The organism is Thermococcus paralvinellae, from assembly GCF_000517445.1.
Lineage (GTDB): Archaea > Methanobacteriota_B > Thermococci > Thermococcales > Thermococcaceae > Thermococcus_B > Thermococcus_B paralvinellae.
Window position 1 is genome coordinate 1,911,058 of record NZ_CP006965.1, and the last position, 46,685, is coordinate 1,957,742.

Here is a 46,685-nt window from a genome sequence, read left to right on the forward strand (position 1 = left end):
GTTTTTGCCCAAGCAGGGATAGCAACAGCTCCAGCGACCACTTCAACGGGTGTCAAAAATGTTATATTGATTATCGGTGATGGTATGGGGTTTGCTCATGTGCAGCTTACTAAACTAGTTTACGGACATCTTAACATGGAGGACTTTCCATATACTGGATTTGAGCTTACGTATTCTCTTAGTGGGGAGGTTACAGATTCCGCTGCAGCAGCTACAGCACTTGCTACGGGTATGAAGACATACAACGGTATGATTTCAACAGTAACTAATGGTGATAAAGTGTATAATTTAACAACACTCCTTGAGCTTGCTCAATTCTTGGGTAAGTCAACTGGACTTGTTACAACTACCAGAATCACCCATGCAACTCCTGCTGCCTTTGGAGCCCACGTTGAAGACAGAGACATGGAGGCGGAAATTGCAAAGCAGCTCATTGAGCACAAGATCAACGTTCTCTTCGGTGGTGGGAAGAAGAAGTTTGATGATGCAACCTTAGAACTGGCAAAGCAATACGGTTATGAAGTAATCTTCGACAAGGAAGGCCTAGAAAAGGCAAGCGGTGAATATGTGCTTGGATTGTTTGCATACAGCCACATTCCCTACGTACTCGACAGGAGCGAGAGCGACGTTGGTCTGCTTGACATGACGAAGAAGGCCATTGAGCTGTTGGAGAGAAATCCAAACGGATTCTTCTTAATGATTGAAGCTGGAAGAATTGATCACGCAAGCCATGGAAACGACATTGTGGCAACCCTTGCTGAAACTAAAGAGTTGGATGATGTTGTGGGATATGTTCTAGAGTATGCGAAGAAGAGAGGAGACACGTTAGTAGTAGTTACAGGTGACCATGAAACTGGAGGCCTTGCTGTTGGAATTAACTATGGAAGTGTAGTTGATGTCAACAAGATACTCAGCATCAAAAAGAGTACAAGCTTTATGGCAGCTGAAATAAAGAATGGAGGAGACATTAAAGAGGTTGTCAAGAAATATACAGGGATAGAATTGAGCGATGAGGAAGTTGAATACATTAAACAGATGGATCAGGAGAATCCAATATTTGGTTTGTCCAACGCTTTGGGAGAGATAATTTCAAAGAAAGTTGGAGTAACATTTGCTTCACACAAGCATACTGGAGAGCCAGTTCCTCTCTTAGCATATGGGCCTGGAGCAGATAACTTTGTAGGATTCCACCACCATATACAGACCAGCAAGCTTATTGCAAAGCTTATGATCTTTGGCGTACCAAGAGTCAATATTCTATTTGAGGGAACAAGCTCTGCAAAGGGAGACCTAAATGGCGATTACAGAGTTGACGAGAAAGATGCGTATATTGCCTTAATGGTGCTCTTAGGAGAAAAAGTTGACAGCGAGCTAGAGGAAAGGGCAGACTTGGATAACAACGGAATCATAGACCTCCATGATGTAATGTTAATTCTCCAGGAAGCATAATTTTCTTTTACTCCTTTTTTTCTTCTGTTTTTTGTCTATTTCACTGTTATCTTGTGAGTTATCTAAGAGCGAAAAATTTATAAATAGTCCAAAGGAACCTATAGGTGGAAACAACAAATTGTGACTAAAAGCTGTTATGGAATAATTTATAAAATTAAAGGAGGTGGGCGGAGATGGCCCAGCTCGCAGGACAACCAATCTTAATTCTTCCCGAAGGAACCCAGAGATACGTTGGTAGAGATGCCCAAAGGTTGAACATTCTTGCTGCAAGAATTGTTGCTGAGACTGTTAGAACAACCTTAGGACCAAAGGGTATGGATAAAATGCTTGTTGACAGCCTTGGTGACATCGTCATTACCAACGATGGTGCCACTATTCTCGATGAGATGGACATCCAGCACCCAGCTGCAAAGATGATGGTCGAGGTCGCAAAGACCCAGGACAAGGAGGCCGGTGACGGTACAACAACCGCTGTAGTTATCGCAGGTGAGCTCCTCAGGAAAGCTGAAGAGTTGCTCGACCAGAACATCCACCCAAGCATCATCGTCAAGGGTTACACAATGGCTGCCGAGAAGGCACAAGAGATCCTCGACAGCATTGCAAAGGACGTTGATGTTAGTGATGAGGAGACACTCTTGAAAGCTGCAATCACTTCAATCACCGGAAAGGCAGCTGAAGAGGAGAGGGAGTACCTAGCTAAGCTCGCAGTTGAGGCTGTTAAGCAGGTTGCAGAGAAGGTTGGCGACAAATATCACGTTGACATTGACAACATCAAGCTTGAGAAGAAGGAAGGTGGAAGTGTCAAAGACACCAGGCTCGTCAAGGGTGTTGTAATCGACAAGGAAAGAGTCCACCCAGGAATGCCAAAGAGAGTTGAGGGGGCTAAGATTGCACTCATCAACGACGCAATCGAGGTCAAGGAGACAGAGACAGATGCTGAGATCAGAATCACAAGCCCAGAGCAGCTCCAGGCATTCCTCGAGCAAGAGGAGAGAATGCTCAAGGAGATGGTTGACAAGATCGTTGCAACAGGAGCAAACGTTGTCTTCTGCCAGAAGGGAATTGACGACTTGGCACAGCACTACTTAGCCAAGGCTGGAATCTTGGCAGTCAGAAGAGTCAAGAAGAGCGACATGGAGAAGCTTGCAAAAGCAACAGGAGCTAAGATCGTCACAAACATCAGAGACCTCACACCAGATGACCTCGGTTACGCAGAGGTTGTTGAGGAGAGAAAGGTCGCTGGCGAGAACATGATCTTCGTTGAGGGCTGCAGGAATCCAAAGGCAGTAACAATCCTCATCAGAGGTGGAACAGAGCACGTCGTTGATGAAGTCGAGAGGGCAATGGAGGACGCTATAAAGGTCGTCAAGGACATCATTGAAGACGGCAAGATTGTTGCTGGTGGTGGAGCAAGCGAGATCGAGCTCAGCGTCAAGCTCGACGAGTACGCTAAGGAAGTCGGTGGAAAAGAGCAGCTCGCTATCGAGGCATTCGCTGAGGCACTCAAGGTCATTCCAAGAACATTAGCAGAGAACGCTGGACTTGACCCAATCGAGACACTCGTTAAGGTCATTGCAGCACACAAGGAGAAGGGACCAACAATTGGTGTTGATGTCTTCGCAGGAGAGCCAGCAGACATGATGGAGAGGGGTGTCATCGAGCCAGTGAGAGTCAAGAAGCAGGCAATCAAGAGCGCAAGCGAAGCAGCAATCATGATACTCAGAATCGACGACGTCATTGCAGCAAGCAAACTCGAAAAGGAGAAGGAAGGCAAGGGTGGAGAAACTGGAGGAGAAGACACTGAGTTCTGATCTCTCTAATTCTTTTTGAGTTTTTCAATTTCCTCTTCAAGCCTCTTCAGCTTCTCCTTGGCTCTTCTCAGCTGGGCATTTGCTAAGTTAACTATTTTTGCGATATATTCTTCACTCACCCACAGCTCCCCGTTCGCTCCCAGAGGAACGTCCATTCTTTCTGTCGAGCGTATTTCAACTACAAGCTTCTTATGGCTGATGCTCTTGATGTTTGAATGCTTGAAGCCGCAGTTTATTGCCAGATTTAAAAGCTCAACAGCATCTTTTAATGTTTTGGCAGAAACGTGAATTATTGGGCTGTGAAGCATGAACCAGAGCATTCCAGAATCGTGCTTTTTGACAGCAACTAAAACTTCTTCAAGAGAAACTCTCCTATGCCACTTACCAAGCCATTCAGCGTTAACCTTATCCCCAAACTCTGGCATCTGCATTACAGTTATCCTTCCAGAACATGAGGATGTTGTGAAATAATTTGGAAGGGAGTTTATTTTCTCTAAAAGAGATATTATATCCTCATCAACTAATGCTTTTTCTAAGGCCTCTTTCAGGCTTTCCATTGCTTTTCGCTTTTGGAGTTCGAAGTTCTTTTCATAGAGGAACATGGGAGTAAGTTTGTAGACATCTTTTTAAAAATTAATCTTTTAAAAGCATAAGTCTATTAAGAGGTTTGGGAAACGTATTGATTGAGCTGCACAAAGATGCCCTTCTCCTTAACAAACTCCACAAATCTCTTGTAAGTTGGATGTGCACTTAAAGTTTCGCTATCCCCAATGGCTATTAATTTGCGCTTTGCCCTTGTTAAGGAGACGTTTAGCCTTCTCAAATCAGTTAAAAATCCGAGCTCGCCTTTTTTATTAGAGCGAACAAACGAAAGAATGATAACTTCTTTTTCTCTTCCTTGATATCCATCAACAGTTTTTACTTCAATTTCATCGTTTTCTAGGAGCAAGCTTATCAAATCTCTCTGGTCATCATAAGGAGTTATAACTCCAATCGACTCTGGCTTAATGCCCATTCTTAACAATTTCTGTACGATCTCCTTAACGAGCTCTGCTTCCAACAGATTCTCCCTTGAAAGTGATCCTTTTCTTTGCCTTTCCCATTTTTCTGGATGTTTTGATGTATCAACAAAAACTAACGGCTCTTTTAGATTTAAGATAGAATCCCAGGGTTCTCCAAAAGAGAAAACTCTAACACCCAAATCGAGCAAAGTTATGTTTTTAACGCCATCGTAGGCCTTAATTTTTCCATTGTAGAACTCCTTGCTTGGGAACTCCATAAGCCTTTCATTCATTCTGTACTGGATTTCGAGCATCTTTGCTTTTGAGGGGTAAAGTTCAATTAGCTTTTCAAAGAGAGTCTCACTGAGTTCTTTTGCTTCCTCACTCAAAATTGTGGGGGGAAGTTGCTTATGGTCGCCGGCTAAGATGAATTTATTGGCTTTCGCTATAGGAATTAAAACACTTGGAATTGTTGCCTGTGAAGCCTCATCTATAACAGCAACATCAAATTTAATATCTTTTATAAATTCAAGAGCTGCTGAAGAGTTTGTGCTCAAAACAACGTCAGCTTGTCTTATTATCTCTTTTACTATTTCCTCCTCAATCTTTTTGGCTTCATTATACAACCTTTGAACTTTTTCATTGAATGTTATCCATTGGGCCATTGATTTTATGACTCTTGCTGGAATCCCTCTTGCTCCAATTCCTTTCTCTGCAAGCCTTAGGATTTGCCTATCCGTGAGACCTCTCCGCCATTGAGGCGTTGGTTTTGTATATTGATCTCTAAGCATTGCTAACCTTTCAGCCTTATTCCTGAACTCTCTCACTCTTTTATACTTTTCGTGGATTTCAACCTGATAAGCTAATGTTGACTCCTTTAGGTGCTTTGATACTCTAGAAGGATGTCCTAAGCGGACTAGCTTAACTTTCCCCCATAAGCGCTCGACTAGGTTATCAACAGCTACGTTGCTCTCTGCAGTCGCCAAAACCTTTTTTCCCCTCTTTACTTCTTGGAGAATAACTTCAGCAACTGTTCGGGTTTTTCCAGTGCCGAAGGGACCATGAATTAGGAAGAAATCCTCACTTCCTAAGGCCAAGCCTACAGCCTTCTTTTGGCTCTCATTTAACTGTTCATCAAATGGTTTAAATTCAATATCAATACTCTCTTTGGGCTTTTCTAATCCAAGGATAAACCTTAATGCTCTCTTTCCACTTTCGCTAAGCTTATCAAGGTTTTCTATCTGCCTCTTAAATGTTATATCGTTGGCATAAAGATCAATTCTAACGTTTCTTAAGGCCCAAGAAGGAACTGTTTCAAGAGCAACAACAAGAAAGCGCTTTCCCTTTTCAGTTACAGTTCCAATTAAATCACTCGCTAGGGGATTACCTTTGCTTATCACGACCAAATCCCCAACGCTGATTTCAGTCTTTATTTCCTGCTTTCTGCCGTATTTAACAAGTTTATATCCAAACTCTTCACCGATAATCTTTCCGTTTAAACCCAAAACAGCTCTTCCCACTTTTTCTCTCTCATAGCCAGTTAACTTTCTCATTTCTTCCCGCATAGCTTCTATCTCTGCCTCTCGCTCAAGCTCAACGAGCTCCTTGAGATGATTGATGTACCGAATTAAGTTCATTTTCCCCACCAATTTTTGAGGTGCTTCCCATATTAGTCTGAGATTATTTAAGGTTAAATAATTCAATGGTGCATAATTTTTAGGGGACTTTTTACCAAACATAAAAAACTGGAGTGAACTTAAAATTTCATACTCAAAAAAGATAAGTTAAACTAGCTTCTTAGAATAGTTTTCTGGTGGGCCCGCGGGGCTTCGAACCCCGGACCTCCCGCTTATCAGGCGGGCGCTCTGACCAGGCTGAGCCACGGGCCCTCTTCAACTGGTGCCCCGGCCGGGATTTGAACCCGGGTCGCGGGATCGAGAGTCCCGCATGATTGACCGGGCTACACCACCGGGGCGCCGATAATCCTAAGCTCTGCCAAATTTATAAATTTTTCGGTAATATCTTCCCATGCCCTCTCTATAAATGTCCTTACCATAAATTAAACTTCATAGTCTTATCTCGAGATTATTTAGTTTTTCATTTGCAGATTTTGTTATTACTGCTCTTGTTTCATTCCCGATTTTCTTAATCTTAATTATAGTACTTGCCAGCTCTTCAAGAAGAGGAAGTACTCCAAATTCAGTTGTATTTATGAGATCTATGTTTACAAAATAAAACGCTATTCTCTTTTTATTTCCTATCCACGATAAGAGATTGTTAATGTTTGTGATTATCTCCCTCTTGCTGTCAGCCAGCATGAATAGCTTCTCTATACCCAAAACAATGTTAATAATTGGTTTTTGAGAGCTTTCAAAGAGAGGTCTTGCTATTTGTTCATATTCTCTCCACTGTATAGCAGATTCTTTCATAGTTATATGTCCAACAATGTTTCCGACTTCTAGCCTGCCTCCTTCTTTTATAACCAACACATTATTAAGCAAGCTTGAATCAAGATCTGCTAGCTCTATGTTTACCTTATATATATACAGAGTACCTAAGATGTCATCAATGACAACTGGGTAGCCTCTACTTTTTGCCCATCTTATTAGACTATACAGCTCCCTATACGACATAGAGTCAGATAAATCTTCTATAATTACAGTTTCTCCAAGTTTTAGCAAGCCCCATAACTCATCTAAATTAAATTTACACATACCCTCACACCTCATATTCACTATAATGTTATTGTGTCATATTAATAGAAATACTTTCTATTTTTAATACTTTTTGGCATATGTTTAGTATATCGTAAAAAACTTACTATACATTCCGATTATTTTTTAATACATTTTAGTCGTTATAGTAAGGGTAAGAAAAAAACACGCTCTAGCAGGGGTGAAAGTGGATGCCATACGTTCCCAATGCTAAAATCATTATCCCTGAAAAGAAGCCTGAAAACTTGACCGAACTTTTGGAATTGCTATTTCCTAATCATCCTGAAAGACAGAGATTGGCCATATTTTTATTGGAGAGAATTCACAAGGAGGTAAAAAGGTATGGATTTCGGGCAGAAAATTGGTTAGAGCTAATCTTGGAATATCTTGGTAATGAAGAGTTAATTTACTATTATCGAATGCTTGTTGAGGAGAAAGTTTCAAGGACTGAAATACATAGACTGATTGAAAAGAAGGCAAAAGAGTTGGGAATACCCTTTGGGACTGCAAAAACTAACTACAATATCGTTGTAAAAACTCTCCAAAACGCTCGAATTATATATAGGACAAATAATTATTACAAAACCACAAAAGAATTCAGCAAACTGCTTTGTGAGATAGCTGAAGTTTGGAATAAATGGCTAGCTCGATGACTTTACTGCAATTTTTTAGTTAGCTTACTGTTTAGACAGTGCCAAAAGTTAGAACTTGATGTTTCCATAAAGTTAGGTTATTTTCAAAGTTGGAGGAAAATACAAAAGGGCATAATAAAAATGAGGGACACTCTATAGAAATTGACCTACAGCGGAGTTTCACCTTGAGGCAAAGCTTACATCTCTATCACAAACCCTTACAACTCTGGGTAAGTTGCAGGATTTGCTTAGATGCAAACTTTGGATCGAGATGAAGCTTTCGCTTGGTCTTTTCCTATACAGTGCCCCTCACTATATACCTCGTACTTAACATATATAAACTTTTCTACTTTTTAATTCTTGTTTTAATTAAAGTTTTAATCTGAAATAAATAAAATTTATTTTTGGAAAATAATAAACTTATATTTGACAAAGAGAAGAGTGTTAAGTGGGAGGAGGAATATTTATAAAACATTGAAGTACTTTCTAATAGTCACACCAGTATGAACGGTGATATTAATGCTGGATATGGTTCTTAATGGTATTGAACTTGTAACAATAATGGGTCTTTTTGTTATTTTAGTCTTGACAGTGAACTTTAGAGGACGATTTATCGAGAAGTATCCTCAATTGAAAAAGTTTTATGATATTATCTTAGCTAGTATAACCCTTGATTTTGTGTCGGAGTTCTTTTACCTCCCTGATTATGTTACTCTTCCTCTTAGTGAACAGCAACTTGAAGAAATCCGGCTAATTGGGGATTTAATTTATGCACTGTCTGTTTTACTGTTTATAATTGGATTTGGCTGTTTGTTTTCAACACTCTTGAAAAAATATGAGCTAATCCCCGTTGTTATGGAATTTAAGAATAAAAAGATAAAGAGCGAAGTGTTGAAGCAACTCTCTCCTGGAGTTTACATGTGCAACAATGAGGAAGAGTGTTACTCCCTGTTTCTAGAGCTTCTTAAAGAAAGGCCCGGATTAATAATTTCCAGAAAACCTGCCTATATTATTAAAAAGAAATTTAGATTAAAGGAAACTCCAATATTATGGCTTAGCAAAATTGAAGGTGACAATACTGTTTATCCCACTCGGTTAAATTATCTAATGCAAGTTCTGATCGATTTTATGAAAAAGGAAAATATTCCAAAGGCTATCCTGCTAGATGGAATAGAATATTTGGTTTTAGAGAATGGCTTTGATACAGTGTTCAAGTTTCTAACCAAGCTTAAAGATTATGCAATCATGAATAATGCAATAATTTTGGTTCCAATTGTCAGGGATGTATATGGTGAAAGAGAAGCTGTCTTACTCATGAGGGAGTTCTCAAACATTTGTGATATTGGTTGTTAACAACTAAAGCTGATTTCCGGCGAGTATAATGTATTGCTCATCGATTTGTTGTCAATTTATATGTTTCAGAATTCTCAATGTTTATAACCCATACATATTTATACTCCTTAAAACAAGTTATTCTTATAGCATGTAGTTATTGACTGTTTGGTTTAATAATGTGTGACTGATATAGTATAAAATCTACGATATGATACAATCGTTATTTTATTACCCATAATTACGCGTTGTAAATCTAAGTAAGTCACGTATGTATCAAGAGGTGAAAGCAATGCCATATATCCCACCAGCTAAAATCATTATCCCTGAAAAAAAGCCAAATGATTTGAAAGAACTCCTAAATTTATTGTTTCCTAATCATCTAGAAAGGCAGAAGCTGGCTCTACTCCTGCTACTACGTATCCATGGAGATGAGAAGAAAAATGGATTTCGAGCAGAAGAGTGGTTGGGATTTGTTTTAGAATATCTCGGCAATAAGGAACTTATCGCTTATTACATTATACTGGTGAGAAAGCGTTTGCCTAGGACAGAAATTCATAAGAGGGTTGAGAAGAAAGCGAAAGAATTGGGTGTTCATTTTGGGACTGCAAAGACCAACTATAATATTGTTATAAAAACACTCCAAAATGCCCGAATGATATACAAATCTAGGGGTTACTACAGAACCACCAGGAGATTCAGTGAGCTGTTGCGTGAAATTGCCGATGTTTGGGATGAGTGGAGGAGCAATTTTTAGCTTTACTATATTTTGATGTCTTCACTGTTACTTACTGAATGAGCAAAAAGTTTATATGCCCTCTACAGTGCTTAATTAAATGTAATTAAATATCATTAAAGCTGGAGGTGGTTTGAATGACAGAGGATGAAAGGAAATACACCACAGTTTCAATTCCAAAGCCACTATATGAGAAGATAAAGAAGAGAATTGAGGGAACAGGGTTTACATCAGTTTCTGACTATGTTACATATGTTTTAAGGGAAGTGTTGGCAAGCTTGGAGGAAGAAGAGAAGGAAGAGGTCTTCAGTGAAGAGGAAGAGGAAAAGGTTAAGGAGAGACTCAGGGCTCTTGGCTACCTCGACTGACTTCTGTTAATTTTTATTTAGGTGATTAGAATGGTTTCTAAGCCACATGGTGGAAAATTAGTTAGGAGAATAGCTGCTCCAAAGACGAGGGAGAGAATTCTAAGCGAGCAGAAAGAATATCCAAAGGCTGAAATTGATCATGGAAGGGCAATTGATCTTGAGAACATAGCCCACGGTGTTTACTCACCACTCAAGGGATTCTTAACAAGTGATGATTTTCAATCTGTTTTAGACCACATGAGACTTAGTGACGACACCCCATGGACAATTCCAATTGTTCTTGACGTGGAAAAGCCTGAATTTGAAGAGGGAGATGCGATTCTGCTTTACTATGATGATTTGCCTATAGCGAGGATGCATGTTGAGGAAATCTACACCTACGATAAGAAAGAATTCGCTCAGAAGATTTTCAAGACGACTGATCCTAATCATCCTGGTGTTGCTAAAGTCTATGCGATGAGTGAATATTTAGTCGGCGGTGAGATTGAGCTTTTGAACGAGTTACCTAATCCATTTGCTAAATACACACTGAGACCTGTTGAAACCAGGGTTTTGTTTAAGGAGAGAGGATGGAAGACAATAGTTGCATTTCAAACGAGAAATGTTCCTCATATGGGACACGAATACGTTCAAAAAGCTGCGTTGACTTTCGTTGATGGTCTCTTCATAAATCCCGTCTTAGGAAAGAAGAAGAGAGGGGACTACAAGGATGAGGTGATCATCAAGGCCTATGAGGTTCTATTCAAGCACTACTATCCAAAGGATGCTGCTACACTCGCAACTGTTAGATATGAAATGCGCTATGCTGGGCCGAGAGAGGCGATACACCATGCAATCATGAGGAAGAACTTTGGAGCAACCCACTTCATAGTTGGAAGAGACCATGCAGGTGTTGGTGACTACTACGGACCTTATGAGGCATGGGATCTGTTCGATGAGTTTCCGGATTTAGGCATAACTCCAATGTTCATCAGAGAAGCTTTTTACTGCAGAAAGTGCTGTGGAATGGTCAACGCTAAGATATGCCCCCACAGCGAAGAGTTCCACGTGAGGATAAGTGGAACAAAGCTTAGGAAGATGATAATGAGCGGTGAAAAGCCTCCTGAATATATGATGAGACCAGAAGTTTATGAAGTGATAAGGAGCTTTAAGAATCCATTCGTGGAGTGATCTAAATGTTAATAATCCACCACTGGGACACTGACGGCATAACATCAGCAGCTTTAGTTGCTAAAGCTCTTGGCTTAGAGGAATTTGAAAATTTAAGTCCTCCCATTGGGGAATTCAGATTTGATGAAAGGATTAGAAATGCAATTGAGAAAGCTGACAAGATTTACGTGCTCGACTTAAATCTGCCAAATGAAGTTGAAGGAATAAGCAAGGAGACAATCTTCATCGACCACCACATACAGCCCAAAATTAGAAATCCAAAAGTTAAGCAGATAAACCCAGCTTTGAATGTGGGATATGCTCCCTCAGCCTCTTTCGTTGTTTCCCAATATTTTGGCATTTGGAATGAATGGACTGCTTTGGGAGCTTTGGGCGACATAGGTAAGAAGGCACTTGAAATTCCCAAAGTTAGAGAGCTCTTAACGATAAACACGGAAGAGGCTCTTAGATTAGTTCAGCTCATTGATTCAAACTATGTGGTTATGGATAGGGAAGATGTGGAAAAAGCCGTGAAGGTTCTCCTAACACATAATCTAAGAGAGCTTTTGGAATATGAGCCTTGGGTTAAGAAAGCTGAGGCGATTGAAAAGACAATAAATGATGCAATTGGTAGTTTAGAGCTTAGAAATGGATTTGCCTTCATAACTTTTGAGAGTTCTTTTAATGTAATCTCCAAAGTCGCAAGGAAAGCGGTCTGGGAGCTTGGATACAACGGAGCGGTGGTTGTGAACAGAGACTTTCACGGAAAAGCTCAGATATACTTTAGAATTTCACCTGAACTCGCTGATAAAATAGACATGGGGAAAATAATTTCACTCCTCAAGGAAAAAGGCTTCAATGTTGGTGGAAAGAGGGAAGTTTTGGGATGCATATGTGAAAAATCTGGAGTTGATGAGGTTTTAGAGATAATTAACGCTCATCTGAGGTGATCAGAATGAATGAGGAAATTAGAGAACATTTAGAGAACATTAAGAAGGTTTTTGTGATTGGTCTTGATTCAGCTCCCCCTGAGCTTTTATTTGATAGGTTTTTGGATGATCTGCCTAACATAAAGTGGCTTGTAGAGAGGTCAATTTACGGCCCGATGCAGAGCACAATTCCGGCAATTACAATCCCGGCTTGGATGGTGATGGCAACTGGGAAAACTCCTGGCGAGCTCGGTTTGTATGGTTTTAGGCATAGGAAAAAGGGAACTTACAATGACATCTGGATTGCTCACAGCTTAATGGTGAAAGAAAAGGCGGTCTGGCATTACATAGCTGAAAAAGGTAAAAAATCGGTTTTGGTTGGGATTCCACCGAGCTATCCCCCAAAGCCAATAAACGGGTGGCTTATCTCATGCTTCATTACACCAGATGCTTCCGTTGATTATACGTATCCAAAAGAGCTTAAGGGAGAAATTGAGCGCTTAGTTGGGGAATATATCTTTGATGTTGTCTTTAGAAAAGAGAACAGGGATGAGGTTAAAGAGCAGCTCTGGGAGATGACCAAGAAGAGATTTGAAGTGATCAGATATCTCATTCAAGAGAAGGATTGGGACTACTTTGAGTTCGTTGAAATTGGCCTTGATAGAGTCCACCACGCATTCTGGAAGTACTTCGACGAGAACCATCACCTCTATCCGGGAGATGACAATCCCTACAAGAACGTCATTCTTGATTATTATAGGCTCCTTGACAAAGAAATTGGAAAAACATTGAAGCTTTTGGACTTGGATGAGACAGCTGTAATTATTGTTTCAGACCATGGAATAAAGGCAATGAAGGGAGCTTTTGCAATCAACCAGTGGCTCATTGAAGAGGGACTGCTGAAGATTAAGAATCCAGAGATTTTGAAGGAAGGAAGGCAGGTTAGATTTAACGAGCTCAAAGTAGATTGGAGCAAAACTATTGCATGGGCCTGGGGCGGCTATTACTCTAGAGTTTTCCTCAACGTGAAGGGAAGAGAACCAATGGGAATAATTGAGCCCGAAAAGTATCACCAAGTTAGAGATGAAGTTGCTGAGCTGATAAAGAGCATAAGAGGACCAAACGGAGAAATGTGGGACACAAAGGTGTTCTATCCTGAAGAAATTTATCCAGTTGCCAAAGGTGATAAGCCAGACATGATGGTTTACTTGGATGATTTGAACTGGAGAGCCGCTGGAACCCTTGGCTATGAGAGTCCCTATCTGCTGGAGAATGATTTAGGACCGGATGATGCAGTTCATGCCGAGTATGGAGTTTTCTCCCTCTATCTGCCCGGAATGGAGGAGCCAAAGAGAACACAGCTCACAATCTACGACTTTGCCCCAACTGTGCTCAAGCTCTTTGGAATGGAGAAACCGCTTAGAGGGAGGAGTGTGGTATGAACAAAAGAGATATAGTCTTTATTCCTCATGCACTAGAAAGAATGAAGGAGAGAGGTATCTCAGAAACCCTTGTAGTTGAAGCTTTAACTAACCCAGATGAAGCTATAGAAGGGTATTTTGGGAGAAAAGTCGCCCAGAAGGTTATAGATGGAAAATTGATCAGGGTTATTTATGAATTGTGATAACAGCCCATATAACTTCGAAAGTTGATAAATACCTGAGGTGATTTGCATGGAAATTTCATATGATCCAAAGTATGATGTTATGTACATCAAGTTTTCAGATGCAAAGATAGTGGATACCGTTGAAGTCGATGAGGGGATTATCATAGACTACGGTGAGCATGGGGAAATCGTAGGTATAGAGATAATCAACGCATCGGTGAGGATCAAGCCGAAACCCCTGAGCGAGATCACTATAAAAATAGAAGAACAAGCCGCTCCTTAGGTGAATGTTATGGAGGGCTTTACAATCTGGCTCACCGGTCCGAGCGGTGCTGGGAAGACAGTGCTGGCTCATACTTTAAAGAAGAAGCTAAAAGAGATGGGCTACAAAGTTGAAATTCTTGATGGAGATGTCATAAGGAAAACTCTCTACCCCGAGCTTGGCTTTTCCAAAGAAGCGAGGGAGATGCACAACAGAATAGTGATCTACATGGCAAAGCTTTTATCAAGGAATGGAGTCATAGCGATAGTTTCTCTAATTTCGCCGTATAAGGCTGTTAGAGAATATGCGAGAAAGGAAATTGGCCGCTTTATTGAGGTTTATGTGTATGCCCCCCTGGAGGTCAGGATTCAAAGGGATCCGAAGGGATTATATAAGAAAGCCATGCGCGGTGAAATAAAGGGATTGACAGGTTATGACGGGGTTTATGAAGAGCCGGAGAATCCAGAGGTTAAAGTGGACAGCTCAAAGATGACCCCAGAGGAAGAGGCTGAGGCTGTGCTGAGGAAGGCTAGGGAATTAGGCTATCTGCCTTAAGGTGAGTTTTATGCTCTCCTTTATTTTTCTCGGCTTTCTCGTTGGATTTTTAGTTGGGCTAACTGGTATTGGTGGAGGAGCTTTGATGACTCCATCATTGATATTCTTGGGTGTTGAGCCTTTGACAGCTGTTGGCACTGACCTTTTATATGCAACTGTCACGAGGATTTTTGGTGTTTTCTTCCATCATAAGAAGGGAAGCATTAGGTTCGATTTGGCTTTGAGGCTTTTTGCTGGAAGTTTACCCGCAATTTTACTCGGATCTGTTCTGCTTAGGGTTATTGATAAAAGCACGCTTAATAATTATCTCACCTTATTACTAGGTGCAATTCTTGTCCTTAGTTCCTTCCTCAGCTTAATTAAGGGAGAAATTCACGTTCCCATAAGACCCAAGAGAGAATATTTGTATGTTCTTGGTTTTATTGTCGGCTTAACTGTTCAGTTCACTTCAGTTGGTGCTGGAGTTATAGTGAGCTTTGCATTAATGAATTTAGCTAAGCTCAGCCCAAGAGAGGTTGTTGGTGTTACGATATTTTATGGTTTAGCTTTGTCATCTTTTAGTGCTTTGAACTATGCGTTTTTAGGGAGCATAGATTATCGTTTGGCTTTAGTTTTGATTGCTGGCACTTTACCGGGTGTGTATTTGGGGACTCATGTAAATACGAAAGCAGATAGGGACAAGTTGAAGAGAGTTATTAATGTGATAATTTTAGTTATTGGACTTTTGACACTCTTTCAGAGGGTGATTTGAGTTGTTCTCGATTATGAGTTAAGGGGCGAAGCCCCTTAGACCCCGTTTTATTTTTCTATCTCGGCGCTTACTCTTTCAAAACTTCCTCTAAACTCTCTATTGGGGAGTAGAAGCCACTTTTAATCATTGCTCTTAGAAGTTGGTTTGCCTCTTCCAATGTTAGAACGTCAGTTTTAACGCCTAACGCCAAAACACCAATTGTGCCTGAGACTTTAACACCTAGGAGGTATGCAGCTTTTCTGGCATCCAAATCATCGCTAAGGAATATTATTCTCCTATTTTTTGCCACTGCGATGCAGGAGGCCTCTCCTTTCCCCAAGCTTGTACAAAGTTTTCTGTACAGTTCAATTTCCTCGTTTTTGAGTTCTACAACTTTAAAGGGAAGTTTGACCTTTGGCAAAATACCTCTTTCAATTCCAAGGTTGAATTCTTCTAAGACTTGCTTTGTGATTATGGAGTCTCTCAAAATGTCTTTTAGTAATTCAAGCTTTCCGAATTTAGCAAAGTTCGATAGCACCGTATTGTCAATTACAAACAATTCAGTGCCTCCACCTCTGCTATAACGTCTTCCTTGCTCAATTTTCTAATGGGGATGCCTCTTTTATGAAACTCTTCGATTAGCTCCTCTCGGGTCATTCCTAAAAGTTCTGCTGCCTTACCCAAGCTGATTTTTCTGTCAAGGTAAGCACTAACCACAACTTCCCAAAATAGTTCTTTGTCTTTTTTTAAGAGCCTTATTACCTTATCCGGATTAAGTGCGGCGATCTTCTCGAACTCGCTTATCAGCCAGAGCTCTTCCATGATCTCACCATTTGGATTTTTTATGATGTAGTATATTAACTATTTGGTTTGAGCTTTCCCCGCCCTAAGGGACAAGCTTTCAAGTGGGGAAATCTGAATGAAAATATTATTAATCAAAGTTGCAGTAGTGGGTTGGAATAATATAAGGTGCTTCATCTCTTAGCCCTGCTTTATTCTTTTTATCTCAGCACTAACGCGCCACAACATATATTCCAAAAAATATAAAAAGTGTGAAAGTTTATATTATTGGGGATATAAAATGCTGGGGGATGAAGAGATATTGGAGGCATTAGTCCCTTATAATTTTTGGGGGAAACCTCAGAAAACTGGTATTGAAAGAGAAGAATATCTGGAAAAGATTGAAACTTTTTGTAGGGCTGGGAATTTTATAATAGCAATTATAGGTCCAAGGAGAGCTGGAAAGACATTTTTGGCGAGACAGTTTTTAAAAAGGAAAATATCACAAGGGTTGAATCCCCAACAAACCCTGTATGTGAACCTCGAAGATCCTAAGTTCCATGCATACCTCAGCTTGGAGCTCCTTGATGAAATTTATAGGGTGTATAAGATCCACATCAATGACGAAGATTTTTCCCTCATAGTTTTAGATGAGGTGCAAAACCTTCCAGACTGGGAACGATGGGTCAGGAGCATAGCTGAAAAGGAAAATGTCAAAGTAATTGTAACTGGCTCAACGTCTTCTTTGCTTAAAACTGAAGTTTCTGGAGTGTTGACAGGGAGGAGCTTAACTTTGGAAGTTTTCCCTTTAACCTTCAGGGAGTTTTTGAGTTTTAGGGGGTTAAATTTGAGAAGCTTTGCAGAAATCGTTGCAAATAAAATAAAAATTGAGCGTCTTTTGGCTGAATATATGGAATTTGGAGGTTTTCCACAAGTTGTGCTGGTCGAGGATGAGTATTTGAAAAGGGAAATTTTGAAAGAACTTTTTGAGGGAATAGTCATCAGGGATGTCGCTTTCCGTTATGGATTCAAAGAGTTAAATACTGTGAAGCTGATTGCAGAATTGGCAGTGAACAGGTTCGCTTCGCTTGTAAGTGGAAGTTCCCTTAGGAATGAAGTTGCGAGGATTGTAAAGAGAAAAGTTTCTCCAAATTTTGTGATAGACGTTTTAGATGCATTAGAGGAGAGCTATTTGATCTTTAGAATTCCACCGCTTTCATATAAGGTTAGTGATATCAAACGGCATCCGAGGAAACTCTATGTGGTTGATACCGGTATCATAAATGCTGTAACACTCAGGTTTTCTAAGAATATCGGACGGTTAGCTGAGAATATTGTGGCGCTGCATTTAATAAAAAGATTCGGAAAAGAGAATGTGTTTTATTATAAAGGGGATAGGGAAGTCGATTTTTTAATTAAAAAAGGCTTGGAGGTAACAAAAGCAATTCAAGTGAGCTGGGATTTAAGTGAGAGTAGGGATAGGGAAGTTAAGGGCTTGCTAGAGGCCATGGAAGAGTTTTCACTGGAGGAGGGGGTGATAATAACATCAGCCTATGAAGGATTAGAGGAAATTAAAGGAAAACGTATAAGATATATCCCATTGTGGAAGTTCTTGCTGTTGGAATAAAGGAGCTTCGTTTCTTGCTCTTGTTTATACTTTGGATTTTATACTCAACGGTATAATACCTACGAGAATTTCATGAAGGAAAAGACTCATTTGAAATGTGATGTTGTAGCTTTAGGAAAAGCACTTGGTTTTAGTGACAAAGTCAATTAAAGGAAAAGAAAAATTTAGACGCTTTAATTTATGATTTGGGAGATATTGAGGCTGGAGTTTTTGGATAAAATGAAGCAGAGATTTGTTTGATTATGTATCCTTGGTAATGGCATTACCAAGATATTTTTAAAGAGTTGGTAATGCAAATACTAACATAACTGGACAGTTATGGTAAAAGGAAAACCTCATCCTTCAGGTTTGGACTTCCTGCGTATAGCGATGAAAAGCATATGCTCATCTTTCCTTCTCCAGAAAATCATCCATAACGGCAAATTCCCAATTCTTGATTCCTTTATGATGTCTCCTCTGAGTTTGATGAGTTGTCTTATAAACCCATAAATCTTTGATGTTTTTCTACCCGAGGTCTGCATGCTCATAAAGGCCCTAATGCTTTTCCACCCTTCTCTGTAAAATATGAGCTGCACTGTGTCAGATTCTAAAAGTTGCTTCATGACCTTTTTCATTGGGGATTTAATTTTAAGATTAATCGGTTTCTTGAGCCCTGCTTTTTGGAAAGCCCCACAAAAAGGACAGGTGAATTCGTAGTAGCTTTCTCCGATCAGTAAATCTCTTCCAACTTTTAAATCCTCCTTGGCTAGCGGCATTCCGCAAGAGGCACACGTTAAATCAGATTCTCTGCTTTCGGGCTCTTCAAGAGATACTTTATATAGCCTGGAATCCTTTGACAGCAGGAACATTTCTCTCCCTATAGTATGAAGATCTGGGAAAAGATTTTTTAGAATGTTGTGTATCGCAATAGCTTCGTGGTTGTTTAAATTCAAGCTGATAACATTTTTCCAGCCACTTGATGTGCCTTCATAAAGCGTTAGGGTCACTCTCTTCCCAATTTTCTCCAGTGTCTCTACAATCCAGCTTCGTTTAACTGAAATAACGTCATATCTGTCGGTTATTTTACCATTTTCAACCTTTATTTCGATATCTATGAAGCTATGACAAAAGGGGCATGATGTATACGCGTGAATTCTATCAGCATTAACAGTATCGCCAATTCGATAGTGCTCCAGCATATTTTCTAGGGATTTTGTTTGGAAATTTTTCAGTTTGTGTCCGCATACGGGGCATTTAACGTGTATATGAACGTAGTCGAACATTCCCATCAAACAACACCCTTTAATTCTTTTAGCCGATGAAGTTAAAAATTTACTTTTTTCTTTTGAAAGCCTCGCTCTTTAGGGCGGGGATGCAGTAATTCTAAAGCAAGCTCTTGGGCAAGAAAGCAAAAAATATTTAAATCCCAAATGCATACCATACACTAGAGGGTTCGAAATGAAGAGTGGAACACCAAAGTTTAGTTCAACAAGACATGCAAAACACTTCATAGCCTACCATTTCGTGTGGATTCCAAAATACCGCAGGGATATTCTTGTTGGAAAAGTTGCTGAAAGGTTAAAAGAAATGCTCAAGGGGTACGCCAAAGAAATTGGCTGTGAGGTAATTTCTCTCGAGGTAACTCCCGACCACGTGCATGTTTTCCTCAGGGCGAAGCCCAATTTATCGCCAGCACAAATCGTAAACCACTTGAAGGGGAAGAGTGCGAGAAAACTTTTAATGGAATTTCCCGAATTGAGGGCGAAAACCACTCATGGTAGGCTTTGGTCTCGCTCCTATTTTGTAGCAACAGTTGGATGCATAACTGATGAGGTTGTCAAACATTATATTGAAACCCAATGGGAGCGTGAGTTAAAACGAAAAGGACTGTAACAATCAAACTCCAGCCTTCAAAGGAAGTTGAAAAAATCCTCTTCGAGTTAGCAGACACTGGAGCCAAAGTCTGGAATGAGGTAAATTATTTGAGGAGGCAGCAATTCTTCAACCACGAGAGAGTAGACTTCAACAAGACTGAAAAAACCGTTTACGAGAAATACAAGGGGAGAATCGGCTCGGCAACAGTCCAGCAGATTTGTAGGAAGAATGCTGAAAGCTGGAAGTCATTCTTCACACTTATCAAGAAGAAAAAACAAGGGGAATTACCAAAGTGGTTGAAGCCAAAACCACCAAACTACCAAAAAGAAAACGGCAAGAGAAAACCGTTAATAGTTTTGAGGAATGACCAGTACAAGATTGAGGATAACAAGTTAATCCTCAAGGGGCTTGGAAAATTTGGGAAGTTGGAAGTTCAATTCAAGGGGAGGATTCATTGGAAGGGCAAGCAGGGGAGATTAGAAATCGTTTACGATAATGTAAAGAGGAAATTCTACGCTCACATTACCTTTCACGTTCAAGAAAAGTTGTCCAGAAATGGTTGGGTTAAAGTTCCAAGACAACCAAAAGGAAACCTCACGGCAGGAATTGACTTGGGCGTGAATAATTTGATTGCAGTTTATGTCGAGAATGGTGAAGGCTTCTTGGTTAATGGAAGACCATTAAAATCTATAGCCTTCTACTGGCAGAAGAAGATTTCAGAATACCAGTCCAAACTCAACAAGAGTGGATTCAAGACTTCAAGAAAATTGAGGAGAATGCATGAGAAGGCAAAACTCCGGGCAAGGCATTACATTAACACTGCAGTTAGGCAGACAGTTGAAAGACTCTACTACTTGGGAGTCTCAAAAATCGTGGTTGGTTACCCAAAGAAGATTGCGAGGAACTCCAATAAAGGTAAAAAGCAGAATTTTATCCTCTCTCAAGTCTGGCGGTTTAACTATGTTATTAAACGCTTGACTGAAGTTGCCGAAGAGTATGGTATTCGAGTCTTGCTTGTTGACGAGGCTTTCACTTCTCAAACGTGCCCCCTCTGCGGGAAGCCCCACAACGGAGCAAGGTTTGTTAGGGGATTATACAAGTGTCCCGCGGAGGGGCTTGTAATGAATGCTGACTTGGTTGGTGCTTTCAACATTTTGAAGAAGGTTGTGAGAACGATAACCCCGAGCCTGCCGGGTTTAACGGCAGGTAGGGGTAACGGGGGGAAGACCCTCCTCGAGGGGGTTGAAAAGCCCGTTTAAAGCGGGCTTTGGTGAAGCCCCTCAAACCTCCCTGCCCGTGGCGAGGGGTTAACTCGTTGGAACCCTCGCCCTTTAGGGCGGGGAAGAGGTCAGCTCGTCATACTACAGTCTGACAAAATATAAAACCTTTTTTGACTAAATGAGCAGTTGTTTAGCTGACTTATTAGTTTCTAAGGGATAAGCCTAAGAATTTAAACTAATCTGATAATTTTTGGATATGGGCATTGATTTTAGCAGATAAGTTTTGCTAGGGATGAGAATTGTTTTTGCGAGAACGATTATTCAACATAGTAGCATAAAGAGAAAAATGCTTAAATATCTCATTCTTTACTTCTTATCTTGGTGGTAATATGAAGGTTTTGATTATGGCAGGTGGTTATGCTACTCGCCTATGGCCTATCACAAAAGATAACCCAAAAGCTTTACTTCCCGTTGGGGATAAAGTGATTCTTGACTATATCATTGAAAAAACGAAAGAGCTTGATTTGAATGTTTACGTTTCAACAAATAGATTTTTTGCAAAGTACTTTGAGGAGTGGGGTAAAAATAAAGATATTGAGCTTTTAATTGAAGACACCCTTCATGAGGAGGAGAAACTCGGTACCATTGGGGCTTTAAATGAGGCTCTTGAAAAGCTTGGCTTGGATGATTACCTAGTCATCGCTGGAGACAATTTGTTCTCTTTCAGCTTGAGGGATTTTTTGGATAGATACGATGGAAAGACACTCATAGCTGTTTATGATATCGGCGATTTTGAGCTCGCAAAGAGGTACGGAGTTGTCCTCCTTGAAGGCAATAAAGTTATTGATTTTGAGGAAAAGCCTGCAAGGCCAAAGTCAACATGGATAAGCACTGGAGTCTATGTTTTCCCAAAGGAAGTTATGGAGATGGTTCCTCAATACCTGGAGGAGGGTAATAGAGACTCACCGGGATATTTTATTCAGTGGCTTCTCAAGAAAGGAATTGAAATCCATGCGTATAAATTTGATGACTACTGGTATGATATTGGAAGTGCTGACAGCTATCTTGAGGCTTTAAAAACTCTCTTAAAGGAGAGCCAGATTGAGGAGATTCAGATCAGCCCTTATGCAAAGATCATTCCTCCAGTTGTGATAAAGAAGGGCGCAAAAATTCTTGGAAGGTCAATCATTGGGCCTTACGCTTACATTGGTGAGAACTGCATGATAGAGAACTCTGATATTAGTGATTCGATAATCTTTAAGGACACAATAATAAGGAATTCGACGATTTGGCGTTCGATTATTGATGAGAAGTGTGAGATAAGGAATTTAGAGCTTAAGAAGAGCTTAGTTGGAGGACATGCAAAGATACAGAGAGGAGATTGAAGTATCAAAAAGCGGAAGTGCGGACACACTGGAAACAAGTTACTCTTTGAAAATCTCAAAGAACAGCTCTTTTTTAATTCTGAAACCTACTTGAGTTAGCTCTTTAAAAAGGTCTTCAGGCTCAAATTTGGCTAAGTTTAATTCTTTTAAAATCTTCAGAATGCCCAATGTTCCGATTACCTTAACTCCTTCGCTTCTCGCAACTTTTCGAGCTTTTAAATCATCCAAAGCAACCCAACACTTATTCCTCTTTGCCAAGATTATTGCTTCGGTTTCTCCTTTATGTAAGCCTACAATCCCCTCTGCATTTACTTGAAGAACTCTAATTTTTCCCATGTTAACCAATTCGGCAATCTTCTTTGAAGATTCGTCATTTTTTGCTCTAATTTCATCATAAACTGCCTTTGGGATTATAACTTCATCAAAAATATCAAAAATTTTGTCGAGATATCTTAGCTTTTCTAGAAAGATTAATGGAGAGGTATTAAAGACTATCCTCAATTTTTAGCTCCTCCAAGAGCCTTTTTACTGCCTCTTTTTCTAAATTGGCTTCTTCTTCATCCAAGAATGAATAGTCAATTTCGAGAAGGTCTAAAAGAAATGCGAGCTTTTCTGTGTCGAGTTTGAGAAGCTCAGCAGCTTTTTCAAACGTTATTTGATGAGAGACCAATAACCCTAACACTTTGAAAAACCTCTCTTTTTCCTCATAAGTTTTGAATAGAGGAAAACCCCAAACAACCTTCTCTATCTCCTGCATAGTGCTCACTGAAGTTTAGTTGGATTAAGGAAAATAAAAACATTTCTCTAGTTAAACTAAACCTCAATACACTAACGCTTTAAGACATCTAGGAATTCTTTAGCTTTTCCTTCCAACCTCTTGGCTTACAACTTGAAAGCCTTGCCCGTTAGGGCGAGACTTTCAAAAGAAAAAAGTCAGATGGAGCTTAAGAAAAGCCTCTTGGTGGACATGCGAAGATACAAAGAGGAGATTAAGAATAGTGAGGGATGCCATATAGAAGTTGGTCTATAGCGGAGTTCCACCTTGAGACAAAGCTTACATCCATTAATACAACCCTCACAACTCTGGGCAAGTTGTGGGATTTATATTTCAGATACAAACTTTGGGGGTCAAAGTGAAGCTTTTGCTTCAGTCCTCTTCCTATACAGTACCCCTCACTATATACTCACACTTAACTTATATAAACCTTTCTATTTTATAGTTTTTTATCTAAAGCAAATTCCAATTTGAAATTAATAAAAGATTAAACCCAAAAATTTTAGTTTTATCAAGAAAAATGAGTATTAATAAACGCTAATGGACACTTGGAATTTGGGAGGTTAAAGTACTCCGTTCAACAACTTTAGGATTGTCAGAGCACTGATTATTTGGAAAACGATCTTCAGCTTTTGACTTCCTATTTTTACAGCTGTCTTTGCGCCGAGCCAAGAGCCTACCACAACTGGAATCAGAATTGGAACTGCTAGGGAATAGTCAACATTCTTGTAAAGGCCATAAACAATTGTTGCAGTTAAGTTGTTGGCGAAGATGATTATCTTTGCAGTTCCGTTTGTCTTCAACATATCTAATCGGAAAAAATAAGTTATTAGTGCTATAGCAACCAGCGAAGAGGCTATTCCCAAAATCCCAACATAAATTCCAAAGAGGAATCCAGATATTACTGCTAAGGTTGTTTTTGTGTTTTGACTTTTTTAAATTTTCTCGTTGAATCTGATTTAACCGTTATTATTGTTCCCGCGAAGAGGAGAAGCGTAACGAAGAGAGTTGCAGATTTCTCTGGGAGGGATATTAAAAGTTTGCTCCCAATTATAGATCCGAGAATTGAGGGGATCGCTAAATAAAAGGCGAGCTTTAAATCAGCGCTCTTCTACTTTATGTACGTTAATGAAGAGATAAAAGTTAGGCCTGCTATCACCAATTTTAAAGTTCCTACAGCAGTTCTCGTTGGGACATTTAGGAAAGTTAGAATTGAGAAGATAATCAAGCTTCCCCCACTCATCATAGAGCCTAGGAATCCTCCTCCAAAACTTAATGCTGTTATGATGATCAGCTTGTATTCCATGTGGGTAATTTGGAGTGTTGATATATAATTCCTTTTGTTATTGAGAGAAGGGGCTTCGCCCCTTAGACCCCGCTTTATTTTTCTATCTCGGCGCTTACGCGCCGCAATATATGTTTTATCCGGACATCATTTCTTTCTCTTGTTTATGCTTGCTAAAACCAAAATATTTAAATATTCGAGTCATGTTTATTATAATCATGATTCGAAAATTTGTAAACCGGAAGAGGGAGCTTGAAGTCTTAGAGAGAGCATGGAGGGAAGGCTTTCGACTTTTTGTGGTCTACGGGAGAAGAAGGGTGGGAAAAACTGCCCTTTTGAGGAAATTCTTGGAGAATAAAAGGGGCATATATTTTCTCTGCTCCCAGAGGGGATATGGGAAAGACATCGAGAGATTTTCTCACGAGATAAGTTCTTTTATTGGTGCTCCGGTAAGATTCGGAAGCTTTAGGGATGCATTTAGGTTCCTAAAGGGACAGGGGAGGCTTTTGGTGATTCTTGATGAGTTTCCTTACTTGATAGAGGCAGACAAGGGTGTTACATCTGAGTTTCAGGAGGTGGTGGATATAGTGCTTGAGGGTTCAGAGATCACCATTATCCTCTGCGGTTCGAGCGTTGGAATGATGGAGCGTGAGGTTCTCAGCTACAAGAGCCCTCTCTATGGGCGAGCAAGTGGGGTTCTGAAGGTCAAACCATTCCGCTTCTTCGATATGGTCGAATGGTTTGGAAAGGACTTTGAGAGGCTTTTAAGACTCTATGGGGTCACGTGGGGGATTCCCAAGTACATGGAATTCTTCAAAACGGGGAGCGATGATGAGATTATCAACAACTTCTTTGACCCGAGTGCATTTCTTTTCAACGAGGCGAGGCTTCTCCTCATGGAGGAACTGAGGAACCCAACCAGATATATGCAGATTATCGAGGCCATAGCCATGGGAAAAACCCGGCTTAACGAGATCGCTCAGTACGTTGGGATGGAGGCCAAAGATCTATCTGCATATCTTAGGGTGCTCTCGAATCTTGGAATTGTAAGGCGGGAAGTTCCAATAACAGAGAGGAAAGCCAAGAGAGGGATTTATGTTATAGAAGATGAATACTTCCGTTTTTACCACCGCTTCGTCAGTCCGCATTATGAGGAGATAGACTCCCTCAACCCTGAGCCAGCAATTCAGGATTTCCTGGGGAACTTTAACACCTACCTTGGAAAGACCTTCGAAAAAGCAGCCAAAGAGTTTTTAATAGAACTTAATAAGTATGGGAGGTTGCCGTTTAAATTTACAAAGATCGGAAAGTGGTGGCATAAAAATGAGGAAATTGATCTCGTTGCACTGGACAAAAGGGAAAATAAGGCTCTGCTGGTGGAGGTAAAGTGGAAGGAGTTGAGCGAGAAAGAAGCGAGGGGAGTTTTAAAAGATTTAGAGCGTAAAAGTGGGCTTGTTGGGTTAGAAAACTGGCAGAAGTATTACGGGTTGATAGCTAAGGGCATTAAAGGTAAGGAAGCTCTTAAAAGTGAGGGCTGGCTCCTGTGGGATTTAGAAGATTTCAAGAATTTGAATTTTAAGAGGGGAAAACTCCGAACGGGTCCGTTTTGAACATGATGAGATCTCCAGAGATTTGTTGTCTTTTGAATCTCTGCAAAGAGTAATACGCTTCCTTGAATTTACATTTTTCTTTTGAAAGCCTCGCCCTTCGGGGAAGAGGTCAGATGTTTCAAGATTTAATTAGGATAACATTTTTAGGAGTGAGTTGCTTATTTAAAACAGTAATTGGTATTACCGCGATAATCTCTAGGTGGTACTTTATGGAAAAACTCGATAAGATATTTGGGCCAAAGTTTGCATTGTCTTTGATAATTTTAATTGCTGCAGTTTTTAGGCTTGTTCCTTTGAGATATAAGTATCTGTTTGGTTATGATCCTTATTTTCATTTAGCTTACATTGAGGAAAGCTTGAAAGCTGGATATTGGTTGAAGTTTATTACTTTTGCAAACGGTCCATGGGGTACTAAAATTTCTCACCCCCTTGGCTTGTATTTGGCTCCGTATTATGTTTATAAAGTTCTCTCAGTATTTGGTGTTTCCCTTTACGACGCTTTTAGGGTCACACCAGTAATTTTTGGAGTTTTGACGATAGTTTTCTTTTATCTGGCTATGTTTAATCTCTACGGAAAAAGGGAAGCATTCTTCTCAGCACTTTTTCTTTCCGTAATGTTCGGACATGTTTTCAGGTCAATGGCAAATTATTACAGAGGGGATAACTACATGCTCTTCTGGTATTCAGTTGCTCTGTTTGGAGTTTCTTTAGCTCTGAAAAAGACTAGAAGAGCTTGGAGATACAAGAGATTTGTTTTTTATTTGATTCCAGCGTTTGCAAGCGGTTTAGCTGCAATATTCTGGCAGGCGTATTATCCAATATTTGCTTTTTTATTAACAAATGCATTCTTCATTACACTCTGGGCTTTTTTCTCTGGAAGACAAAAATACTTCGCTGATTCTATATTTTTGGCAATTTCTACTGCTGTAGGAGTGTTAATTGCTGTAAAGCTTGGCGAGTTGTATGGGTATGGGATGCTGTGGGACAACTGGACATCTAGGAAGATTGCTAAGGATTTGGGATTAACTTTGGACAATATAAAGGATATTTATCTCTGGAGTCATCTCAGGGTCTTGGTTCCATTAGTGCTAGCGTTTATCCTAGTTTTGTTTGTTTTTAGTAGGATTAAAAGCCTTAAGTTTAGATTATTACTCCTTAGCATATCTATTTTGGTTAGTGTGACTGTATTTTTCAAGTTTCCAAATAGATATATCTTGTTGTTGAAGGAAATCCTAACAGGTTTTGGAATATTCACAAACGCACCAATTCTGGAAACTCAAAAAAGTTCATTTAAAGATTTATTTGCAGCGTATAGCATTGTAATGTTTTTGGCTCCCTTCTATTTGTTAAGATTTAGAAAGCCAACTATTGCAGACTTTTTAAATCTTGGTTTAATATTTCCAAGCTTGATCATGATCTACTACTGGACGCGCTTCCTATTTATTGGATCGATTACTGTTGCGTTAATGGGGGGAGTTGGGTTAATTACACTGTATGATACTTTAACAACAAGATTTGAGCCTAGCAGAAGAAAAATGGTTGCATTGGGTGTTGTTTTCTTAGTTTTAATTCCTATTGTTGCAGGAGTTTTTGGATTTGAGCGAGCGTACAGAGAGAGACCGTTTATGAATAAACACTGGGAAAATGCCCTAATTTATCTTAAGAAAAACTCTAATGAAAATGACGTTGTCTTGGCCTGGTGGGATTACGGCCATTGGATAAGCTACTATGCAAGAAGAGCCCCATTAGCTCAAGGTACCTCAAATGCATGGGTAGCTGAATACTTTCTTGGACGAATTAACAACAATCAACTAATGGCTAGAGGAGTTGATTACATTATTGTGTCCTATGATACTGCACTAAAATTTGGGGCAATTCTAGATACAGCAAAAAGTGAAAAGAAAGGACATTTTCTGATGATCTTGCCTTTAACTTCAAAGATTGGTGCTCTAGTATTTGAGCGGGGAGAATATAAGATCCTTGCAAAGCCTGGAGATAAGTGGGACATTTTAATCCGTAGTGGAAATGCAGTTTTCTCGCCAAAAGAGGCATTTTTGGAGTACAGGGGAAACATAACAAAGCTGGGATTAAAAGAGGGAAAAGTAGCAGATGCATACGTTTACTTAAACCTAAATTACGACTATGCTGTTTTAATGACTGGAAAGAGCTTTAATACAATTCTAGCTAAACTTATGTTCACAAATGAGTATCCTGAGAATTATAAACTGGTCTATTCTGATGGGGGGTATATTAAAATCTTCAAGTTTACACATCCAAACGTTGAGATAAAAAAAGAGAAATCTACTATTCGTTTTGAAGTGACAGATGAGGATAAAGAGTACACCCTTTGTATCTCAGGATTTTATGAAAATGGTACAAGAATCTTTGAGAAATGTGTCCCTATAAGCAAAAATAATGCCGTTCTTCTTGAACTTAAGATTCCTGAGGTTAGGATTATTAGATACACTCTTCGTGAGAAGAAGAGGGCTTTAGATGCTGGAGTTTTTAGAGTTAGTTAAATTAATCAGTGATAACCTTTTTAATTGTGTAAAGTATTACAATAGAGGGGTGTACCTTCATGAAGGCGTTAATACTTTCGGGTGGTCATGGGACAAGACTTAGGCCTTTAACTTATTCCCAGCAGAAGCAACTTATTCCAGTTGCAAACAAACCGGTTTTGTTTTACGCTATTGAGGATGTTATTGAAGCTGGAATCCACGATATTGGGATTATTGTTGGGCCGAACAAAGAACAGGTCATTGAAGCTGTTAGAAGTGTTGAGTGGAATGCTAACATTGAGTTTATTTACCAAGGAGATCCTCTTGGACTAGCTCATGCAATAAAAGTTGCAAGGGATTACCTCGGTGATGATGATTTTGTCATGTATCTTGGCGATAACATACTTAGAGAAGGCATTGTAAGGCATTTGGAGCACTTCAAAAAAGGAAACTTCGATGCAAGCATTTTATTGTGTGAAGTTCCAAATCCCCAGCAGTTCGGAGTTGCTGAGCTGAGCGAAGATGGAAAGACAATAAAACGCTTGATTGAAAAGCCAAAAGTTCCTCCAAGCAACTTAGCTTTAGTCGGAATTTACTTCTTCAGGCCAGTTATTCATGATGCAGTTGAGAACATAAAGCCCTCTTGGTGTGGAGAGTTCGAGATCACAAATGCTATTCAGTGGCTAATTGATCATGGGTATGAAATTGGCAGGATAAAGGTTATTATTGAGAAATTTAAAAAAGCAGAGAAGTTCATTGGCTTTGCAAGAGTACTTCCTTTAACAGATAAGATTGCAAATCTAACGCTAGAGATCTGTATTTCCTTCAAAAGCTATTGGTTAAACTAAAAAGAAGTATCGCAGTTTGCCAAACTCGATGGATATGGAGAGGAGTTCCATGGATGATGAAGTTGAAGTTAATCAGGCACTTCAGAAGATTGCAAAAGGAACAGGAATGGTATTTGTGGGAAGTGTTATTTCAATGTTCTTCGGATTTTTAAGTAGGGCCGTGATTGCGAGGTATTTCACTACTTCAGAATATGGTGTTTTTAACCTTGCTTTAACTGTGCTTAACATAGGTTTGGTTTTTGCAACTCTCGGCTTCCCGAGTGCTCTTCCTAGAGAAGTTGCCTTTTACAAGGAGAAACAACCTTCTCAGCTTTGTGAGTTAATCTCAACTGCATTACTCATAACTACCTTAAATAGTACATTTTGGGTAATAATCTTAATACTTGAAGCTGAAAATATCGCCCAAATCTTTAATGAGGAAAAGTTGATCCTCGCTTTAAGGGTAATGATTTTAGCGTTGCCTTTTGCGTCGTTAACTGGATTAATAGTTTCAATCTCACGTGGATTTGGAAGAGTTAGAGAGAACATTTACTTTAAAAGCGTATTTTTCTCAAGCTTGTTTTTTATTTTCATCTTATTTGGTACACTTTTAAAGCTCTCTGTCACTTTCATTTTTTCAGCATATGTTTTAGCTCAAGCTTTTACTTTTTTAGCCTTAGCTTTTGATGTTTGGAAAATTAAGCTTTTTGAGTTTAGGATTTCTCTTAATTTAAAAATCGGAAAGGAGATTGTTGCTTTTTCTCTGCCATTGATGCTTACTGGAGTCTTGGGCTATATTATGAACTGGACAGATACTTTAATGCTTGGTTATTACAAGAGTTCTGAGGTGGTGGGAATTTATAATGCTGCTACTCCTTTAGCTAGACTCCTTCCAATGTTTTTGAGTTCTGTTGCGTTTATTTATATGCCAATTGCTTCTTCTCTCTATGCACAAGGTAAAGTTAAAGAGTTAAAGAGGGTATATCAAATTTTAACTAAGTGGGTATTTTTGCTTACTTTGCCTTTCTTCACCATCATATTTATATTTCCAGAAACAAGTATAAATTTTACATTTGGAAATAAGTATGCGGGGGCTTCACAAGTCCTCCAAATCTTAGCGTTAGGCTTTATGTTTCACACATTTTTAGGATTAAATGGGTTAAGTTTGATTGTCATTGGAGCGCCGAGGTTGAATTTAATTGGGGATCTTTTTGCTGCCATTTTTAATGTATTTTTTAATGTTCTACTAATTCCTAATTATGGGATAATTGGTGCTTCTATTGCTACCGCGATTTCTTATTTTGTTGCTAATGTTTTTAGAAGTTTTTGGCTTTACAAGAAGACAGGAATTCACCCTTTTAGTTGGAATTATGTAAAGCTTTTGCTGATTAGCTTTGTGGTTTTGGGATGTTTAAAAGCGTTAAATTTGAGAGTAAATAATGTTTGGTATATTGTTTTGATTTTAGTGTTGTTTTTAGGAGTCTACTTTTTGTTGGTTCTTCTTAGCAAGAGTATTGATAAGGAAGATATTGAGTTACTGGTGATAGTAAAAGAAAAATTAAAGAAGACATTACTAAGAGAATCCGATAATCATTAGGCTTAAATTTTAGCAATACTTCAGGAAGTAGTACATGAGGTTTTAAGCTTAAAATCTTCTGCAAGAGCAGAAAGGCTTCAGCTACTGGTAAATGGTTAAGAATTATTCAAAATGAGTCACGTGGCGGATTATTAGATAATCCAGAAAAGGTAAAAGTAGTCTGCAAACTAAAAATTTTTGGCATGGTAGATAGTAGTAAAAAAGAAATTAATGTTGATGGAATTATGAGCTATGATATAAATTAGCCAGAAGCAACAATACATTATTTGAGTTACAATTGATAGTAGGACAAAGAAATTTAGCTAACCTAAAACAATGAGCTAGTGAAGTACAGAAAAGTACTTCAGAAGTAGAACTAGAAGAGAGTCCACAGATAGGTTTTATTTCTGTTTGGCTTTGTTCACATGTGCTCTCATAAAGCTTTATTTTCACTTTGATTCTCGATTTTAGTAAAATTTATAAATTACTCGTGATGTACATAAATATATGTTTATTCAGACACTCATACAGAAATTTAAATCAATACGTGATATCCTTGACAGGGTTTATATTGAGTATAGAGAAAGAAAGAGTGTTCAACGATACACTCCCAGATCATCTGGGGTAAACATAAAAACACAAGTATCGAGATTAAATGTTCAAAATATCATCGACATGGATAACATTGAAAAGCATAATATAGTTTTGATAACTCTTGATTGTCTCAGATACTCTAACCTCTCATTTGCAGGATATTTCCGCGAAACAACACCTTTTATTGACTCTGCTCCAAATAAGTTTCGTGCATTCGCTGCAGCTCCGTGGACATATCCCTCTGTTGCCTCTATAATGACGGGACTTTATCCTCATAATCACAATGCATATCTTCACGGAAAGATAAAAGATGTAGGTAATTTAAATCAGTTTCGTGCTATTTCGAGAAATGTACTAACACTCCCTGAAATTCTTTTGTGGGCAGGATATGACGTGGGCATGGTTACTTCTATTGCAGTTGCTGCATATTCGTTAAGGAATAGAATTACATCTAAGGTGTATCCTGGAACTGCCCCTGCAGAGAAGGTATTTAATTATGCCGAAAAATGGATTAAAAATAGCCAAAACCCATTTTTTATTTACATTCACTTAGGGGATTTACATGGTCCATTGTATCCACCACGTAAATTTAGGGATTATTTTGGAAAGGTTAAAATATTGCCCAAAATTCGCACATGGGCATATACTAAACCTGAAGAACAACAGGGAAAGAATTTTGAGGAGTATAAGTATAACAGGATTCTTCTATATGACAATACCTTACGATATCTTGATTACGCCATAGAAAAGTTCTATAAACGTCTAAAAGCAATTGGAAAAGCAGAAAACACCGTTTTTATCTTGACTTCTGACCATGGAGAGGAGTTTTGGGAACATGCAAAAATCGAGTCCAAGTACTTTTATGACAACAGAGGAATATATGGAGTTGGTCATGGACATAACGTTTTTAACGAGGTAATTGAAGTTCCTATAGTAATATGGGGAGAACCTATTGAAAAGATTAGTGGAGTGACTAATTCAATATCCTCTGTCGATATAATGCCAACAATTTTGGATATTCTTAATATACATTATTTCGCTAAATTGGATGGTATTAGCTTGTTCCAAAAACGTGACAAAAAGCGACCTATATTATCCGAAGCTACAGGTGCAGGTTATGAAAAAAAAGCACTGATAATTGGTAAATACAAACTATTATACAGTCCATATGATAATGTTGAATGGGTATTTGATCTAGAATCAGATCCTTATGAACACAACCCAATATTGGATGAGGAACTTGTTAAAATATTTAAAGAGATGCTAAGGAAAATATACCAAAAAGATGAAGCAGAGAAAATTTCGCAAATTATTAAAAGCCGGAAGTTATTCATTAAATAAAAATAAATTAGCTAGAAGTTTGTCTCTAAAAATTGTATTAGCTTTTTTTCTTCTAAATTTTTGTTGTTTATAAGTTTAACAAGCTTAGAAATTTTTTCAGGAGGAGCATCCCACCATTTACTATTGAGCAGAGCCTCAATAACATCTTGTGAAAACCTGTATTTTAATATTCTTGCAGGAACTCCAACGACAATAGCATAGGGGGGAACATCGTGAGTAACAACTGCACCCGCTCCAATAACAGCCCCTGTTCCAATTTTCACCCCCCTAAGAATTACGACATTTGCCCCAATCCATACGTCATGACCAATTTCACAGGAAGATGAGTATTCATCGTGAGATACTAAAGAGTCATGAGAAAGTAAATCCCAATTATTTGAATAAATAAAGGGGTGGGTGCTTAAAGATGTTATTAAATGTTCAGGTGGTCCTATCGTAACATTCCAAGAAATTGAAACAAACTTACCAATAACTGCTTTTCTGATATCAGAATTACGGCCAACGTAGGAATACTTCCCAATCTCGACATTCCATATTCTGCTATAATCTCCGATCACAACATTCCTGTGGAGAGTAGAATCATTAACAGAAGCAAATTTCCCGATATAAACGTTATCGTATAAAGTAGAGTTTGTGACTGTAGAAAACATCTCTAACCTAACTCGACGCCCCAACTTAGAGTTTTTTATAATCGCTCCTGCACCGATATATGATCTGGAAGTTATATACTTATAAATTGAATTGAAGAATGAAGAAATAAGTCTGTAATAATATTCAAGTTGGTTTCTCATCTTATTCACCCCATTACATCTTATTTCTCCCTAATTTTTGTTTCTGTTACAATGCAGTTTTAAATCTTTTTAGTAAACTAAGTTCTCTTTGAGTTAATAACTTTTTGATAGATTTTATCGATTTTTTTGGCTACAATGTTGTGTCCAAATTTGCATAATACATGTCTTGACAATCTGTTGGGAGGGTATCTCCTATAGTTGTCTAGCATATATAATATGGCATTTTTTAGAGATTGTGTATCTCTAGGAGGCACTAATATTCCAAGTATATTATTTATGTTTTCTTTTAAAGCAGGTATACGGGTCCCTATCACAGGAGTGCCACAAGAAAGACTCTCAAAAAATGTCATGCCAAAGGTTTCATATTCAGATGGTTGAATGTATATATGAGCTCTTCTCATATATCTTGCCACTTCTTTTTGTGGTTTTAGTCCTAAAAATTTTATAAATTCCTCAATACCAAGAGATTTTATTACTCTTTCACATTCCTCTTTGTATGGTCCATGTCCAATTATTTCAAGGAGAATATCTTTTCTTACCTGAAGAATATCCCTAATGGCATAGATAAGATATATTATCCCTTTTTGTGGAACTACTCTACCTACAAAGAGCAATCTTTTCTGTCTAGTTCTTTTTCTGGAGAATTTTTTTGAATAAAATATTCTGGAGTTAATTGGATTTGGGACTACCTGGAAGTTGTTGTGCATTCCATAATCCATTATTGCCTTTTTTAAATAATGAGTGGGGGTTATGATCACAGTTGCATTACTAAACACGACACGAGCCTCTATGATGTCTATCCAGGAGAGCTCTTTTTTTGGGAATCCACTCCAATGTTCAGTTACTACTAGAGGGATGTCATATATTTTGCTTAATATTACTGCGTAAATTCCAGCATAAAAGCCATGGGCATGAATTATATCAGGTTTCCATCCTTCTTTCAGTAATTTGCGAAATCCCCACATTGTGCCCAATAATTTTGGAACATGTGCTAGATGTATGATCAAATTATTTATGAGGGATAATGTTCTTTTACTGTATTTATTTTTAGTTTGGGTATTATTTTTAATAGTGCTACAACATTTGTTATGCTTTTGGAAATTTGAGATATTTAGCTTTCTTTTTTTAAAAATTCTTGGAATTACACCACTCACTTCTACTTTTATAGTCTCTATGCCATCTTCAACTTCTTTGGTTTCTTTAAATGTATACACAACACTAATAACATCTAGTAGTGGGTGATTAAAGTATGCATAAAGAATTTTTACTGAATGATTTTTTGAAATTGCCCTTGCAAACTCTTTTATAAAAATGCCTGCTATTGGATTTTTCTCTGAGGGATAATTTGCAGGAATTACCAATATTTTTAGTTTTGTCATTGGAGTCCCTCCATATTATGAATGCTCAATTCTTCATTGCAGTATACCAAATTAATTTCTTTGCTTTCGTATATTTTTACAAAATCTATTAATGTAAATCTCTGAGTTTCGTTCCATAACTCTAAGTACATGCTCTTATCTACCTGGGATACCCATATGTAGCTACGGGATGGAGTTTTCTTATTGAACAGATTTTCAAAGTGATCCCCTACGTAAGTAACTTTAGGCAATTCAGCTGACGCACCAAGTATTGATGCAAATATTCCATTTATTGTTGTAGTTGAGATTCCAAATATGCCATTTCTTTCTCCTTTTTCAAGAACCCACTTTGTTCCGATAACCTCCATTGGTGTAAGTTCTCCATTTGGGGCTTCGATAAATGGGGATGGAAGAGAGTTAGATATGTGTAGGATTATTATAACGCTAATTATGCCCGTAAAGATCCATTTATATGTATTAGCTTTTTGTTTACTCTGCGAATGAATATTTTCATAAAAAATATAACCAAATACTAGTTCAAGTGAGAGAATTGCATATCTTATTCCTCTGAACATATCAGCTCCCGTGGGCAAAACGAAAGTAAGTAACATGGTCCACACAAAAGAAATTATAAAAATAATCAGTAGTTGCGAAAATGGGTAATATGCTAGCAAGTTATATTCCTTTTTTATTAGTCTCTTCATTAATAATAATAAAACTATAATTCCCATTGTTATATATCCCCCCATCCATTTCAAAACAAATATAATAATCTTACTTGGTGAAAATCTTCTGAGCTTGGTTGCTTCAGTTGCTGGAATATAGTTCTCTGGGTTGTTCAACCACGATAAGAACATTTCAATGCTTTTCCTCCATAGAATAGTATTAGATAACCAAATGATAAAGGATATTACAGAGAATATTACGAAAAAAGTGAGAAGACTTATGATAGCGGGATTTCTAATCTTTTTCGATGTTGAAATTTTTAATATATTTAAGCTTAGTACTATTCCCAAAAAATACGTCCAAAACAGAGAAAATAAAGGATGTAAAATTGGTAAAAATAAAACAAATAACAGAAAAAGTATAATAGTAGGTCTAGATAAGGTAGGAGATAAATTTAATTTTAGTAATAAGTACAGCAACAGAGGAAATAAATTTATAGCAAATGTGTGGGGAGCTAACGATAATGGTTCTGTAAATATTGAGGGTATAAAAAGAATCGAAAGTACAGTGTATCTTCTCACCTGTTCACTAAATATTGTTTTTACAAGCACATAGCTTGAGAGAACATATATTACATAAAACACTAAATTAAAACATTTGCTTATCATCAAAACGGGAATATTTGACGCATATGTAATTGTGGAAACTATTATGTGAGTTGCAGGATAATAGTTTAAGTATGTAAATCTATTTTCTCTAAGTATGTCCACTATATGGCCTAATTGATAGAGTCCGTCTGCTCTACTAAGAAAAAAATACCCTTTCCAAATTGGAATGGAGATAAAATATAAATAAGCTATCATCAAGAGTATAAAAAGGAATTTAAAATGCCTACTCTGTCCGAAGGCAATTCCAGACATGGATAGCAGGTATATAAGAATAATCCACAAGAATATAATCTTTGCATCTGAATATGGAGAAAGCTCATATCCAGAGGTTGGTTGATACAATAATATACTTAAATCTAATCCCATCAGTACAAAAACATTTGCAAACAAGTAAAGCCCTTTTATTTTTCTCAATGAAATCATGCATTTTCCCCCATCAAGTTTTCTAGCATTTTTTTCCATAATGAAATTCCTTTCTTTAATGAGTATTTACTTTTTACTAGTACATATGCATTCTTACTAATTCTATCGAGTTCATCAGGTGGAAGATTCAAGACATCTATTAACTTATTGGCAATGTCTCTTGGGGAGCCACTCCTAACAATAAATCCAGTACTTCCATCTTTTATTATTTCTGGAAGACCACCCACAGGAGTTGTTATAACTATTGTACCTTTGCTCATAGCTTCAAGAACCGTTAAAGGTAGCCCCTCGGTATGTGAGGGATGTATCAAAACTTTTAAGTTCTGAAGAACTTCAGGGACTTTTTCATAAGGTATCCAATCCATAATTTTAACATATTGCTCTAAGCTATGTGTATCAACATAGTTAACTAGATAATCTCTTTGAGAACCGGAACCATAAATTATGAATTGGATATCTCTTATCTTCTTTATTGTATGAAGAGCAGACTTAATAATGGAGATCACGTTTTTCTCTGGTTCAATTCGCCCTATGTATCCAACAATATTTTCTCGCAAAGAAGGTTTCTTGTATTTTTTAAAAAAACTTTCATTAAGGTACACAAGAGTTCCCAATGGAAATATCTTGCTAATATATTTGTCAAGACCTAGGAATCTAGTACTTTCATAGTTTTCTACAAGTATTAAATCAGAAAGCCAAAAACATAAGGATTCTAATATATAGACTATTTTAGATATTATCCTTGAGTTAGGATTTCTTGCTTTAAACACTTTATATGCAGTCCCGCCTGCAAAAGAAATCACCTTCTTTTTGGCTAACCTTGCTTGCATCACGAAAGTAACTATTTTCGGGAATCCAGTAATAAAAATTACAACATCTGATTGTTTACAAACTTTTGCTAAAGTAAATATAGCCTTTATGTATGAGAAGAATCTTTTCGGACTTGATATATCATAAATAATGATATTAGGTGGGATATCATTTAATTTTGGCATACCCTCAATTATTAGATATACTTGTGATACCAAACTGGAGAGTATTTTGAGTCTTTGATATAATCTATGAGAGACTATATCGAATGGTCCTCCATACATAACTATGCAGACACTTTTTGGCATCATATATAATCCCCTCAAAACATTGTTTTTAAAAGTCTTTCCCATTTTTTTGCAACATTATCTATGCTAAAATTCCTGAATGCACGTGTCTTTGATAATTTACTAATTTTTCGATACACCTTTGGATTTATAATAATCAAACTAATTGCCTCTATGTAAGACGATGAATCGATTGTTGTTATCAAGATTCCATTTCTTAAATTCTTTATTACTCTAGAGGTTTCTTTAGTTTCAGGGATTATAACAACTTTTCCTAATGCTAATGACTCGATTTCGGCTCTGCCAAGCTCTAGTTGAAATGATATAACTATGTCCATATTTGGTAATAATTGTTTTAGAAGCACATCTCTTTTGACACTTCCAACATGGACTACATTGGACAGTTTTTCAAGAAATTTTCTATATGGGCCATCGCCAAATATATAAAATTGTATTTTATCATTAAATCTTTCGAGACTTTTTTCACAAATATACATTATCAAAGGGGCATTTTTTTCTTCTGTTAATCTTCCAATAAATGCGACTTTTAATTTATCATTAGTTTTTTTCCTAGTAGTTATTTTACAAAAAAGATCATCTTCAACTGGAGGTTCTATTACTTTAATCTTTTCTAGGGGTATCCCTGCTCGTTTCATACTCTCTCTAATTAACGTGCTTTGAGACCTTATCATATTGGCTTTGTGTCCTACATAAACATGGTAGATAAGCTCAAGTTTCTCTATTATACCTCTAACTTTTTCAACGATTGGATTGTTATATCTACCTAGGTATGGAGAATACCAAGGTCTAATGTTACCTTCAGCATAAAGTATTCTAAATTTCTTTTTCGAATTCACAAATGATAACAAGAACAATGGAATAATGCCTGTTTCTACTCTGGGAATTACCAATAATTTGGAATCGCTCGAGCGTTTAATGTATCTTAAAATCTCAAAAGCTATTAGGAAGCTTGATATTATTGTCAACATGGCCATCCAAAAATATTCAACTTTTGTCTGTGGGGGATATCTTTTTACTGCAGGTATACTAATCTGATGAATAAGGAAGTTGTCATTTATTTTAATAATATTACCCTTCTCTTTACATTTTTCTCTATAACATGGAGTCAGGAATACGACTTGATATTTTCTTGACAATCCTAGTGCTACAAGATAATAGGACACTTCTGCTCCAGCTCCTCTATTACTTCCCACTTCTACTAATCCAGGCGGAATAAAAATGATATGAGGATTATAATTACTCATATTGCATCACTCCACTCTTTATGTAGATTGATGCAGTACTTCCTTATATATCTTCGACAACTTTTTAGTAATCTCTTTCCAAGTGAACTGTTGCGCATACTTTCTTATTTTCTCTCTGTTCCATTTTTTATCGAGGGCTATTAAAATTTTCTCCGCGAGGCACTCACAGTCAGCCGGTGGGCAGAGTAGGCCATAATCCTCAGAGACTATTATCTCAGGAACGCCTCCAACGGCCGTTCCCACAAAGGGAAGTCCCACTCCAAGAGCCTCGAACATAACTGTGGGGTTACCCTCACTCAAGCTTGGGAGCACAAAGATATCAGCGGCATTCATCCAGTAATTTAACTGATTATCAGGAAGATATCCCAAAAGCCTAATATGATGTCTGAGATTCAACTTACTAATTTGCTTTTCTAGTTGTTTCTTCAATGGGCCAGTGCCTCCAATGTAGCAGTATACATCTTGTCTTTCTTTTAGCACTAGGGACATGGCATTTATTAGATATTTGTGTCCCTTTTCTGGATACAGCCTAGCAAGGTTAAATATAATCTTAGCGTTCTTTTCAATCTGTAGTTTTTCTCTTGCGACTTCACGTGGGATGTACGAAAACTTTCTTGGGTTATATCCATTGGGAATGTGGACAATCCTGCCAGGGTTTGCACCATGCTGAATGAAGATGGGTATATCTCGTTTATTTACACGAATAAGGGCATCTGCGTTCTTCCATGTGTACACGGCCTTATCTTTCATGTTCTTTAAAATAGAATATAGGTGAGGACGGTTCTCATGGAGCGTAATGATAACAGGTGCATTAAATTTCTGCCCAAGCTTTACCGCTGCATATCCTTGGGGATATGTGAAATGAGCGTGTATAATGTCAAAATTTATATTGTTCTCCTTAATATGTTCCTCAAACTTTTTGGCAAGCTTCTCACCTAGTTGCGAGTTCCTCCCGTCTGGAATAAAGTATACAGTACTTATCAAGTGTATGTGAACATTTGGAGGCACATTTTCTAACTCTACGATCCTTTGTTTGGTGTATAGTCTCAAATGATCAAAATACCCTCCAAATGGAACATAATTTGAAATTTCAGCTAGAGGATTGTGGTGAACTAAAATATGAATCTCGCCAACGTACCTGCTCTGGGCTTCGATTAATTCCTTAATAAACCATCTATAAAACGGAGTGATGACTAACAAGTTTAAATCCCCTATATTTATTTCAGATTCTCTAGGATATATCACCTTTCCTCACCCCAACAAATGATTTAATCCCATAAATTTATTCAATCTATATTTTTTCTCAGCAAGCTTCCTTGCATTATGTCCGAGCTTTTTTCTGATTTTTGGATTTTCAATTAGATATTTTATCGCTCTTACAAACTCCCCATTTACCTCATGGACTACTATAGCATGCTTGTTATTAACCAACTCTAAACCTTCAGCACCTTTTTTAGTCGTTACTATCGGCAATCCAACAGCCATATAATCCAAAACCTTAAGCTTAACACCTTCCCCGCTTATTAATGGCACAACAGCAATATCGCATTCTCTGAGAACACTATGGACATTTTTAACAAATCCAAGAGATATCAATGCATCATTCTTCATCTTAGGAACCCCTTTACCAAAAATTATGAATTGGAAGTTCTTATATTTTTTGAATTCTCTTGCGAGCTTATTTTTTATAATGTTAATAGCCTCCCTATTTTGGAGTGTTCTATAAATCCCATGGAATACTGCCCAGACTTGATGTTTATCTTTCTTCAGTTTACCATGTCCTTCGAGTGAATCCTTAACTCTAATCATTGGAGGAATAACTATAATCTTTTCTGGGATTGCCCTATATTTTTCTATGAATGTTTTTTTATTTTTGTGGCTTATTGCTATTATACAATCAACATAACTTAGGGATAATTTCTCAATAAAACCTATAGTGATAAGGTAAAATAATTTGATTACTTTTGGGATATTACTGTCTTTTATGATAATTTTTGCATACTCACTTTCAACATTATGGGAATCTTGTATGATACGTGAATTAAGCCTAAAAATTTTCTTTACAATCAAATACGTGGAAAATACTCCCCAAGGTTGACTTATTAGGATAACTGAAGGGCGATATTTTTTTAGAGATTTAAAAAGTGCATAGTGATAAAATGGGTTTAAAGATAGGAAATATGATCCCAAGCGCATATTCTTTATTTTTATAAAATCAAATGCATAAAAATAAACTCTGTTATGATTTTTTTCATGATCCTTCAAATCTGATGGTTCAATAATTAGGAATTCCCTACTGTTTTTGACAAATATTCGGGCAAGATAAGATATTCTACTTTCTACCCCCTCAGTGGGTGTTGTTTTTAATCTAACTTTTGTATGAGGGGAAACAATGAGAACTGCTGATTTCATTGTTGATCCTCCTTCATTTCCCCCCAACCATTCTACTCAACACATTCAATGTCAATCCAGCAACAAACAATTGAATCCCAATGATTGCAAAAATTCCTGCCCCAATGGCTTGGGTTAGATATACATTTCCACCATTATAATATGGTTCCAAAGCTAAATATCCCAAAATTCCCGCTATGATAAAAGATATCAAGCTTAAAACTCCAAACAGTAGAAGAGGCCTCTTATATCCAATCAATCCAACAATTTTTGCCAAAACTCCCACCCCATGGGCTATTGGATGCTTTTTATGCTTATTTGGTACATCATATCTGACATTTATTGGAACTTCTGTAATCCTTAGGTTCTTTTCAGACAATTGATGGATCATCTCACTCTCAACATTGTAACCTGAAGAATTTAAATTTAACGATTCTAAGGCTCTTCTGTTTAAGGCTCTGAATCCGCTTTGTGAATCGGTAATCTTAACTCCCGATGCAAGAACTGTTGTCTTATTGAGAATCCAAAGCCCAAGTCTTCTGTATATGGGAATGGTCTTATGAGCTCCGTTTAAATATCTTGAACCAATAACTAAGTCGGCCTCATCCTCTAAGATAGGCTTTAACAAAAGAGGAATTTCCTCGGGATTGTGCTGACCGTCAGCATCTATGCAAACAACAACATCATAATCATTGGCTAAAGCATAATCAAAACCCGTTTTTAGCGCCTGTCCTTTCCCTTTATTAACATCATGCCTAAGAACAATGGCTCCAACTTCTTGGGCAATTTTAGAAGTTTTATCTTTAGAACCATCATCAACGACAAGAACATCTCCATACTCTTTCGCTAAAGCAACAACTGAACCAATAGTTAATTCCTCGTTGTAAGCGGGAATTACTATCAAGACCTTAGTGTTTTTGTACATCGTTAAATCATTCCCCCTTCTCCATTCATAACATAGTTCAAAAAGTATTAAATACTAGTCCCAATTTTCCGATTGCTAAATATATGAATCCATTTTTTTCGGCTTTTTTTGCATCTAAAATATTCCTCCCATCTATTATTATCTTGTTGTTCATATCTTTTGCTATTTTGTCTAAATCTAGGTTTTTGAATTCTTTGTGGTCGGTTACTATGATTATTGCGTCTATGTTTTTGAAGTCTTTTTTCCATTCTGCTCCGAAGCGTTTTGCGTCCTCTGGAGTACACAATGGATCATAAGCGTAAACTTTAGCTCCCCATTCTTTGAGCTCTTTGATTATTGGAATTGCTGGACTCTTCATGAATTCCCTAACTCCACCTCTGAATGTTAGTCCCAAAACTAAGACATTGCTCCCCTTCAATGATTTTCCAACCTCATTGAGAGCCTTTATAGTAAGCTCAACTATATGATGGGGCATCGAGTCGTTAATCTCTCTAGCCGTCTTAATCAAGTGTGGGTTCGTCTTTTTGGCTAAGTTGATAACGAACCATGGGTAGATTGGAATGCAGTGCCCGCCAACTCCAGCCCCAGGCATGTGGAGGTGACAGTAGGGCTGAGTATTTGCCGCCCTAAACACTTCAAGGGCGTCCAAGCCATGCTCTTCGCACCATAATGCTAATTCATTAGCCAGGGCAATGTTAACGTCTCTGTAAATGCCCTCAAAGACTTTAACGGCCTCGGCCGCTTTTATGGAACTAACTGGAATGACTCCCTTTTTGTTTATTGTCTCGTATATTCCGATAACTGCTTCGAGGGTTTTCTCGTCACTTGCCCCGACTATTTTAGGATACTGGCCAGTAATATCTCTAATTGCAGTTCCGGTCATTGTTCGCTCGGGAGCGTGAGCAAGGCCAAACTCACCAAGCTTTAAACCAGATTTCTCAAGAATTGGAATTAGGCTTTCTGTAGTTCCGGGAGGCATTGTTGCCTCCGTAATTACAATATCTCCCTTTTCCAAACCCTGAGAAATCTTCTCGGCGACATCATAGACTGGATCAAGCTTTAGATTGCCTTTCTCATCTGCAAGGGTGGGGACAATAATAATCATAACATCAGCCTGTTTTGCCGCCCAAGCCCCATCAGTTGTAGCTCTTAACCGCCCCGCCTCAACGTTCTTCTTGACTAATTCGGATAAACCCGGCTCTTCTTTAACGTGATTCTCTCCCATATTTACCATTTCAACGATTTTCTCGTTAATATCAACGCCGATTACATCGGCACCATGATCAGCAAAAACAGCTGCTAGGGGAAGACCCATCTTCCCGAGACCATAAACAGCAATCGTAACTTTGCCCTCTTTGAAAACTTGCTTAACCTCATCCCTCTTCAAACCAAGAAGCTTCATCTCAATCAACCTCCAATACTTCATCTCTTTTTGCACTTTCTAAAGCTTTCAAAGCAACCTTAAGAGCATGCAAGCCATCCTCACCAGAGATTAGAGGTCTTTTACCTTCCTTGACGCATTCTATAAAGTGCACAAGTTCATTCCTTAAAGGTTCTCTCTTGTTTATCTTAGCATCTTTTTCCCATTCATCATTGTAGATTGTAAGCTTTTGTTGGATGTAATCTAAGTACGCTATGCCGTTAGTCCCGACAGCTGTCAGGGTTCTTGTCTTATGAGGCGTTAGCCAATTAGTTTCCACAATCCCGCTTTTACCATTAGAAAAACCAAGCATTATTAATGCATGATCTTCAACGCCGGCAGGATGTTTTACATTTCCAGCCCGAGCATACACTTTTTTCACTTTGTCATCAAATAGGAAACTAATAACATCGATGTCATGGACACCTAAATCAATAATAATCCCAACATCCCTAATTCTAACAGCCATTGGTCCCACTCTTTTAGCACTGATTGATACTACCTCCCCTAAAAGCCCCTCTCGTATGCTCTCTTTCAGCTTAAGTACCGCCGGATTAAACCTCTCAATGTGTCCAACCATTAGAATGACGTTATTTGCTTTTGCTGCTTTAATGATTTCTTGAGCGCTCTCAATGCTCTCTGCTATAGGTTTTTCAATCAAAACATGAATACCTTTTTCAATGAACTCCAAAGCAACTTGCTTGTGAAGAGAAGTAGGAACTGCAATGCTAACGGCATCCAACTCCTCCTTAGCAAGCTCCCTATAATCAGCAAAGGGCTTAGTGTTGAATTTCTTAGCAACTTCTTTTGCACGCTCAAAATCTGCATCAGCAACTCCAACGAGTTCGACTTTTCCTTCTTTTGCTAATTCTGAATAAACTCTCGCATGATGGAATCCCATGTTTCCGACGCCAACAACGCCAACGCGAAGCATTTTGATCACCTTAAAAGCGAGATTAAGAGGAAAGATCTTTGAGTGTTTGGATTATGTAAGCTATATCTTCTTTACTTACTGCTGGATGGACTGGAAGGCTCAAGACTTTTTTTGATGCCTCAACAGCATTTGGACAGCATTCTTTTGAATAACCAAGCTTTTGATACAAAGGCTGCCAATGAACAGGCATTGGATAGTGAATCCCTGTCCCGATTCCTCTTCCTCTGAGTTTTTGAGCTAATTCGTCTCTATTTAGTGGAAAGCCATCTTCGACTCTGATGACATACTGGTGGAAGACGTGTTTGACTCTAGGATCGACATAAGGTGGTGTTAGGCCTTTAATCTTGCCTATCCCTTCAGTTAAAAGCTTGGCATTTTCGATTCTCTTAGCATTCCATTCGTCAAGCTTTTTAAGCTGGATTCTGCCGATTGCTGCGGCAATGTTAGTCATTCTCAAATTGTAGCCGAGTTCTTCATGCAAATACTTCTTAGTTTGCCCGTGATTTATCAAAAGCTCGGCTCTCCTAGCTAATTCTTCGTTGTTTGTAACCACTATTCCTCCTTCTCCAGTGGTCATGTTTTTGGTTGGGTAAAAGCTGAAGGCTGCAATGTCTCCAAAAGTGCCAACTTTTTGGCCTTCAAACTCAGCACCATGAGCTTGTGCACAATCCTCAATAAGGTAAAGCTTGTAATCTTCGGCAATCTCTTTGAAAGCCTTCATGTCGGCAGGCTGCCCATAAAGGTGAACCACAAGAATTGCCCTCGTTTTATTGTTAATTTTCTCCAGAACGTCATCAGGATCAAGGTTGAATGTTTTTGGATCAATGTCAGCAAAAACGGGCTTTGCTCCTTGGAAGAGTATTGAGTTAGCAGAGGCAATGAAAGTGAAGGGGGTTGTAATTACTTCATCTCCCTCCTTAATTTTCAAAGCTTTAAGTGCAACATCTAGAGCAGTTGTTCCGTTGCAAGTTGCAATTCCGTATTTTGCACCTAAATACTCGGCAAATTCTCTCTCAAAAGCTTCAACTTCTTTTCCGCTTGCAAGCATTCCGCTTTTTAAAACTTCAATAACAGCGTTTATCTCCTCGTCTCCGATTAAAGGCTTGGCAATTGGAATTTGTCTCATTTTAACCGCCTCACAAGTCTTCTTCCTTTAGATATCTTTCGTAATCTTCTTTTCTTATTTTAACTTCTCTCCCACAGTGGGAGCATTTGAAGATTATGTGGTTTTCATTCTCGCCAATTTTTTCTTTTAATTTTCTACCACAATAGCATACAAAACCCTTTAAGCGGGCGGGATTTCCATAAACTAGGCCAAATGGTGGCACGTCTTTTGTGACAACGGCTCCAGCGCCGATCATTGCATACTCGCCAATTGTTACGCCACAAACTATTGTGGCGTGGGCTCCGATGCTTGCTCCTTTCTTAACCAAAGTTGGCACAAGCTCCCAGTCCTCGTTAAAGGCTCTCGGGTAAAGGTCGTTTGTAAAAGTCATGTGTGGGCCGAGGAAAACGTCATCCTCGACTTTTACTCCACGATAAACGCTTACTCCATTTTGGATTTTTACGTTGTTTCCGATTTCTACTCCTACGTCAATGTAAACGTCTTTTCCAATGTTGCAGTTCTTTCCAATTTTGGCACCCTTTCTTACGTGTGCAAAATGCCAAATCCTCGTTCCCTCACCAATCTCAACCTCTTCCTCAACAACAGCAGTCGGATGAACAAAAAACTTCTTTTCATTCATTTGAATGAACCTCCAATAATCTTGTTAAAAACAAAATAATTATTATCCAAAGTATGATCAAAGCCCGTGTCATTAAAACCATAGTCAACAACAAGAACATCTCCATACTCCCTAGCAGGAGTACCATTTGAACCAATTGTTAGTTTCTCGTCATAAGTTGGGATTACCCCCAAGGCCCTAGTGCTATCTGGGGAACTGTCAGCTGAGTCTTTATCTTCCATAATGCACCCTCTCCCGTTTTGGGTTTGTTGAAAATTCTGATTTTACTTTCCTTCTGACAATTTTATCACTTCTTGGAATGTTGTGTCGCATAGGTATTTTTCCACTGTTAGTGTACTCATCACACTATTCATTAT

42 protein-coding genes, 2 tRNA genes and 3 pseudogenes (1 of these 47 running past the window's edge) are annotated in these 46,685 nt (G+C 38.2%); 23 read left to right on the top strand and 24 right to left on the bottom strand.

What is annotated here, in order from left to right; genetic code table 11:
* Both TES1_RS10450 and thsB read left to right on the top strand, forming a co-directional pair.
* Positions 1–1,449, top strand: partial view of an alkaline phosphatase gene (locus tag TES1_RS10450; RefSeq protein ID WP_042682540.1) — the 3' portion only. Its footprint begins 42 nt before the window's first position; only the last 1,449 of its 1,491 coding nucleotides appear in the window; its start codon lies beyond the left edge, outside the window; it ends in the stop codon at positions 1,447–1,449.
* 173 nt (positions 1,450–1,622) lie between these two features.
* Positions 1,623–3,260, top strand: coding sequence for a thermosome subunit beta (gene thsB / locus TES1_RS10455; RefSeq protein WP_042682542.1), 1,638 nt, complete (start codon positions 1,623–1,625; stop codon positions 3,258–3,260).
* A 5-nt stretch (positions 3,261–3,265) separates the two neighbouring features.
* Here thsB and taw3 read toward each other — a convergent pair whose 3' ends face one another.
* From taw3 to TES1_RS10480, 5 genes are all read right to left on the bottom strand, one after another.
* Entirely contained in the window at positions 3,266–3,862 is a 597-nt protein-coding gene (taw3, locus tag TES1_RS10460; RefSeq protein ID WP_042682543.1) for a tRNA(Phe) 7-((3-amino-3-carboxypropyl)-4-demethylwyosine(37)-N(4))-methyltransferase Taw3, read from the bottom strand.
* Positions 3,863–3,918: 56 nt separating this feature from the next.
* Positions 3,919–5,898, bottom strand: coding sequence for an IGHMBP2 family helicase (locus TES1_RS10465; RefSeq protein ID WP_042682545.1), 1,980 nt, complete (start codon positions 5,896–5,898; stop codon positions 3,919–3,921).
* Between the two features lie 174 nt (positions 5,899–6,072).
* Positions 6,073–6,150, bottom strand: a tRNA-Ile gene (locus TES1_RS10470).
* Positions 6,151–6,158: 8 nt separating this feature from the next.
* Positions 6,159–6,236: transfer RNA gene (locus TES1_RS10475), tRNA-Glu, on the bottom strand.
* 91 nt (positions 6,237–6,327) lie between these two features.
* Positions 6,328–6,975 carry a DUF257 family protein gene (locus tag TES1_RS10480; RefSeq protein WP_042682547.1) on the bottom strand — a complete coding sequence of 216 codons (648 nt, stop codon included), beginning with the start codon at positions 6,973–6,975 and terminating at the stop codon, positions 6,328–6,330.
* Between the two features lie 191 nt (positions 6,976–7,166).
* Between TES1_RS10480 and TES1_RS10485 the strand changes: the two genes are divergently transcribed.
* The 11 genes from TES1_RS10485 (at position 7,167) to TES1_RS10535 (ending at position 15,295) form a co-directional block, all read left to right on the top strand.
* The gene (locus tag TES1_RS10485) at positions 7,167–7,628 is read left to right on the top strand and encodes a hypothetical protein (protein WP_042682549.1); all 462 of its coding nucleotides are present in this window, start codon (positions 7,167–7,169) and stop codon (positions 7,626–7,628) included.
* Between the two features lie 498 nt (positions 7,629–8,126).
* Positions 8,127–8,960 (top strand): DUF835 domain-containing protein, encoded by an 834-nt coding sequence (locus TES1_RS10765; protein WP_051408228.1) that lies wholly within the window; start codon positions 8,127–8,129, stop codon positions 8,958–8,960.
* Between the two features lie 271 nt (positions 8,961–9,231).
* Positions 9,232–9,696, top strand: coding sequence for a hypothetical protein (locus TES1_RS10495; RefSeq protein ID WP_042682550.1), 465 nt, complete (start codon positions 9,232–9,234; stop codon positions 9,694–9,696).
* A gap of 116 nt (positions 9,697–9,812) precedes the next feature.
* Positions 9,813–10,043, top strand: a complete 231-nt coding sequence (locus tag TES1_RS10500; RefSeq protein WP_042682552.1) for a ribbon-helix-helix domain-containing protein — start codon at positions 9,813–9,815, stop codon at positions 10,041–10,043.
* Between the two features lie 30 nt (positions 10,044–10,073).
* Positions 10,074–11,213: a sulfate adenylyltransferase gene (sat, locus tag TES1_RS10505; RefSeq protein WP_042682554.1), complete on the top strand. Its 1,140-nt coding sequence runs from the start codon at positions 10,074–10,076 to the stop codon at positions 11,211–11,213.
* 5 nt (positions 11,214–11,218) lie between these two features.
* Entirely contained in the window at positions 11,219–12,142 is a 924-nt protein-coding gene (locus TES1_RS10510) for a DHH family phosphoesterase (protein ID WP_042682556.1), read from the top strand.
* 5 nt (positions 12,143–12,147) lie between these two features.
* Positions 12,148–13,563: an alkaline phosphatase family protein gene (locus TES1_RS10515; RefSeq protein ID WP_042682557.1), complete on the top strand. Its 1,416-nt coding sequence runs from the start codon at positions 12,148–12,150 to the stop codon at positions 13,561–13,563.
* The gene (locus tag TES1_RS10520; RefSeq protein ID WP_042682559.1) at positions 13,560–13,745 is read left to right on the top strand and encodes a DUF4258 domain-containing protein; all 186 of its coding nucleotides are present in this window, start codon (positions 13,560–13,562) and stop codon (positions 13,743–13,745) included. Before TES1_RS10515 ends, TES1_RS10520 begins: the two co-directional genes overlap by 4 nt.
* Positions 13,746–13,794: 49 nt before the next feature.
* A complete protein-coding gene (locus TES1_RS10525; RefSeq protein WP_042682561.1) occupies positions 13,795–14,010 on the top strand; it encodes a DUF2283 domain-containing protein in 216 nt (71 codons plus the stop codon).
* Positions 14,011–14,019: 9 nt separating this feature from the next.
* The gene (gene cysC, locus TES1_RS10530) at positions 14,020–14,544 is read left to right on the top strand and encodes an adenylyl-sulfate kinase (protein WP_042682562.1); all 525 of its coding nucleotides are present in this window, start codon (positions 14,020–14,022) and stop codon (positions 14,542–14,544) included.
* Between the two features lie 10 nt (positions 14,545–14,554).
* Positions 14,555–15,295 carry a sulfite exporter TauE/SafE family protein gene (locus TES1_RS10535; RefSeq protein ID WP_042682564.1) on the top strand — a complete coding sequence of 247 codons (741 nt, stop codon included), beginning with the start codon at positions 14,555–14,557 and terminating at the stop codon, positions 15,293–15,295.
* A gap of 67 nt (positions 15,296–15,362) precedes the next feature.
* Here the strand turns inward: TES1_RS10535 and TES1_RS10540 are convergent, their stop codons facing one another.
* On the bottom strand, positions 15,363–15,833 hold the full coding sequence (locus TES1_RS10540; protein WP_042682566.1) for a DUF3368 domain-containing protein: 471 nt from the start codon (positions 15,831–15,833) through the stop codon (positions 15,363–15,365).
* Positions 15,824–16,096 (bottom strand): UPF0175 family protein, encoded by a 273-nt coding sequence (locus TES1_RS10545; protein WP_042682567.1) that lies wholly within the window; start codon positions 16,094–16,096, stop codon positions 15,824–15,826. The genes TES1_RS10540 and TES1_RS10545 overlap by 10 nt, the downstream gene beginning before the upstream one ends.
* A 259-nt stretch (positions 16,097–16,355) precedes the next feature.
* Between TES1_RS10545 and TES1_RS10550 the strand changes: the two genes are divergently transcribed.
* The gene (locus TES1_RS10550; protein WP_042682569.1) at positions 16,356–17,681 is read left to right on the top strand and encodes an ATP-binding protein; all 1,326 of its coding nucleotides are present in this window, start codon (positions 16,356–16,358) and stop codon (positions 17,679–17,681) included.
* Between the two features lie 335 nt (positions 17,682–18,016).
* Here the strand turns inward: TES1_RS10550 and TES1_RS10555 are convergent, their stop codons facing one another.
* Positions 18,017–18,949, bottom strand: a complete 933-nt coding sequence (locus TES1_RS10555; RefSeq protein ID WP_042682570.1) for a hypothetical protein — start codon at positions 18,947–18,949, stop codon at positions 18,017–18,019.
* Positions 18,950–19,118: 169 nt separating this feature from the next.
* Between TES1_RS10555 and tnpA the strand changes: the two genes are divergently transcribed.
* From tnpA to TES1_RS10570, 3 genes and pseudogenes are all read left to right on the top strand, one after another.
* Positions 19,119–19,553, top strand: coding sequence for an IS200/IS605 family transposase (tnpA, locus tag TES1_RS10560; RefSeq protein WP_042682571.1), 435 nt, complete (start codon positions 19,119–19,121; stop codon positions 19,551–19,553).
* A gap of 35 nt (positions 19,554–19,588) precedes the next feature.
* A pseudogene (locus TES1_RS10565) lies at positions 19,589–20,846 on the top strand (RNA-guided endonuclease InsQ/TnpB family protein).
* Between the two features lie 298 nt (positions 20,847–21,144).
* Positions 21,145–22,140 carry a sugar phosphate nucleotidyltransferase gene (locus tag TES1_RS10570; RefSeq protein WP_042682574.1) on the top strand — a complete coding sequence of 332 codons (996 nt, stop codon included), beginning with the start codon at positions 21,145–21,147 and terminating at the stop codon, positions 22,138–22,140.
* Positions 22,141–22,179: 39 nt separating this feature from the next.
* Here TES1_RS10570 and TES1_RS10575 read toward each other — a convergent pair whose 3' ends face one another.
* The 3 genes and pseudogenes from TES1_RS10575 to TES1_RS10585 all read right to left on the bottom strand — a co-directional run.
* Positions 22,180–22,641 (bottom strand): DUF3368 domain-containing protein, encoded by a 462-nt coding sequence (locus TES1_RS10575; protein ID WP_042682575.1) that lies wholly within the window; start codon positions 22,639–22,641, stop codon positions 22,180–22,182.
* A complete protein-coding gene (locus TES1_RS10580) occupies positions 22,625–22,897 on the bottom strand; it encodes a hypothetical protein (RefSeq protein WP_042682576.1) in 273 nt (90 codons plus the stop codon). The genes TES1_RS10575 and TES1_RS10580 overlap by 17 nt, the downstream gene beginning before the upstream one ends.
* 581 nt (positions 22,898–23,478) lie before the next feature.
* Positions 23,479–23,823 (bottom strand): annotated as a pseudogene (locus TES1_RS10585) (sulfite exporter TauE/SafE family protein); the annotation flags it as partial.
* 210 nt (positions 23,824–24,033) lie between these two features.
* Between TES1_RS10585 and TES1_RS11005 the strand changes: the two are divergent.
* The 6 genes and pseudogenes from TES1_RS11005 to TES1_RS10615 all read left to right on the top strand — a co-directional run bounded on the left by TES1_RS11005 (position 24,034) and on the right by TES1_RS10615 (position 32,646).
* Positions 24,034–24,249, top strand: coding sequence for a hypothetical protein (locus tag TES1_RS11005; protein ID WP_042682578.1), 216 nt, complete (start codon positions 24,034–24,036; stop codon positions 24,247–24,249).
* A 154-nt stretch (positions 24,250–24,403) separates the two neighbouring features.
* Complete coding sequence (locus tag TES1_RS10595) at positions 24,404–25,810, top strand: ATP-binding protein (protein ID WP_227738489.1); 1,407 nt, start codon at positions 24,404–24,406, stop codon at positions 25,808–25,810.
* Positions 25,811–26,019: 209 nt separating this feature from the next.
* The gene (locus tag TES1_RS10600; protein WP_042682581.1) at positions 26,020–28,329 is read left to right on the top strand and encodes an STT3 domain-containing protein; all 2,310 of its coding nucleotides are present in this window, start codon (positions 26,020–26,022) and stop codon (positions 28,327–28,329) included.
* Positions 28,330–28,388: 59 nt separating this feature from the next.
* Positions 28,389–29,030 (top strand): annotated as a pseudogene (locus TES1_RS10605) (glucose-1-phosphate thymidylyltransferase); the annotation flags it as partial.
* A gap of 175 nt (positions 29,031–29,205) precedes the next feature.
* The gene (locus tag TES1_RS10610) at positions 29,206–30,732 is read left to right on the top strand and encodes a flippase (RefSeq protein ID WP_051408230.1); all 1,527 of its coding nucleotides are present in this window, start codon (positions 29,206–29,208) and stop codon (positions 30,730–30,732) included.
* A 486-nt stretch (positions 30,733–31,218) separates the two neighbouring features.
* Entirely contained in the window at positions 31,219–32,646 is a 1,428-nt protein-coding gene (locus tag TES1_RS10615; RefSeq protein ID WP_042682583.1) for a sulfatase, read from the top strand.
* An 11-nt stretch (positions 32,647–32,657) separates the two neighbouring features.
* On the opposite strand, the gene TES1_RS11240 is transcribed toward TES1_RS10615, so the two are convergent.
* The 13 genes from TES1_RS11240 to TES1_RS10685 form a co-directional block, all read right to left on the bottom strand.
* The gene (locus TES1_RS11240; RefSeq protein WP_051408231.1) at positions 32,658–33,437 is read right to left on the bottom strand and encodes a xenobiotic acyltransferase family protein; all 780 of its coding nucleotides are present in this window, start codon (positions 33,435–33,437) and stop codon (positions 32,658–32,660) included.
* A 77-nt stretch (positions 33,438–33,514) separates the two neighbouring features.
* Complete coding sequence (locus TES1_RS10625) at positions 33,515–34,816, bottom strand: glycosyltransferase (RefSeq protein WP_042682585.1); 1,302 nt, start codon at positions 34,814–34,816, stop codon at positions 33,515–33,517.
* Positions 34,813–36,591, bottom strand: coding sequence for a DUF6541 family protein (locus TES1_RS10945; protein ID WP_144080618.1), 1,779 nt, complete (start codon positions 36,589–36,591; stop codon positions 34,813–34,815). The genes TES1_RS10625 and TES1_RS10945 overlap by 4 nt, the downstream gene beginning before the upstream one ends.
* Entirely contained in the window at positions 36,549–37,673 is a 1,125-nt protein-coding gene (locus tag TES1_RS10640) for a glycosyltransferase family 4 protein (RefSeq protein ID WP_042682590.1), read from the bottom strand. The genes TES1_RS10945 and TES1_RS10640 overlap by 43 nt, the downstream gene beginning before the upstream one ends.
* Positions 37,674–37,684: 11 nt before the next feature.
* Positions 37,685–38,914 (bottom strand): glycosyltransferase family 4 protein, encoded by a 1,230-nt coding sequence (locus TES1_RS10645; RefSeq protein WP_042682591.1) that lies wholly within the window; start codon positions 38,912–38,914, stop codon positions 37,685–37,687.
* Between the two features lie 18 nt (positions 38,915–38,932).
* Positions 38,933–40,159, bottom strand: a complete 1,227-nt coding sequence (locus tag TES1_RS10650) for a glycosyltransferase (protein ID WP_227738490.1) — start codon at positions 40,157–40,159, stop codon at positions 38,933–38,935.
* 6 nt (positions 40,160–40,165) lie between these two features.
* Complete coding sequence (locus tag TES1_RS10655; RefSeq protein WP_042682593.1) at positions 40,166–41,326, bottom strand: glycosyltransferase family 4 protein; 1,161 nt, start codon at positions 41,324–41,326, stop codon at positions 40,166–40,168.
* Between the two features lie 13 nt (positions 41,327–41,339).
* Positions 41,340–42,230 carry a glycosyltransferase family 2 protein gene (locus TES1_RS10660; protein WP_042682595.1) on the bottom strand — a complete coding sequence of 297 codons (891 nt, stop codon included), beginning with the start codon at positions 42,228–42,230 and terminating at the stop codon, positions 41,340–41,342.
* A gap of 37 nt (positions 42,231–42,267) precedes the next feature.
* Entirely contained in the window at positions 42,268–43,632 is a 1,365-nt protein-coding gene (locus TES1_RS10665; protein ID WP_042682596.1) for a nucleotide sugar dehydrogenase, read from the bottom strand.
* Between the two features lies 1 nt (position 43,633).
* Positions 43,634–44,584 carry a UDP-N-acetylglucosamine 3-dehydrogenase gene (locus tag TES1_RS10670; RefSeq protein WP_042682358.1) on the bottom strand — a complete coding sequence of 317 codons (951 nt, stop codon included), beginning with the start codon at positions 44,582–44,584 and terminating at the stop codon, positions 43,634–43,636.
* Between the two features lie 22 nt (positions 44,585–44,606).
* The gene (locus TES1_RS10675) at positions 44,607–45,710 is read right to left on the bottom strand and encodes a DegT/DnrJ/EryC1/StrS family aminotransferase (protein ID WP_042682360.1); all 1,104 of its coding nucleotides are present in this window, start codon (positions 45,708–45,710) and stop codon (positions 44,607–44,609) included.
* A 10-nt stretch (positions 45,711–45,720) separates the two neighbouring features.
* The gene (locus TES1_RS10680) at positions 45,721–46,329 is read right to left on the bottom strand and encodes an acyltransferase (RefSeq protein WP_042682598.1); all 609 of its coding nucleotides are present in this window, start codon (positions 46,327–46,329) and stop codon (positions 45,721–45,723) included.
* Positions 46,326–46,550 (bottom strand): hypothetical protein, encoded by a 225-nt coding sequence (locus TES1_RS10685; RefSeq protein ID WP_042682600.1) that lies wholly within the window; start codon positions 46,548–46,550, stop codon positions 46,326–46,328. Before TES1_RS10685 ends, TES1_RS10680 begins: the two co-directional genes overlap by 4 nt.
* Positions 46,551–46,685: the final 135 nt, after the last annotated feature.

Excerpts from the sequence above, each read along its gene's own strand:
- thsB (WP_042682542.1), top strand. The coding sequence starts at position 1,623 with ATGGCCCAGCTCGCAGGACAACCAATCTTAATTCTTCCCGAAGGAACC.
- taw3 (WP_042682543.1), bottom strand. The coding sequence starts at position 3,862 with ATGTTCCTCTATGAAAAGAACTTCGAACTCCAAAAGCGAAAAGCAATG.
- TES1_RS10465 (WP_042682545.1), bottom strand. The coding sequence starts at position 5,898 with ATGAACTTAATTCGGTACATCAATCATCTCAAGGAGCTCGTTGAGCTT.
- TES1_RS10480 (WP_042682547.1), bottom strand. The coding sequence starts at position 6,975 with ATGTGTAAATTTAATTTAGATGAGTTATGGGGCTTGCTAAAACTTGGA.
- TES1_RS10485 (WP_042682549.1), top strand. The coding sequence starts at position 7,167 with ATGCCATACGTTCCCAATGCTAAAATCATTATCCCTGAAAAGAAGCCT.
- TES1_RS10765 (WP_051408228.1), top strand. The coding sequence starts at position 8,127 with ATGCTGGATATGGTTCTTAATGGTATTGAACTTGTAACAATAATGGGT.
- TES1_RS10495 (WP_042682550.1), top strand. The coding sequence starts at position 9,232 with ATGCCATATATCCCACCAGCTAAAATCATTATCCCTGAAAAAAAGCCA.
- TES1_RS10500 (WP_042682552.1), top strand. The coding sequence starts at position 9,813 with ATGACAGAGGATGAAAGGAAATACACCACAGTTTCAATTCCAAAGCCA.
- sat (WP_042682554.1), top strand. The coding sequence starts at position 10,074 with ATGGTTTCTAAGCCACATGGTGGAAAATTAGTTAGGAGAATAGCTGCT.
- TES1_RS10510 (WP_042682556.1), top strand. The coding sequence starts at position 11,219 with ATGTTAATAATCCACCACTGGGACACTGACGGCATAACATCAGCAGCT.
- TES1_RS10515 (WP_042682557.1), top strand. The coding sequence starts at position 12,148 with ATGAATGAGGAAATTAGAGAACATTTAGAGAACATTAAGAAGGTTTTT.
- TES1_RS10520 (WP_042682559.1), top strand. The coding sequence starts at position 13,560 with ATGAACAAAAGAGATATAGTCTTTATTCCTCATGCACTAGAAAGAATG.
- TES1_RS10525 (WP_042682561.1), top strand. The coding sequence starts at position 13,795 with ATGGAAATTTCATATGATCCAAAGTATGATGTTATGTACATCAAGTTT.
- cysC (WP_042682562.1), top strand. The coding sequence starts at position 14,020 with ATGGAGGGCTTTACAATCTGGCTCACCGGTCCGAGCGGTGCTGGGAAG.
- TES1_RS10535 (WP_042682564.1), top strand. The coding sequence starts at position 14,555 with ATGCTCTCCTTTATTTTTCTCGGCTTTCTCGTTGGATTTTTAGTTGGG.
- TES1_RS10545 (WP_042682567.1), bottom strand. The coding sequence starts at position 16,096 with ATGGAAGAGCTCTGGCTGATAAGCGAGTTCGAGAAGATCGCCGCACTT.
- TES1_RS10550 (WP_042682569.1), top strand. The coding sequence starts at position 16,356 with ATGCTGGGGGATGAAGAGATATTGGAGGCATTAGTCCCTTATAATTTT.
- TES1_RS10555 (WP_042682570.1), bottom strand. The coding sequence starts at position 18,949 with ATGGGAATGTTCGACTACGTTCATATACACGTTAAATGCCCCGTATGC.
- tnpA (WP_042682571.1), top strand. The coding sequence starts at position 19,119 with ATGAAGAGTGGAACACCAAAGTTTAGTTCAACAAGACATGCAAAACAC.
- TES1_RS10570 (WP_042682574.1), top strand. The coding sequence starts at position 21,145 with ATGAAGGTTTTGATTATGGCAGGTGGTTATGCTACTCGCCTATGGCCT.
- TES1_RS10580 (WP_042682576.1), bottom strand. The coding sequence starts at position 22,897 with ATGCAGGAGATAGAGAAGGTTGTTTGGGGTTTTCCTCTATTCAAAACT.
- TES1_RS11005 (WP_042682578.1), top strand. The coding sequence starts at position 24,034 with ATGTACGTTAATGAAGAGATAAAAGTTAGGCCTGCTATCACCAATTTT.
- TES1_RS10595 (WP_227738489.1), top strand. The coding sequence starts at position 24,404 with ATGTTTATTATAATCATGATTCGAAAATTTGTAAACCGGAAGAGGGAG.
- TES1_RS10600 (WP_042682581.1), top strand. The coding sequence starts at position 26,020 with ATGGAAAAACTCGATAAGATATTTGGGCCAAAGTTTGCATTGTCTTTG.
- TES1_RS10610 (WP_051408230.1), top strand. The coding sequence starts at position 29,206 with ATGGATGATGAAGTTGAAGTTAATCAGGCACTTCAGAAGATTGCAAAA.
- TES1_RS10615 (WP_042682583.1), top strand. The coding sequence starts at position 31,219 with ATGTTTATTCAGACACTCATACAGAAATTTAAATCAATACGTGATATC.
- TES1_RS11240 (WP_051408231.1), bottom strand. The coding sequence starts at position 33,437 with ATGAGAAACCAACTTGAATATTATTACAGACTTATTTCTTCATTCTTC.
- TES1_RS10625 (WP_042682585.1), bottom strand. The coding sequence starts at position 34,816 with ATGACAAAACTAAAAATATTGGTAATTCCTGCAAATTATCCCTCAGAG.
- TES1_RS10945 (WP_144080618.1), bottom strand. The coding sequence starts at position 36,591 with ATGGAAAAAAATGCTAGAAAACTTGATGGGGGAAAATGCATGATTTCA.
- TES1_RS10640 (WP_042682590.1), bottom strand. The coding sequence starts at position 37,673 with ATGATGCCAAAAAGTGTCTGCATAGTTATGTATGGAGGACCATTCGAT.
- TES1_RS10645 (WP_042682591.1), bottom strand. The coding sequence starts at position 38,914 with ATGAGTAATTATAATCCTCATATCATTTTTATTCCGCCTGGATTAGTA.
- TES1_RS10655 (WP_042682593.1), bottom strand. The coding sequence starts at position 41,326 with ATGAAATCAGCAGTTCTCATTGTTTCCCCTCATACAAAAGTTAGATTA.
- TES1_RS10660 (WP_042682595.1), bottom strand. The coding sequence starts at position 42,230 with ATGTACAAAAACACTAAGGTCTTGATAGTAATTCCCGCTTACAACGAG.
- TES1_RS10665 (WP_042682596.1), bottom strand. The coding sequence starts at position 43,632 with ATGAAGCTTCTTGGTTTGAAGAGGGATGAGGTTAAGCAAGTTTTCAAA.
- TES1_RS10670 (WP_042682358.1), bottom strand. The coding sequence starts at position 44,584 with ATGCTTCGCGTTGGCGTTGTTGGCGTCGGAAACATGGGATTCCATCAT.
- TES1_RS10675 (WP_042682360.1), bottom strand. The coding sequence starts at position 45,710 with ATGAGACAAATTCCAATTGCCAAGCCTTTAATCGGAGACGAGGAGATA.
- TES1_RS10680 (WP_042682598.1), bottom strand. The coding sequence starts at position 46,329 with ATGAATGAAAAGAAGTTTTTTGTTCATCCGACTGCTGTTGTTGAGGAA.
- TES1_RS10685 (WP_042682600.1), bottom strand. The coding sequence starts at position 46,550 with ATGGAAGATAAAGACTCAGCTGACAGTTCCCCAGATAGCACTAGGGCC.